Here is a 57671-nt window from a genome sequence, read left to right as displayed (position 1 = left end):
CGGTTATCATTTAAGACTAGATAAGTATCGGATGGGACACGACCAGCCTTGGTCCCTTTTAACTCTGATAAAAAGAAATCATCCGTATAATACCCATTACTCGTTGGAGCAGCTAAGTGTTTGTTGAGCATTTTGTTCAGGTAAGGTTCTGGTGTTGCCTGTCCATTCAAATAGAGGACGTCATCTACGTAGCTGACTTCGTCGTTTTCTTTGGCAATGACACGTCCAAGGTATTCTTTTCCACCGACCTTGTATAAGACCAAATCACTGCGATCTACCTGAGCATTTCTAGTCGCTACCACAAGATCTCCAGTTTTCACAGAAGCATTGGCCATTTTATCATTGATACTAAATGGATGAAATACAAAGATTCGAAGCAAAATCAGTGCCAAAACCAGTACACCGACAATGATGACATTTCTAATTAAATCTCTCCTTGGCATGAATGTCTCCCTTCCTTTTTATTTATTATACCATGTTTTTGATCTTTAAAAAAGAGAAAGTAAGCATTAGTGAGAATTCTTGTCATACTAAACAGGAAAAAGAAAAACCTCGCGGTCAATCCTTTCGGACCAACCAGCAAGGCTTTAAGATCAAATTGTCTATTAACGTACTGTACGGATACGCATTGTGTTTGTACGAACAGCTTCTCCAACTGGTACACCAGCAACGATAACGATATCATCACCAGATTTAACAAGACCAGCTTCAACTGCTTTACGTTCAGCAATTTCGAACATATCGTCAGTTGATGAAGGAGCATCTGTCAACATTGGGATAACACCCCAGTTCAACATCAATCCACGTTCTGTCAATTCGTCAAATGTCAATGCCAAGATATCAGCATCTGGACGGTATTTAGAGATCAAACGTGCAGTGTGACCTGTCTTAGTCAATGTTACAACCAATTTGATATCCATTGAGTTTGTAGCATCTTTAACAGCTGAAGCCATAACTTCTGTCTTAGAGTTACGTTCGAATGAAGCTGGGTTCAAACGACCATATTCTTTCAAAAGTGTTTGAGCGTTCATGTCGATTTTCGCCATTGTAGCTACAGATTCAAGTGGGTATTTACCGTTTGCAGATTCACCTGAAAGCATTGTAGCATCAGTACCATCGATAACAGCGTTGAAGACGTCAGATACTTCAGAACGAGTAGCACGTGGTTTTTCAGTCATTGTTTCAAGCATGTTTGTTGCAGTGATAACAACTTTACCAGCAGCATTTACTTTAGAAGTAATCATTTTTTGGTAAACTGGAACCATTTCGAATGGTACTTCGATACCCATGTCACCACGAGCGATCATGATACCATCAGTTACTTCGATGATTTCATCCAAGTTTTCGATACCTTGTTGGTTTTCGATTTTCGCAAACAATTGAACGTGGCTGTTACCAGTTTCTTCACAGATAGCACGAACTTCTTGAACGTCTTTTGCAGTACGTACGAATGAGATCGCGATGAAGTTGATACCTTGTTCCAAACCGAAGCGGATATCGTCGTTATCGCGTTCAGCAAGTGCTGGGAAAGGAATCTTAGTGTTAGGGATGTTTACACCTTTTTGTTTAGCGATGATACCATCGTTTTCAACTTCAACAACAAATTCACGTTTTGCAGCGTCTTTTTCTACAACGCGAAGACCCAATTTACCATCATCAACCAATACTTGGTGACCAACTTCAACATCATCAAAGATGTCAAGCGCACCAGCAACGTTCAAAGCAATCACTTCACGAGTTGATTTGATGCCTTGTTTTGTAGCAACGCGGATACGTTCACCAGTCTTGTATGAATATTCTTTAGCTTCGCCTTCGAACAATTCAGTACGGATTTCAGGACCTTTTGTATCAAGAAGGTAACCAACTTTTTTACCAGCGATTTCTTCTGCACGTTTAACAGTCGCCATACGTTCACCTTGTTCTTGGTGGTCACCGTGTGAGAAGTTGAAACGGAAAGTGTTAGCGCCAGCTTCGATCAATTTAGCAATGTTTTGTGCTGAAGCTTCAACGTCAAGTTTTTCAGCCCAGTATCCATCTTCACCGAATTTTTTACCGCCACGGATTTCTACCGCAGGACCTAAAGTTGCAACGATTTTTACACGTTTGTTCATGATATATATGACTCCTTTTTAAATATATCTGTCTTTTTAAGACAAGGTTAACGAATTTATGAAATAAAATTAGATTGAAGACAAGCTACGGTTCAACTCGGCAAGACCAAGATCAGCTTTATGTGGATTGTTTACCACAATCTTACCATCTTCTGTCAAGCTAAAGAGGGCTCCTTCTTCTGCTTTACCAAGGATTGGGTTTTCAACCATTTTTTCATTACGGATACCAACGGCTACACCACCGATTCCTTGTTTCAACAATTTAACAGCGTGTGCTCCCATACGTGAAGCAAGAACACGGTCACGCGCAGTAGGTGAACCACCACGTTGGATGTGGCCAAGCTCAGTCACACGAAGGTCACTTTCATCACCAGCTTCTTTCAAAGCTTTACCAAATTCATCTGCAGACATCACGCCTTCAGCCAAGATGATGATGTTGTGGGTACGACCTTTTGCGTAACCTTCTTTGATGCTCTCAACAACATCTTCGATCTTGAAACCTTCTTCAGGGATGATGATTTCATCTGCACCAGATGCAATCCCTGCCCAAAGAGCGATATCTCCAGCGTTACGTCCCATCACTTCGATAACGAAAGTACGGTGGTGACTAGATGAAGTATCACGGATCTTATCGATCGCGTCCATTGCAGTTGTGACTGCCGTATCAAAACCAATTGTAAAGTCAGTTCCGACGATATCGTTGTCGATCGTACCAGGAAGACCCACAGCTGGGAATCCAAGCTCAGTCAAGCGCATCGCACCATGGTAAGAACCATCTCCACCAATAACGACAACACCTTCGATCCCGTGTTTCTTCAATTGCTCGATCCCTTTTAATTGACCTTCGCGTTGTGCGAATTCAGGGTAACGAGCTGAATGAAGGAAGGTACCACCACGGGAAATAATATCTCCAACAGATGAGGCGTCAAGGGGCTGAATTTTACCAGCAACCATTCCCGCATATCCATCATAGATACCGAAAACTTCCATTCCTTCTGAAATTGCTTGACGAACAACTGCACGGATGGCAGCATTCATACCAGGGGCATCTCCACCACTAGTTAAAACAGCAATACGTTTCATTTCGTTGTTTGCTCCTTTTTTTCTTTTACATTCTACGTAATTATAACACAAAGAAGACTAAAATTCTCGTATTTTTCGCAGTTTTTACCGATAAATCGTTTTCATAACGAGATTCTTTAATTCATCTTCCAATTCTTTGTTTTTCTGGACGGTATAGCCCTTCAATTGAAGAGTTTTTTTCTCGTCTTCATAGCGTAATATCACAGGATATGGGCCCGGATATTTTTTCAAGATAGAAAGAATCGTTTTATCCTGACGATGATCGAGCAACTGGATCCAGAACTTTTCATTGGTTGCCAGTTGTGCCTCTGCTAGAATCATCTGCAAGCGCCCATCACGCTCTTGTATTTTCCCTGTCAAGTAATAAAAGCCACCTTCTTTTATCAAGGAGGAAAATCGATTGTAGGTTTCAGGGAAAAGGGTCACATCCAATTTTTTCTTGGTATCACTGACTTGTAAGAAAGCCATGAGATCACCTGACTTGGTTCGAATGGTTCGAATGTTTTGTACCTCAATGAGAATGCGTACCTGCTCTCCTTGTATGAGTTGAGAAATTGGTTGGATCTCGTAGGGACTCGTTTGCCCAATCGCAACCAATGGGTGGGTACTGAGTCCGATCCCAATAATGGCCTCTTCCTTCTCATATTTTTCAGCCTGGCTAAAGTCCTCTGCTTCTGTCCAGGAATAGTTAGAATCTGCAAATAAACTACCTAGCTCATCAGCAAAGACAAACAAATTCGGCAAATTGTGAAGCACCTTGCGCCTATTTTTTTCAAAAATATCAAACAATCCAAGCTCCACTAAAGGTGTTAACAGAGGTAATTTATGATACTGATTGGGGAGTCGTAAAATGAAATCTTCGACACTTTCAAAGGGACGATTATCAATGATCCAATACGCTAAATCTCTCGGGAGTCCCTTGATATTTTTCATTCCTAAGTAGATTTTTCGATCCTGGAACTTATCTCTGTAAGGGATGGTATTGATGGATAATGGCGCGACTTTAAAATCAAACTGGAGAGCATCTGTCAGATAATCGCTACTCGAATAATTGAGCATGACATCAAAGAAAACATCTGGATAATGGACCTTGAAATAGGCCATCTGAAAGGCCAAGGCAGAATAGGCATAGGCATGAGAACGGTTAAACCCATAGCCTGCGAATTTTTCCATGATCGCAAAGACCTCTTTGGCTTTTTCTTCCGTATGCCCAAGTTTAAGAGCACCTGCGACAAAATCGTCTTCCATCTTGTGCATTTCAGCCACATTTTTTTTGCCCATAGCCCGACGTAAGATATCGGCTTTCCCTAGGCTAAAACCTGCAAAACGCTGGGCAACCTGCATGACCTGCTCTTGGTATAGCATGATCCCATATGTGGGCCGTAAGATTGCTTCAATAGCTGGATCTAAAATCTCAACTTTTTCCTGGCCATGCTTTCTTTTGACGAAATTGTCAATGTAATCACTAGCGCCTGGACGATTGAGAGAGGTGGTCGCTACCACTTCTTCGAAATGATTGGGTCTCACTCGTCTCAAGAGGCGAATGGCTCCAGCCTGTTCAAATTGGAAAATCCCCTTGGTATCCCCAGCAGTAAACAAGGCCAAGGTTTCTGGATCTTCTAAATCAATGGCTTCAATCACGATCTCTTCTTGGTACTTTTCATAGACGGCTTCCTTCATTTTCTGAACAAAGGTTAAGTTTCGCAGACCCAAAAAGTCCATCTTCAATAGACCATTGGCTTCAACCGCATGAGCATCGTACTGGGTGACAAACATGTCTTCTCCATACTTGAGAGGAATGTGATCCGTCAAATCCTGGTCACTCATCACAACACCCGCCGCATGGATCGAGGTCTGTCTAGGTTGGCCCTCAATTCTTTTGGCAATTTCAAAGCCACGTTCAAATTCTGCTCGACTATGAATCACTTGTCGAAAAGCTAGATTCTGTTCATACGCTGTCGTCAGTGTATCCCTAAAGCCAATCCGCTTGGTAATGGAGGTTAATTCGTACTCTGGTACCCCAAAACGTTTAAAGACATCTCGAATGGCTTGTTTGGCCCCAAAGGTTGAAAAGGTCACGATCTGAGCTGCATGGTAACTCCCATAACGGTCTCTCACATAACGGATAAATTCTGGACGATAGATATCAGGAATATCAATATCAATATCCGGCATGGTATAGCGCTCCACATTTAAAAAGCGCTCAAACAGGAGGTTCTTCTCCACTGGATCAATCCCTGTAATCTCCAGGGCATAAGCTACCAGTGAGCCTACAGCAGACCCACGCCCCATTCCCATATAATATCCTTGACTTCGTCCGAAACGAAGAAGATCCCAGACAATCAAGAAATAATCATCAAAGCCCATTTGGTGAATAATGTCTAATTCATGATCCAAACGTTCTTGATAGACCGGACTGGTCAAGTTCTTTCGAAGAAGACCCACTTGAGCTAATTCTCTCAATTCCTCAACAGCTGGTTTCTGAGGATTAAAGCGAGGCAATTTCAACTGAGTATCAATGTCGTATTGAATCCCTTGGACAAGTTTTTCAAGATTTGTGATGGCTTGCGGAAATCGCTCAGCAAAATCATTCTGTAAATCCTGAGGAGTTTTTAGGACAGTTCTAGGATCAATTTGTCCTGTTTCTGTCAAGCTTTGATTGTCCTTGATGGCCGCGAGCATCTGCATGGCTTCCATATCTTCCGCCTCAAAAAAACGCACAGTATGAAGAGGAAGCACAGGGTGGCTAAACTCTTGGACCGGCGTAGCCGCAAAAACTCCGATGAAGTAATCTAGATCAAGCGGTATGTCTTCATGAGCAAAAGGCGCTGGGACAATGACCGCTACTCCTTCTGTGAGGTGCTTCACATCTTCCCAATTGTTTTTCCCCATCATTTTGACGGTCGACATCTTCATCAGATTCTGGTAGCCTTTCGTTGACAGGGCCATCATCCGAAACGGAATGGTTTCATTGTCTACTTTTAGTCCAATTTCTAAACCGACCAAGGGGCTGAGGTTGTGGGCCTGACAGGCTTCGATAAATTCATAAGCACCATACAAATTATCTACATCCATGATTCCCAATGCGCCATACCCCATGCTTTTAGCCACTTGGACATAGTCTTTTATGGTCACTAGGCTTTCCATAAAGGTATAGACTGATTTGGTATCTAGCTGTGTAATCACTTTTTCTCCTTTCTGCATTGTCTATTTTGGTGCCTCCTTTGGTAACTCCTTTTTGTACAAAAAAACACCACTGCTACACAATGATGTCTCAACAACGGAAGACATGGGATTCGAACCCACGCACGCTATTACACGCCTACCGCGTTTCCAACACGGCCTCTTAAGCCTCTTGAGTAATCTTCCATGAATAAAAATATGGAGCCGGTGGGAGTCGAACCCACGTCCAAACACCTGCCAGCATATTTGTCTACAACCATAGGTTATGTCTTAGTTTAACAGCTACATGACACATAACTCAAGTCCTGTACCTGCGAGTCTATCAATCTCTTATCTAACTTCTAGACAAAGTTAGATCGTATCTCGCTAAAATTAAGACCTGTCATCAAACACGAGCGATTCGAATCGGGTCACGCCTGCTGGTGTTTAGGCAGCTAAAGCGTAAGAATTATTATTTTTTGCAGTTATATTTAACTGGCGTTTTACATCCGCTAGATGAGTTGCAAAATATACCTCATAATGCCTGTCGAATCCGTAACGACCCCAAAACGAATACAATTAGTATATCAAAATGTAGCTAAAAATGCAAAAGAAAAAAATTGAACAAGAAGGCTTCCACTGGGAAGCTCCTTGCTCAATTTGCTGTTATTATTGAAGATTCAACTTGTACTTGCTGATGTAGTGAATGGTGAAGTACATAGAAACAATCTTAATAACTTCATAAATGAGACCTGGGATGAAGTTTGGTCCAAAATCATCAATATTTCCATAAACCAATGCATATCCGACAGCATATGAATCTTTTAATGGATTGACTGCTGTACCTATGATACTTAACACAATACACAAGAGAAAGAAAAACAGAATAGCCTTCAATCCACGACGATTTTGGAACAGTTGGCCAAGTGCGATTGATACATAAAATAGTAAGATTCCTGAAGCTGTGGTAAAAATCCACCAGATGATAATCCAATAAGCAATAGAATGACTAAAAGCCTCAGCGATAATACTAAATACAGGAGAGAGGTCTTGTCCAATGACAGCGCCCATCACAAGTATTGTGATAAAACCACTAAAAAATAGAAGGAATAGGCAGTAAAGACTCGCTACTAAAGCTCCCACAAATTTAGACAAAATGATCGCATGAGGGCTAGCTGGAAGGGTCCAGGTCAAGTAACCTTCACGTCCGTATAAGTTGGAATAGAAACGACGAATAATAATATAGTAGTTACTAAGATAAAGACCAATGACTCCTCCAAAAATGAGAATCCCAAGAGTCCCCGTTATGATTTGCATACTATTGGTTTCCATATCCACAAAACCGTTTGTAGCACTTCCACCAATAACACCTGTAATCACTGACAAACCTAGTGCGATCAGGGTGATCAATAAATACCACTTAGCTGTCGATTTAAATTCATATTTTAATAATTTACCAAACATGGGGTCCTCCTAATAAACACGGAATTGATCACGGAAGATCTCATCGATTGATTTTCCGTGTTGATTGCGCAAAACAGTCGTATTTTCATGCAAGAGGATTCTTCCTTGGTTGATGAAAATCGCTTCATCCAAAACTTGCTCAATATCCGCAATCAAGTGAGTAGAAATCAAGACAGAAGAGTTTGGACGTCTGTTTTGAATAATGGTCCGCAAAATATAATCACGCGCCGCTGGGTCAACCCCACCGATTGGTTCATCAAGGACATACAAGTCCGCTTCACGACTCATCACCAAAATCAATTGTACTTTTTCCTTGTTCCCTTTTGAAAGGCTGTTCAATTTTTGATTTGGATGCAAATGCAAATCGTTGAGCAATTGGTAAGCTCGTTGGACATTAAAATCTGAATAAAAATCTTGGAAATAGCTAATAGCATCACTAATTTTTATATTTTCATTCAGATAAGTCGTATCCGGCAAATAGGAAACAACTTTTTTAGAAGCTGGGGATGGTAATTGCCCATGAATATAGATATTTCCAAGGCTTGGTTGCAACAAACCATTAATCAATTTAATGATGGTTGTTTTCCCGCTACCATTAGGCCCCAAAAGGCCAATAATACGGCCAGGTTGGATGTTCAAACTAACATCCATGAGAGCAACTTCATGCCCATAATTCTTTGTCACATGGTCCAAGTAGACCAAAGGATACTGATTCATGTAAATCTCCTTTATTTTCTATTTATGCTATTATACCTTGTCCTCTTGATGATTGCAACTTTATCTGAAAATTTGCTAAGAATTTGAAAATGGTTGTTCAAAAATACAGGTGTAAACAAATCAGAGGTTAGGGAAGCCCCAACCTCTGATTTGTTTTGATGAATAGAATTTTTAACTAATTCCAAGTGCAATCCGTGCATAGCGGCTCATTTTTTCTACCGTCCAAGCAGGATACCAGACCAACTTCACATCCACAGATGTCACTTCTTCTACTTCTGCTAAAACATCATGAATCTGATCTGTCAGAAGATCCGCTAATGGACATCCCATGGTCGTTAGCGTCATATCAATAATGGTCGCTCCAGTTTCACCATCAAAATGGATCTCGTAAACAAGACCTAAATTAACAATGTCAATCCCAAGCTCAGGATCGATTACCTCTTCCAAAGCATTTAAGATTTTATTTTTAATTTCTTCAATTTGCTCAGTTGTATATGCCATATGACACTTCCTTTTTTTGTTATGTTACTCTCGATAGAATTGCTTAGCTCGGATTAAAAAGGTCCGCAGGACTTGGGCCACTCTCTTATTTTTGGGTGGCCGTTAAAAATGTCCCCCAGACCTTCCTCGCTTCCGAATTTCTCAGCTCGGGTTAAAAAGATCCACAGGATCTTTTTAATCCTCAATAAAATCACGCAATGGTTTGCTTCTGCTTGGGTGGCGGAGTTTGCGGAGGGCTTTGGCTTCGATCTGACGGATCCGTTCACGGGTCACGTTGAAGACTTTACCCACATCTTCCAAGGTCCGCATTTTTCCATCATCCAAACCGAAACGTAAACGAAGGACGTTTTCTTCACGGTCTGTCAGGGTATCGAGGACTTCATCTAATTGTTCACGTAGAACAACACGAGTGGTGTAGTCTACTGGATTTTCAATCACTTCATCTTCGATGAAATCTCCCAAATGGCTATCGTCTTCTTCCCCGATTGGCGTTTCCAAAGAAACAGGCTCTTGGGCAATCTTCAAGATTTCACGCACCTTATCAGGCGTCATATCCATGCGTTCAGCGATTTGTTCAGGGGTTGGGTCTTGTCCCAATTCTTGCAAGAGATTGCGTTGTTCACGAACCAACTTGTTAATGGTTTCCACCATGTGAACAGGGATCCGAATGGTCCGTGCTTGGTCTGCAATGGCACGAGTGATAGCCTGACGAATCCACCAAGTAGCATAGGTAGAGAACTTGAACCCTTTGGTATAGTCAAACTTATCAACGGCCTTCATCAAGCCCATATTTCCTTCTTGGATCAAATCCAAAAATTGCATTCCACGACCAACGTAACGTTTCGCAATGGATACAACCAAACGAAGGTTGGCTTCTGCAAGACGTTGCTTAGCTTCCAAATCACCTTGTTCCACTAGTATAGCCAATTCTTGTTCTTCTTCATTGGTCAAAAGAGGAACAACCCCAATTTCTTTCAAGTACATCCGTACTGGGTCGTTGACCTTGGCAGAGTTGCTTCCAAGCAATTCCTCATCTGACAATTCTGGCTCTTCTTCATTGTTCAACACACGCGCACTTGGGTTACCATCTTTATCCGTGATCGAAATTCCTGCATCTTGAATGCGTTGCAAAAGATCTTCAATCCCATCTGCATCTAGTGTGAATGGAATAACCAACTTGTCATTAATTTCATCATCTGTTGCAGTTCCACTTTTCTTGTGGCTGCGAATAAACTCTGCAATTTGAACGTCCAATGTTGTAATATCTTTTTGTTCTTTAGCCATTCCTACTCCATTCTTCTTTTTTGAGCGATCAAACGCTCGAGTTCCAATAAAGCTTTTTCCGCATCCCCTGTCGAGGAAGCTTCCTTCACTTTATTTCCAATTTGTTGACTTTCTTTGCGAAGAAGCTCACGATTTCGCGTTTCTTCCACTTCTTCTAATTCACCATCCGCTATCTCTTCTGGCAAATCTTCTTCTAACATCCGGTACCAGGCGTGCTGGACCCCTTCAGGTTGCTCGGACAAATCCTGAGATGTGACTTCTCCATTTTGACAGAGTAATTGGTACAAGATCTGTAACTCCGGTGTGTCAAAGACAAAATCAGGTCGCAAACGGTAATCATTGAGCACCATTGGAAAATCTTTCATCCTACTTAATAAATGATTTTCCGCCTTGATCAAGCGCGTCATCCCACGGTTAGGTAGGAGATCGACTGAAAAATTCGACGTTCTTGATCGTCCACCACTTTGATCCTCCTGCCGTTGATGCAAGCGACTATTATTGACAATCTGCTCAATCTGCAAATAATCAAAGTCTGGCAATAAATCTGCCAACTTATAAATATAGGTGTTTTGCGCTGTGATGGAGCGCGTCTGGGCGATCATCGGTGCCAGCTTCTCGACAAACTCAATCTGTGCCTGCAAGTTCTCAATATACTGGGGTTTCCAGTAGTGCATCAAGAATTCAACCTTACTGATCCGCGAATTCTTCAAGAGGGAAGCTAGATCTTCTGGGGAGGTCTTTTTGAGGTACTCATCGGGATCCATCTGATCAGGGATACGGACGATCTCCAACTCCAGATCCTGCAAGACATCCAAGGCCTTAGCGGTTGCTTCAAGTCCCGCCTTATCCCCATCATAGGTCAGAATGACCTTTTTGGTAAAATGAGACAGGTGCTGGACGTGCTCTGGTGTCAAGGCTGTCCCCATAGAGGCGACTGCATTTTCAACCCCAGCTCGATAAGCCGCAATGACATCCATAAAGCCTTCCATGATATACATTTCATGTTGCTTTTTGGCGCTCGTCTTAGCTTGGTCTAAATGGTAGAGCTCATAACTTTTGTTAAAGAGACGGGTGCTACGACTATTCTTGTACTTGGCTTGATGACTCCCATCGTCCATCTTTTTCCATAACCTACCAGAAAAAGCAATGACACGTCCACTATCATCCGTCAAAGGAAACATAATCCGATCCTGAAAGGCATCAAAAACTGTTCCAGCATCTGAGATTGTGAATAATCCCGAATCGGTAATCACTTTCTCAGAGAACTTCTCAGAGAGATTTCGATAGAGATAATTCCCTTCTGCTGGGGCTAAGCCCAATTGAAAATGTCGGATGACCTCATCCGTCAATCCACGTTCATGCAGATAATTTCGCGCTTCTTCTCCCATCTTTGTCGTCATCAGAATCGCCTGGTAGAACTTACTGGCTTCCTGATGAATCTCATAAAGTTCTTGGTTGGGATTGATAGACGTTGGTTGAGCCGGCCTTGCTTGGTACTGAAGCGCAATACCCGCTTTTTCTGCTACGATCTGGACCGCATCCATAAAAGCCACTCCACGGTATTCCTCAATAAACTTAAAGACATCTCCCGAGCGACCACATCCGAAACAATGGTAAAACTGCTTGTCTTCAACGACATTAAAAGAAGGAGTCTTTTCACCATGAAAAGGACAGAGCCCTAAAAAATTACGGCCAGCCTTGGTCAAAGAAACAACTTCTCCAATAACTTCAACAATGTTTACACTGTTTTTAATTTCTGCAATTAGCTCTTTATCAACCATAAACAGTGCCTCCATTTTACCATAGATTATCACTTTATATTTTATACTAAAAGTTAGTAAAAGTAAATTTTTTCCTACCGATTTCACACATAAAAGAAAAGATTTTCAACCTTTATCACTAATTTTAAAAAATGAGGCATATTCCTTGTCAGTCGAATATTTTTCCGTTATACTAACATAGTAAAAAATTATTATGAAAGGACATATTTAGGATATGTTAAAAGATTTGAAAGCTTTTCTCCTTCGTGGGAATATTGTTGACCTTGCTGTAGCAGTCGTTATCGGAGCTGCATTTGGAGCTATCGTAACATCACTTGTTAACGATATCATCACTCCACTTATTTTGAAACCAGCTATGAAAGCTGCTGGTGTTGATAAGATTGCTAATTTGTCATGGAACGGTGTTGCATACGGTAGCTTCTTGAGCGCTGTGATCAACTTCCTTGTTGTTGGTACTGTTCTTTTCTTCGTAGTGAAAGCTGCTGAAAAAGCTCAAAACCTTGGTAAAAAAGAAGAAGCTGTCGAAGAAGAAGCTCCTACTCAAGAAGAGTTGCTTACTGAAATCCGCGACTTGCTTGCAAACAAATAATCAGATAAAAAGATCCGATCTTCTAGCTAGAAGATCGGTTTTTTTGTCTTTAACGGATGAAAAAAACAAAAAACAGACCGAGGTCTGTTCTTGTATTCAATTAGAATTTTTTACGTTTACGAGCTGCTTCTGATTTACGTTTACGTTTTACAGAAGGTTTTTCATAGAATTCACGTTTGCGTGTTTCTTGAAGAGTACCAGCTTTAGTAACCGCACGTTTGAAACGACGAAGAGCATCGTCAAGAGATTCATTCTTACGTACTACTGTTTTTGACATATTTTTCACTCCCTTCAAGCCTAAAATCTTAATAATTTTATCACACTTTAAGGACGCTGTCAAGATCTTTTGAAACTTTTCTAGCCCTCCTAGCCTTCATGTCATTTCTTTTTCCAACTTTTTCATTCTTCCCATTTTATGATACAATGGAAACAAAGAAAACCCTGAAGGAGATACTATGTCAGAAATTTATGATATTACAATTGTTGGGGGCGGACCAGTTGGTCTGTTTGCTGCTTTTTATGGCAATATGCGCCAAGTAAAAGTCAAACTGATTGATTCCTTACCTCAACTGGGAGGGCAACCAGCTATTCTCTATCCAGAAAAGAGTATCCTCGATGTACCTGGCTTTACCAATTTGACTGGTGAAGAATTGAGCAACCGCTTGATCGAGCAAGTCAAACGGTTTGATACACCGATCTTTCTCAATGAAACTGTAGAGGATATTCGAAAAGAAGGCGACCTCTTCACCATCACTACTTCTCGCCAAGTGCATCAGTCTAAAGCAGTCATTATAGCCATGGGCGGTGGTGCCTTTAAGCCACGCGCCCTTGACATTGAGGGAGCTGAAGACTTTGATAACGTCCACTATCATGTTTCGAACATCCAACAATATGAAGGACAGCAGGTGACCGTCCTTGGTGGTGGAGACTCTGCTGTAGACTGGGCTCTTGCTTTTGACAAGATTGCTCCAACTACGATCATTCATCGTCGGGATAACTTCCGTGCTTTAGAACATAGTGTAGAAGAACTCAAACAATCTTCTGTTAGCATCAAAACACCATTTGTTCCTAGCCGCTTGATTGGCGAAAATGGTCATGCCACTCATCTTGAAATCACAAAAGTTAAAACCGATGAAACCGAACTCATTCCGATTGATCACTTATTTGTCAACTATGGCTTTAAATCTTCAATCGGAAACTTGAAAGAATGGGGTGTAGAATTGCAACGCCATAAAATCAAGGTGAACCAAAAACAAGAAACCAGCCTTCCTGGAATTTATGCCTGTGGAGACTGCTGCTTCTACGAAGGAAAGATTGATCTCATCGCTACAGGTCTGGGGGAAGCTCCAACAGCTGTAAACAATGCCATCAACTACATCTATCCAGATAAGAAAGTCCAACCAACGCACTCAACTAGTTTATAATAAAAAAGGCCTTTGGCCTTTTTTATTTGTCTAAATCGTCTGCGATCTTATTGATCTTACGTAAGCGGTGGTTAACACCGCTTTTTGAAATAGGTTGTTGCAAACTATCAGCGATCTGCTGGATAGAATAATCTGGATGATTCATCCGGATATAGGCAACTTCTTGCAGGTCACTTGGTAAACTTCCTAGACCAACCGTATCCACAATTTTACTGATATTATTGATGGTTTTCATACTGGCTGTGACTGTGCGCTGGATATTGGCCATCTCGGCATTATTAGCCCGATTGAGGTCATTGCGCGTCTCTCTCATGACCTTGATGGACTCAAATTCTTGCATGGCTTGCATGGCCTCTACTACAATTAGAAAATCAATAATATCTTCCGCTCGTTGCAAATAGGTTACGACACCCTTTTTACGCTCGATGGTTTTCGCATCTAGTAAAAATCCTTGCATGAGAAGAGCAATTCCTTCCGCGTGGTCTGTATAAACAGAATGAATTTCCAGCTGGTACTTCCCTTTTTCAGGATCTTTTATCGAACCACTCGACAGAAAAGCTCCTCGAAGATAAGCACGGCTAGCTGCTTCATCTTCTAAAACACTAGCATCAATGCCTGTCTCAATCCCAAAGAAGGCATCTGCCAAATGCAAGTCAGCTAAAATTTCTTCTACCTTTTCATCCAAGAATACTGTGTAGACACGATTCTTTTTCAAATTGGTTTTTTGATGGTGGCGAATATCTGATTTGGCCTCATAAAAATGATGCAATAATTCATAGATATGGCGAGCGATCTTGGCATTTTCTGTCGTTACCGAGAGCGTCAAGCCGCCCATTGATATGCCGAGGCTCCCAGACATCTTGATAATAGCAGCTAATTCACTCTTTTCAAATCGCTTGAGAGACAATAATTCTTCTTTGACACGAACCGTAAAACTCATTTTCTCACCTGCACGATCTGCATCAGCTCTTCGACCACTTTTTCACCATCATGAAAAGCTCCCCCGTTGACCAGCTTTAAGAAATCGGAAGAAATCACTTGGGGAACTTGCGAGTGCAAGCCCTTAAAATCATGCTCTACCTGGACCAAGTATTCATCAAATTTATTGCTGTTCATATAAGCTGCGGGAACCTGATTGATATTGACAAGGACGGTGTCGATGAACTTTTCTCCCAAGTGCTTGTGAAGCACGGCCACGTGGTCACTATCTGTGAAATGCTCGGTTTCTCCTCTTTGGGTCATGATGTTACAAACATAGGCTACCTGAGCCTTGGTTTCAAGGATGGCTTTCCCAATCTCATCGATCATCAAATTAGGAAGGATCGAGGTAAAGAGCGAACCAGGACCCAAGACAACCATATCACTTTCAAGAATAGCTTCCACCACTTTCTTACTAGCTTTTGGCCGCTCTTGATCGAAGGTATTGGTCACATAGACATGATCAATCATGCCAGTGTAGTTAGCAATGTGGCTTTCTCCTACCACTTCTTTTCCATCTTGAAAGACGGCATGAAGGGTCAAGGGACTATCACTGGAAGGATAGATCTTGCCGGTCGTATGAAAGAACTTGGTTAACAATTGCATGGCATTATAGGTCGAGCCTTGCATCTCTGAAATCCCTGCAATGATCAAGTTTCCCAAAGGGTGACCGGCCAAAGGGCCATCATCGTCAGCAAAGCGGTATTGAAAGACCTTCTCATAAAAACGAGGCATATCTGACATGGCAACCAGCACATTTCGAAGATCTCCAGGTGGTGTCAATTTTTGGATGTTCTTCCGCAATTCACCTGAACTCCCGCCATCATCTGCAACGGTTACGATGGCAGTGATGTCGACCGGTTTCTTTCTCAGACTATCGAGGATAACAGAAATTCCTGTTCCTCCTCCAATAACGGTTACTTTAGGTTTTCTCATGAGCGATTCACCGTTTCTTTCCGTCTGTCCTTGTCTCTATGACTGCAATTGACTTGCCAATTTTTTTCTAAATCATGCGCTAAGCGCTCTGCAAAGGCTACTGAACGGTGTTGCCCACCGGTACAGCCCATAGCGATGGTGAGAACGGATTTACCCTCCCGTTTATAAGACGGTAAAATAGGAACGATCAAGTCATGGAGGTGACGATAAAAGTCCTCTGATTCAGGGTGATCCATGACGTAATCATAGACAGCTAGATCTTGACCGGTTAAATTCCGAAGTTCCAATTTGTAGTAGGGGTTTGGAAGGAAACGCACGTCAAAGACAAGGTCAGCATCGATCGGAAGGCCATATTTAAACCCAAATGACATGACCTCAACCCGAAAATCTGGCTGATTATCTTGACTGGCAAATTGTTCTGCGATCGTTTTTCTCAAATTACGAGGCGTCAACTCAGTCGTATCCACCACATTTTGACTGATATTTTTTAATGGTGACAAGAGTTCGCGCTCTAAGGCAATCCCATCCAAGACACGGCCATCTGCCGCTAGTGGGTGACTACGACGAGTTTCCTTGTATCGTGCTACCAACTCACTGTCAGTGGCATCCAAGAACAAGACCTTGAAATCGAGGTCTTCTTGGTTATCCAATTCATCCAAAATGGTGCGAATTTCATTGAAAAAAGAACGGCTCCGCATGTCCACAACAACGGCTAATTTATTGTTATCGGGACTGTGGCGCATGAGCTCAATAAATTTCAGCAAGAGCGCCGGTGGCATATTATCGATGGTAAAGTAACCCAAATCCTCAAACGATTGGATGGCGACGGTCTTTCCAGCACCGCTCATCCCTGTTACCATGACCAGTTGAATCTTACTTTCTGTCATTTTCTCCTCCCATAAATAAAACAGAGTGGCCTACAGTTTCCTGCTCTCCACTCTGTCTTTTTTGTCTTTGAATGGTTATTAGGCTTTGATTTCCGCAATAACTTCAATTTCAACCTTCACATCACGTGGCAGGCGTGCTACTTCAACAGCAGACCGAGCTGGAAACTCTGTAGTAAAGACTGTTTTATAGACCTCATTAAAAGGTACAAAGTCATTCATATCACTTAAGAAACAAGTGGTTTTCACCACGTGGTCGAAGTCTGTCCCAGCCTCTTCCAAAATAGCCCCAATGTTCTTTAAGACTTGCTCTGTTTGTTCTTGGATGGTTTCGCCAATGATTTCGCCTGTTTCAGGTGACAAGGGAACTTGTCCGCTTGCAAAGAGAAGATTCCCTACAATTTTCCCTTGAACATAAGGTCCAATTGCTGCGGGTGCTTTATCTGTATGAATTGTTTTTGCCATAGTATTCTCCAAGTCTATTTACTTCTGCTGGTTTTCTTTTGCTAATTTTTCCCTTTGTAAGCGTAATTTGCGCTTAGGATTTAGCGTATTAAAGAGTTCTTCTAGTTTTTCAGCATTCCAAACATCGGCTGCTGAAACAAAATTTCCATTTTCATCTCGAAAAGATATTGGTTTATCTCCCACTGAAAAAGCCTCACTTCTTATTTGGAATCCTTGATCCGCTGGGGATCTATCCTAATCTACAAACTCAAATTCAAATTTACCGATCCGGACGATATCGCCATCTTTTGCTCCACGCGCACGGAGAGCTTCATCAACCCCCATGCCACGCAATTGACGAGCAAATTTCATGACCGCTTCATCACGATCGAAATTCGTCATATTAAAGAGTTTTTCAAGTTTTTCACCAGACAAGACCCAAGCGGCATCGTCATCCCGACTGATGTCAAAGGCTGGCTGGTCTTCATCAAAGCCATAGTAGACTTCTTCTTGGGCCATTTCGTCTTCTGAATACAAGAGGAATTCTGGTGTTTTGTCTAACAATTCTGCCGTTGCTTCTAACAAGTTGTCCAAACCTTGATGCGCCAAACTAGAGATCGGGAAGATCTGTGGCAGTTCATCAAACTCATCGTAATTGGCCGCCAATTTCTTCTTGAACTCTTTCAAGTTTTCTTGACTCTCTGGCATATCCATCTTATTTGCCACGATAATCTGAGGTCGCTCCATCAAACGAAGATTATAGGTTTCAAGCTCTTTATTGATTTGAACATAATCTTCGTAAGGATCGCGTCCTTCACTGGCTGACATATCGATAACATGCAAGATAACCCGGGTGCGCTCGATGTGACGAAGGAACTGGGTTCCGAGTCCGACACCTTGGCTAGCTCCTTCAATCAATCCAGGAAGGTCTGCGACTGCAAAGGATTCACCTGACGGCGTCCGAACCATGCCCAAGTTTGGAACGATGGTTGTGAAATGATAAGCTCCAATCTTTGGTTTGGCAGAAGTAATGACACTGAGAAGAGTTGATTTCCCTACTGATGGGAAGCCAACCAAACCAACGTCTGCCAAGACCTTGAGTTCTAATTCGAGTTCACGTTCCTGACCAGGTTCCCCATTCTCAGAAATCTCTGGGGCTGGATTTTTAGGAGTGGCAAAACGAATGTTTCCACGTCCGCCACGGCCACCGTGGGCGACAATGTACTCTTGTCCATTTTCAACTAGGTCCGTAATGACCTTGCCAGTCTCGGCATCTCGGACGGTCGTTCCTTGAGGAACCCGAACATAGAGATCTTCTGCTCCCCGTCCGTGCATCCCTTTGGTCATTCCTTTTTCCCCATTTTGGGCTTTGAAATGCCGGTTATAACGGAAGTCCATCAAGGTGCGCAAGCCTTCGTCTACTACGAAGATGACATTGCCACCACGACCTCCATCACCACCCCAAGGTCCGCCATTAGGGACATATTTTTCACGGCGAAAAGCCACCATGCCATCGCCGCCATTTCCAGCCTTGACCTTAATCTTGGCTGTATCTAAAAACATACTCATAAATAGATGATTTCCTTTATTTCTGCGTGCGTCTTAGTAAGAAAGAGCACCAATTGCGGTTGCAAAGATTGCACCAACCGTTACAATCAACATAATCACAATGACCACCATCGTGATCATTTCAAATGGTGTTTTTTTACGTTTTCCGTTATCTCCAAAAGCCACTTCTAATACCTCGATTACTATAAATTCATTAGCCCTATTTTACCACGAAATAGGGGATTTTTCAAATCGAGCCTACACAAAAAGACCAGACAGATGTCTGATCTTTTATGAATAGATTTAGGAATCTTTTCTTACACGTAAAACGCCAACTGATAGAATTGCTAGGAAGACACCCATGACAAGAACCACCGGTGTCATCTTTTCACCTGTACTTGGAAGAACTTTTTTCTTACCAGGTTTTGGAGCTTCTTCTTTAACAGAAGATGAAGATGATTTCAATGAAGAACTTGATGTGGATGTTGAGTTCGATGTAGAGCTAGAACTCGTTGAAGATGATGAGCTTGATGAAGAACTAGAGCTTGATGAAGAACTAGAACTTGATGAGGAGGTTGAGCTAGATGTCGGTGGCGTTTGTTCTTTCTCACCCAATCCTTCGCCAGATCCTGTTTCCAATCGCACTTCACGGGTTAAACTACGCGGTGCTGGGAAATTGGTTGCCGTCCATGTTAACGTATTATGGACAATATCGCCTACTTTCGTTCCAGGTGCCACTTTTGTAGAATATTCAATATACATTGGCCAATTGTAGTTATCACCAAATTCAATTGTAAAACCAGTGGTCTTTCCATCTGCATTCTTATCGAAAACAGCTTTTTTAGTAAAGTTATCCAGAACTGGGAGACTTAAGATCTGAGCTTCGTTCTTAATCCCACCTTGGACAGGAGCATAACGAACAGCGCGTAAGCTCCCTTCAACCAATGTTAAGCCATCTCCGAATTGGTCTTTAATGACCATTCCTCGAAGCATATCTTGGCGAGCATTTAAGAGAATCCGCCATTTGATAATGGTTGGATCAGACTTATCTTGGTAGCCGTATTTCATCTCATAGTCTCCAGCTTCTCCAGCTGTTTTTTCATAATTCAATGAAAAATCTGTATTTCCTAGTTTAAACTGGATTGGAGATGTTTTTGTAACTACTTCTGAGTCTACTTTTACATCAAAATGAAGAGCAACTCGTTTGTTGAGTGGATGAGATGCGAAATAATCATTAAAGGTAACGGTCACTGTTTTCTTAGCTGTATCAACGACAGCTTTCCCCACCGTCTGACCATTTGATTGGCCTTCCTCAAGAACATTGAATTCCAATGCTGTGTAGAGGGCTAATTCTTTTGGCAAACTAAGAGTTAAGGTATCACCAGCTTGAATAGTTTGCGAATCTGGAAAGGCTAAATAAATACTTGCTGACAATTTTTCATTTGTCAACACCTTGCTCCCATTTGTTAGCGTGTTACCGTCTTTCGTTAGACGTGCTGTCTGTGTATATGATGAGACTTCTGCAGCATGAATTGTTTTAGTCAAACCAGCTGTGAATAGAATCGTTAGCACTAAGGCAAGTGCCCATACAATTTGACGAACCTGTTTCATATATACCTCCTCTGCTCGCCTATTTGCGAGCCATGTTTTTTACAAGGTTAAAGTCCGATTTCTGCTTGAACAACTGCAGCAATGGTATCTACATAGTAGTCCACTTCTTCATGTGTAGGTGCTTCTGCCATCACACGAAGGAGGGGTTCAGTTCCACTTGGACGCACGAGGATGCGTCCATTTCCTGCCATTTCCGCTTCCATTTTTTCAATGATTTCACGAATAGCAGGCACTTCCATCGCCTTGTCTTTCATGCTATTTTCAACCCGGATATTGACGAGTTTTTGTGGATAAATGGTTACTTCAGCAGCCAATTCAGATAATTTCTTGCCGGTTTCTTGCATGATTTTAGTCAATTGAACGCCTGTTAATTGACCATCACCAGTTGTATTGTAATCCATGATGACTACGTGACCAGATTGTTCACCACCAAGATTGTATCCTGATTTGCGCATCTCTTCGACCACATAACGATCTCCAACAGCTGTGATTTCTTTTTGAATCCCCTTCGCATCCAATGCCTTGTGGAAGCCGAGATTAGACATGACGGTTGTGACGATCGTATTTTTTTCGAGCAAGCCTTTGCTTGAAAGATAAGAACCGATGATGTACATGATCTTATCTCCGTCTACAATCTCTCCATTTTCATCAACAGCAATCAAGCGATCGCTGTCTCCGTCAAAGGCAAGACCAATCGCTGCGCCTACTTCTTTTACTTTCTCTTGCAAATGCTCTGGGTGAGTAGAACCAACCCCATCATTGATGTTCAAACCATCTGGGTTTTCACCGATGACGGTCAATTGAGCTCCCAAATCTGCAAAGATTTGACGCGCACTAGTAGAGGCTGCACCATTTGCTGTATCTAAGACTACGTGCATGCCTTCGAGTTGAACGCCTGTCGAGACAAGGAATTCTTGATACTTACGCAAGCCTTCTGGATATTCCATGACCGTTCCTAAACCTTGTGCACTTGGACGTGGAAGCGTATCTTCAGCCGCATCAAGCAAGGCTTCAATTTCAAGTTCGCGATCATCATCCAATTTGAAGCCATCACCACCAAAGAATTTGATGCCATTGTCCAAGGCTGGATTGTGGCTAGCAGAAATCATCACTCCGGCGCTGGCTTTTTCCGTACGAACTAGATAAGCAACACCTGGTGTTGCAATCACACCCAACTTGTAGACGCGAATCCCAACAGATAAGAGCCCAGCAATTAAGGCATGCTCTAACATTTCACCAGAAATACGCGTATCACGTCCAACAAATACCAAGGGTGTTTCTTCTTCATGTTGGCTCAACACATAGCCACCGAAACGGCCTAGTTTAAAAGCCAATTCTGGCGTTAATTCTACATTTGCTTCTCCACGGACACCGTCCGTTCCAAAATATTTACCCATTCTTCATTACCTTTTTTACTTTCTAATTACTTGAACTGGAGGAGGTCGACGACGAACTGCTAGAGCTTGACGTAGACGAGCTACTCTTTGTGGTCACTTGAATCCGTGTTTCACTCGGATTTACTAGACCTGGTAGAACATTTCCTTGGGCATCTACTGCATTTAAGGAAATGGTTCCGCTATAATTTCCACTAATGATCTCACTGGATGGGAAGACGGCTTGGACATGATCAATGCGACTCAAGGTTTCTTGATCGCTGGTCACTTCTACCTTGGTGGTTTCAAGAGAAATATCCGATACCGTTATTCCATCCACAATTTGATTGTCCGGGATCGTGGCCCTGACCGCAAACGATTTTTTCGCTTTCTTCCCGATTTTTACAGAAACTTTCTGAGGCTCTACGGTTGCGGTCAAACCTGCTGGAAGATCTTCTACAATCAACGGCACTTCGACGGTACCTTCCTTGGCCTTACGAAGATCCGCTACCACGCGAAACTTCCGAGTTCCCGGTTGCATTTCGCTTGCTAGAGCGACCCGGTTTGAACCCTTTAGAAAGACCGTTACCTCTGATGTTAACCCACTGACAAAGTATGTCTTGTCATTGTACTTGGCATCAATTGGAATATTGGTCAAGGTATTGGTGTAGGTCTCTGAACTCACTTGTCTAGCGCTGCTATTATTTTGAAAATTAAAGGATGACGCATTGATAAACAAGATAAAGGACAATAAGACGGAGGCGAAAACATAAAGAAATTCTTTTTTCGATCTCATTTTGTTACCCTCCCAAATAGACGCTCTTTCCAACTAATCGTCTTATTCTCTTCAGGGACCAAGAAGGCTCTCAATTCTGCCTCAAACTCTTCTAAGGTTAAATCATGTCGGAAGGTTCCATTATAGGTTACAGAGATCCCGCCCGTTTCTTCTGATACCACAAAGGTAAAGGCATCCGAAACTTCAGACAAACCAATGGCTGCGCGGTGACGCGTTCCGAACTCTTTTGAAATTCCAGTGTTTTCTGTCAAGGGCAGGTAGGCACAAGAAACAGCGATTTTATCATTGCGAACAATGACCGCCCCATCGTGCAGAGGAGTATTTGGAATGAAGATATTAATCAGCAATTCTCCTGAAATATCTGCATCCAGAGGAATACCTGTGGAGATATATTCCTGAAGGGTTCTGGCTCCTTGAATAGCTACCAAGGCACCAATCTTACGTGGGCTCATATAAGCCACTGCCTTAACATAGGCCTGTACCATCTTCTCTTCCTGACTGACTTCACTCGTCGTAAAGAACTCTGTCGCCCGACCTAAACGCTCTAAGCCAATCCGAATTTCAGGGGAGAAAATCACAACCAGCGCGATAACCCCATAGGTAATCACTTGATTGATCAGCCAAGAAATAGTCGTTAAACCCAAAAAATTGGCTAAAAATTGAGCCAAGAAAAAGATAATGACCCCACGCACCAAAATCATGATCTTGGTCCCGACGATGGCCTTGATCAAAAAATACAACAACCAAGCCACCAGGGCAATATCGATGATATTGATAATAACACTCCACCAATTCGGGAACAAACTGGTCCAAAATTGTGGATTTGAAAACTGTTGAATATTCATATTCTCATACCTACCACTTCTCTAAAAGACATCATCTTATTATAACACGTTTCAACAGATTTTTCTGTAACCTTCTGATGCTTTTTATGATAAAATATGATTTATGAAGATAAATACAACCTTGGGCCTTCTGGCAGGAAAGCTTTCCGGCTCTATTCTAGAAAAGATGGGGCGGGGATCAACCCTACCAGGTAAAGTAGCCCTCAAATTTGATAAAGATATTCTCAGTCAACTGGCAAAAAACTATGAGATTGTTGTGATTACAGGGACAAATGGAAAAACCCTGACCACTGCGCTAACAGTAGGTATTCTCCAAGAAGCTTTTGGACCTATTTTGACCAATCCAAGTGGGGCCAATATGATCTCTGGGATTACAACGACCTTCTTACGGGCTAAGCATTCGAAATCAAATCGACCGATTGCGGTACTTGAAATTGACGAGGCCAGCCTCTCTCGGATTTGTGATTATATTAAGCCCAGCCTTTTTGTGATCACTAATATTTTCCGGGACCAGATGGACCGCTATGGAGAGATCTATACGACCTACCAAATGATTTTGGATGCCATTCACAAGGTCCCAACTGCAACAGTCTTGTTAAATGGTGATAGTCCGCTCTTTAATAGTCAGACCTTATCCAATCCGATCCAATATTATGGATTTGATACTGACAAATCAGAGCCACAACTAGCTCATTACAATACGGAAGGAATCCTCTGTCCGCATTGCCACAACATCCTCAAGTACAAGCTCAATACCTATGCAAATCTTGGGGATTATATCTGTGAGCACTGTGGTTTCCACAGGCCTCCTCTGACTTATGCCGTATCAGACCTCCTCTCATTAACCCAGCGCTCTTCCCAATTCCGGATTCAAGGCCAAGACTACCACATCAATATCGGCGGTCTTTACAACATCTACAATGCCTTAGCTGCTGTTTCCGTTGCTGGATTCTTTGGAGTTCAACCTGAAGTGATTAAGCAAGGATTTGATCGCAGTCGCGCTGTCTTTGGTCGTCAGGAAACCTTTAAGATTGGGGATAAGGAATGTACCTTGGTTTTGATTAAGAATCCAGTTGGTGCGACCCAAGCTATTGAAATGATCAAACTAGCTCCTTATTCCTTTAGCTTATCAGCCCTCCTCAATGCGAATTATGCGGATGGGATCGACACCAGCTGGATTTGGGATGCGGACTTTGAGCAAATCACCCAGATGGATATTCCAGAAATCAATGCTGGTGGGGTGCGCCACTCTGAGATTGCTCGGCGACTTCGGGTCACTGGCTATCCGGCTGAAAAGATCACAGAAATGGCTGAATTAAAAGAGGTCTTCCAACGCATCCAGCAACAGGAAACCCCTCACGCTTACATTTTAGCTACCTATACGGCCATGCTTGAATTCCGTGAACTCTTGGCCCAAGAACACCTGATTGAAAAGGAGATGCACTAATGACTTATACTTCTCTAGAATCTTCTGATCAGGCACAGTATCCATACAGCCTGCGCATTGCCCATCTCTACGGCAACTTAATGAATACCTACGGAGACAATGGAAATATCCTCATGCTCAAGTACGTTGCTGAAAAACTTGGAGCCCATGTCACAGTGGATATCGTCTCTCTCAAAGACCGGTTCGACCCTGATGCCTATGATATCGCCTTTTTCGGTGGCGGCCAAGACTACGAACAGACCATTGTATCAGAAGATCTACCAGATAAAAAAGAAGATCTTGAACGCTTCATTCATGACGATGGTGTGGTCCTTGCTATCTGTGGTGGCTTTCAGCTTCTGGGTCAGTACTACATTGAAGCTTCTGGCAAACGCATTGAAGGGCTCGGTATTATGGGCCACTATACGCTCAACCAAGTCAACAACCGCTATATCGGTGATATCAAGATCCATAACGAAGAATTTAACGAAACCTATTATGGTTTTGAAAACCACCAAGGTCGGACCTTCTTGGCAGAGGATGAAAAACCGCTGGGCAAGGTTGTCTATGGAAATGGGAACAACAAAGAAGATGGGTGCGAAGGGGTTCATTACAAGAACGTCTTTGGAAGCTACTTCCACGGTCCTATCTTGTCCCGAAATGCCAATTTGGCCTATCGTCTAGTGAGCACTGCTTTAAAAAATAAATATGGCAAGGACCTTTCCCTACCGGCTTATGAGGATATTCTAAGCCTAGAGCAACCGGAAGAGTACGCTGATGTGAAAAGCAAGGCCCCTGCTGAACAATAAGGAGATAATGATGAACAAAAATAATCTACACTACATTGCTTTATTACTTTTAATTTTATTGATTGCTGGTATTTCCCTTGCAAACATGCAATCAGTCACTGTGAATTTCCTCTTGGTCCAATTTAAATTGCCCTTGATCATTCTGATCTTGCTCTGTGTCCTCTTGGGTGCATTTGTCATGACCTTGGTTAATTTTTCAAAGGGCTTCTCCCTAAAAAAAGAACTCAAGAGCACTCAAAAGCAACTGGAGGAAGAAAAGAAAGAAGTTAAAATAGAAGAAAAAAATAACAACTAAAAAAGCACCATTCGGTGCTTTTTTCATGTTGTTCTAATGATTTTTTGCTTGTAGGTGCTTGGCGACTACTTGAGCTATGAGTGAAAAGAGAATGACACCAGCTCCGATCAGGAGAAAGGATTCTACTCGGACGCTTGGTAACCAGGTCATCAAGCCTTTAGCCACAGGCATAAAGAGAATGGCCAAGGTAAAAATGGTGCTTAAGACCCTGCCCAGGTAGTCTCCTTCTACCTTGGTTTGCACTTGGGTAAAAAAGTGAATATTAAAAATCGTCATAAAGAGTTCACAGACTAAATTTCCAGAAAAGGAAAGAAGGTGAGGAAGAGGCAAGCCCATCATGAACACTCCCACTCCTGTTAAAATCAATAAGAAGAGAAGCATCTCCATGCTTGATTTAAATTTATTAGCAATCAAGGCTCCGATGATGGAGCCAATAGCCCCCAAGGTTAAGATGGTTGCATAAGCGCCCTTGACCCCGTAAAGGCGATTGGAAAAGGGAAGTAAAAACTCAAAAGCTGCAAAAAAGAAATTGACGCTGGAAGCCACCAATAGAAGGAAGAAAATCTCTTTCTGATGCCAGATATAGTGCAGTCCATCCTTGATATCCGAAAAAATATCTTTTCCCGTAAACCGTTTCTTTTCTTGAACTTTGGCTTCTTCTTTGGGAAGGAATGCCACTAGGACAAAGGCGATGAAAAAGGTCAGTGCATCCAGTAAGAGGGTCGCATGGAGACTGGCAAATTGTAAAACAAGGAAAGAGAACACAGGTGAGCTAACACCAACAACCTGTAAGACCAGCTCCAAGCTGGCATTATAGGTCACAATCTCGTCCTTCTCTACGACCTCAGTGATAATGGCTTTGTTGGCCGTACGAGAAAATGCAAAGGCAATGGCCTGAACAATATTGGCAACAATCAGGGCTGCAATCATCCAACGATCGTTCCTGATAAAAGAAATGCCCAAACAAAGGAGACCACAAACCAAGTCGGTTGTCATCAAAATCTTGCGTCGGGAAAAACGGTCTGAGATCACGCCACCAAATGGATTGACTAGAATGGAGGTGACAAGTTCAGAAATCTGATAAATCCCTAATACCGTCTTTCCCACCGTCCCCATCGAGGCCAGCCAAACACTATTCCCATAATCATAGAGCATATTTCCCATTCGATTGATTGCCCCACGAGCAATCAGCTGGATAGCATGTCGATTCATAAAAAACCTCCTTCATTTTCTGAAACTATTGTATCAGTTCATGAAAGAGGTTTTCATTTTGTCCCCTATTTGGGAAAATTAATGCTTTACAAATTTATCGAAGGATGCCTACTGTTCTTTTGATTGAAGCTGCTTAGCTACTAGCTGAGCCAAGAGTGAAAAGAGAATAACCCCAGCTCCAATCAAGAGAAATGATTCCATACGGACGCTTGGCAACCAAGTCATCAACCCTTTGGCGATGGGCATAAAGAGAACAGCCAAGGTATAAATTGTGCTCAATACTCTACCTAGATAATCATCTTCCACCTTGGTTTGTACTTGGGAAAAAACGTGGATGTCGAAAATGGTCACAAAAAATTCACAGACCAGATTTCCTGAAAAGGAAAGATAAGGTGGAAGGGGCAAGCCCATTATGAACACTCCTATCCCTGCCAAAAGCAGTAAAAACAGGAGAATTCTCATACTTGATTTCATTTTATTGGCAACAAGTGCTCCTAGAATAGATCCAATAGCTCCCAGCGTTAAAATGGTCGCATAAGCTCCTTTAACCCCGTATAGACGATTCGAGAAGGGAAGTAAAAACTCAAAAGCCGCAAAAAAGAAATTGACGCTAGAAGCCACTAATAAGAGAAAGAAAATCTCTTTCTGATGCCAGATATAGTCTAACCCATCCTTGATATCAGAAAAAATATCTTTCCCGGTAAACTGTTTCCTCTCTTGCACCTTAGCTTCTTCTTTCGGAAGGAAAGCCACTAGAACAAAGGCAATGAAAAAGGTCAGCGCATCCAGTAAGAGGGTCGCATGAAGACTGGCAAATTGTAGAACTAGGAAAGAAAAAACAGGTGAACTGACACTAACAACCTGTAAGACCAACTCCAAGTGAGCATTATAGGTCACAATCTCATCTTTCTCAACAACCTCTGTGATAATAGCTTTATTGGCAGGTCGAGAAAAACCAAAGGCAATGGCCTGAACAATATTGGCAAAAATAAGAGCCGCAATCATCAAGCTATCATTTGTGATAAAAGAAATCGCCAAACAAAGGAGTCCACAAACCAGGTCGGTCGTCATCAAAATCTTGCGACGAGAAAAACGGTCTGAAATCACTCCTCCAAAAGGATTCACGAGAATCCCTGTCACTAACTCAGAAATTTGATAGATCCCTAATACCGTCTTTCCTATAGTCCCCATCGAGGCTAGCCAGACACTATTTCCATAGTCATAGAGCATATTTCCAATTTTGTTAATAGCTCCACGACTAATTAATTAGACCGCATGTCGGTTCATAAAATCTCCTTTATCACTGTCCTATTTAGAACATTCATTTTTTACAAATTTATCAAAGTGTTCTTGATAATAGGCCACCTGCTCTGGCAGTCCCAGCACATCAAAAATGTGCATGGCTTCCTGCATTTGCTGCCGGCCTTCTTCTGTTTGCCCCTTTTGGTACCGAGCAAATCCCTTAAGATAATGAAAAACATTGCGTTCGTAGAGTTTGATGCTCTTCCCGATAATCTTTTCTACATAGGCTTCAAAATAGCTGGCATTTTCAAAAGAATAGTGTTCTAAACAATGCTGGTAGCAATTCAGGGCCAGAATTAAGACCAGTTTTCGATGGCGACCAATTTCTTTGTAGAAATCTTCACGCTCCATCACTTCTCTCCCAAGGCGAGCAACATAGTCCACATCATAAAAGCTGTAGAGATTGCCAAAGAGGATCAACTCATACATGGTCCACTCTTCCGTTTGAAAGAGGTAATCCGCCACCTTATCCAGATCACGCTGTTTCATCGAGAAGTTTGCATCTCTCTGGCAAATCAGGCCTTGTAGCAGGATCCAGTTCAGCTCAAAATAGAGAGGATTGGTCGAACCTTTAGCCTTTTCAAGTTGTTCTTCTTGAAGCTTTTGAAAACCTGCAATATCATTTGAGTAGTAAAGCGGAATAATCTGAGCCATCAAAGCGACATGCTCATGGTGTTGAAAATTTCTGGCCTTATCCATAAAATTCTCAATCGTCACATGGATATTGTCCAAAATGTCAAAGAAGCGCGAAGCAGCCAGATCCGACTCCCCCAATTCAAAACGGGATAATTGGGAAGTCGAGCAAGCTTCTCCCGCAGCTTCTTTTAACGAATAATTTTTGCTGATTCGAAATTCACGAAAAACTTTGCCAAGATCGTCCATCTATTCCACCTGCTCTGACAGTTCTGCCCACTCTTCCATGACTGCTTCCTGCTGGACAGTTAGTTGATCCAGCTCGCTTTGGAGTTGGACCAAGTCGGCTGCATCGTTGGTGCTATGCATGGTTTCGGTGATGTCTTGGATTTTCTGATCCAGCTCTTCCATTTCTGCTTCCAATTGCTCAATGCGACGAGTGATTTTCCGGAGTTCCTTCTGGTTTTGTTTCTGCAAGTGATAATCATTGCTGGTGCCTTCTTCGGTCGAAGAAACAGGCACAGCTTCTGCTTGTGCTGCAGCAAGGGCCTCTAACTCTGCTTTCTTCTCCAGATAATAGTCATAGTCTCCTAGATAAAGAGTTGAGCCCTCTTCTGAGAGTTCCAAGACTTGTGTGGCTACCCGATTGATAAAGTAACGGTCGTGGCTGACAAAGAGCAAGGTGCCGTCAAAATCAATCAAGGCATTTTCCAGCACTTCCTTGCTATCGATATCCAAGTGGTTGGTCGGCTCGTCGAGAATCAAAAAGTTGTTATTTTCCATAGACAACTTGGCTAGAAGCAAGCGCGCCCGCTCTCCACCCGACAGCATGCCGACGGTTTTCTTGACATCATCCCCAGAGAAAAGAAAGGCTCCCAGGCGATTGCGAATTTCTACTTCTGGCGTCAGTTTAAAGTCATTCCAAAGCTCATCCAAGACACTGTTGTGTGGCGTTAGTTTACTTTGGGTCTGGTCATAGTAGCCCACCTCGACATTGGCCCCAAAACGGGCTTCCCCCTTGATAAAAGGAATTTGTCCGACAATAGACTTGATTAAGGTCGATTTCCCGATCCCATTTGGTCCCACAATAGCGACTGCATTCATCTTGCGGATATCCAAATTAATAGGCTCTGAGAGGATTTGATCGTCATAGCCGACGGCTGCCTCTTCTACTGTCAGGACGACATTTCCCGAAGTCTTATCAGCATGGAAGGTCATATGGGCAGACTTGGTCCCAGCTTCAGGCTTGTCTAGGCGCTCCATTTTTTCCAACTGCTTGCGCCGAGACTGAGCCCGCTTGGTAGTCGAAGCCCGCACCAAATTGCGATTAACAAAGTCTTCCAGCGCAGCAATTTCTTTTTGTTGCTTCTCGTAGTTCTTGGCTTCGGTCAGCAGTTTTTGCTCCTTTTGCTCCACAAAGCTAGAGTAATTACCGACATAGCGGTCCAAGGAATGCTTGGTCAAGTCCAGTGTAATGGTGGCGACCTTATCTAGGAAATACCGGTCGTGGCTGACAATGAGAAGGGCCCCGCTATAATTGACCAAATAGTTTTCCAACCAGGCGATGGTCTCAATATCCAAGTGGTTGGTCGGCTCGTCCAGTACCAAGAGATTTGGTTTTTCTAGAAGCATCTTGGCCAGAGCTAGACGGGTATTTTGCCCTCCAGACAGCTCTTCAATCTTCATCTGCCACATGGACTCATCGAACTTAAAGCCGTTGAGAATAGCGCGGATATCAGCTTCATAGGTAAAGCCACCAGCCTGACGGAATTCTTCCGATAGACGGTCATAGTCCTGCATGAGTTTTTCTAAGTCAACCCCAGTTTTTTCCCCCATCGCAAGCTCCATTTGCCGCAAGGTTTTCTCGGTCTTTCTGAGATCGTCAAAGACATGGAGCATCTCATCGTAGATAGTATTGGACGACTCAAATCGACTATCCTGGGCTAAATAAGAGAGAGAAAGGTCCCGCTTTTTATTGATTTCTCCTGAAGTTGGTTCTTCTTCTCCCACCAAGATTTTTAAGAGGGTAGACTTGCCGGCTCCGTTCTTTCCGACCAGGGCAATCCGGTCCCGTTCATCCACCTGCAGGCTGATATTATCAAAAAGAACCTCCCCTGCAAAAGAGCGCTCAATTTTGTTGGCTTGTAAAATAATCATGTCCCTATTTTACTATCTTTTTACGGATTAAACAAGAAAAGACGAGCCATCAAAAAAATCCTGAGCCCCTTGAGGCTCAGAACTTTTGAAAGTATTTTAAAACTTATTCTTCCTTATACAATTGTCGGACTGCTTCCACATCTATATCCTGGATACTGTAGAAGGAGCCAGCTGGTTGCATGACCGATTCTCCATCAGTGTGGTCCAGCCCAATGGCATGGCCTAGCTCATGCTCAGCTGTATTGACAATCCGATCATAACTATAGTTATAGACATAATTTAAAAGATAATGGCGATTGAGACGCACTGTGATGTGGGTGAACCGGTTGGTTAAAAGGTTAGTCTGAGAGGCAGTCTCTCCTGCAGCAGAAACCGATGCGTTATCCATTTCCGTCAAGACCACATTAGCCTCTTTTTCATTTGTAACCAACTTGAAGGTAAAGGCGCCTGTTTGGTTCCAAGCCTCAACAGCATCCCGATAAGCTTTTACAAAAGTTTGACTGATATTGGGATCCAGGTAGACCGTGGCCTCCGCTTTCTCCCAGCGAGCACCGCTATGCTCATGATTGTCTGTCTGCGTAGTCTGTGAGCTAGGTGTCATCCCAAAGCGCGATGCAAAACCCTGATCTCCAAATAAATTGCCGACTTGATAGACAACCTTTTGGGCAGCTCGTCCAAACCCATCCATACCAGAACTAGGAGAATCTGTGAAATAGATGATCCCCACTAGGACGAGAAAACTGATGGCAATGGTCCAGAAAAATCCCCAAAAAAGACTCCAAGCCATGCGAAGGATTCCTCTGAAAAATCGAAAAATGGTTCTCATACATTCTCCTTTCTCTTAAAGAAGGTATGCAATTGTAACACCCCATTCTTAAAAATAACTTAAATAACTACGTTTTCCAGCTTATTGATGAACGGTTACTTTGCCTGTCTGGTAATCCAGGCTAATCCCACTTTGAACATTGGGAACAAAAACATTGAACTCAAGGGTCCCATCACTCGATTTGGCTTCGATATGAGAACCTAATGGAATCAAATCTTTCGGCTGGTTGTAGATCAAGGTCACCCGATAGCGGATCCGCTTGTTCTTATCCAGTGCTTTTCGAACCAGGGTCTCGTAGTAGTTTTGACCGGTGGAATGAGGATCATTGGCTTGATTAGACCAAGCCGTTTGTACAGCGATATTTTTTGGATTGCTAGTCGAAGCATCGAAACCTTTGAGATTGCCGATCAAGGCGTAGCCCAATAGGTGGCCCCGATCCACAGCATGGTCATACTCGCCGGACAGATTGTGGACCTGATGCCAACCTGCTGGTTTCCAATCGGTTAGGCCACTACCTGTTGCATCTCGATCTCTGTACTGGCGAGTCGCCTTGGTCATAATAGCGTTCGCAACCGTCGGTACGGTCTTTCCATTCACTTCTTTTGTCTTGTTATCCGCATAGGGTTGACTAGCCACACTGGCATCCAGATCTGTGCGATTTCCCTTAACTACAAAGGCTCCAGCACCATTCCATTCCAAGTCATTTCCTAATTGTGAACGAGCAGATTTCGTTAATACAGAGCTAGCTAACTCTTTACTAGGTGTTTCTTGTTGGCTACTAGTCACCACCGAAACAACCTGATCTGTCGCTTCTTTTACCGTCGGTTGATTAAAATAATAGCCCCCGATAGCTAGGGCCGTTGCCACCACAAAACCTGCTAGGGTTTGTTTGGTTCGTTTGCTTACTGTTTGTTTTGCCATGTCTCTCTCCAAAAAAGAGCAGCGCTAGATGGGTCATTGACTCGATTCGCTGCTCTCCTTTTTACTCAATTTTAGTTAAAAGCTTATTTGCCCGTTAGCTTTCCAATGATCTCTGACCAAGTATCCGGAGAGAGAATGGACCATGGATTTTTTCCATCTCCAATCACTCCATAGCCAATGACCAAACCAACTGCAAAAATGATGATTCCAATCACAGCCAACAGGAGGACAATTCCTAGCTGTTTTCCAACATAGCGAAGATTAGTTTTCATCGTCTTCTTCCTCTACACGTTTCACGTCTGCACCTAGTGCCACCAATTTCTCATGGAATTGATAATAACCACGATCTAAGTGACTTAATTTGCTGACTTTCGTTTCTCCTTCTGCTACCAAGCCCATCAAGACCAAGGTTGCACTTGCTCGTAAATCGGTCGACATAACCTCTGCACCTTGGAAGCTTTCCCCTCCAACGATACGAGCTGTATCCCGCATAATATCCGAGTGAACGCCCATCCGACGCATTTCTTCCAAATGCTGGAAGCGATTCTCAAAAACCGTTTCAATCATGGTAGACTCACCTTTAGCCATGGCCATCAAGGCTGTGAATTGAGCCTGCATATCGGTTGGGAATCCTGGATACGGAAGGGTTTTAACGGTCACTGGACGGAGCTTACTGATATCCGACTGAATCCGAATTCCATTTTCTTCTTCGGTTACCGTCACACCCATCTCCTGCATCTTAGATAGAAGCGGACGGTTGTGTTCCCAAATGGCATCTTCGATTAAGACGTCTCCACCAGTCATGGCTGCCCCAATCATAAAGGTTCCAGCCTCGATGCGGTCTTGCACAACATTGTGGTTTGCACCGTGCAAGCTCTCCACACCAACAATGGTCAAGGTCTCAGTTCCTGCACCCTTGACGTTAGCCCCCATTTTATTCAGCAAGAGAGCTAGGTCAACAATTTCAGGTTCTCGAGCTGCATTTTCAATCACCGTGACTCCATCTGCCAAGGTTGCCGCCATCATAATATTTTGTGTCGCCCCTACTGATGGGAAGTCCATATAGATGTGTGCTCCCTTGAGACGATCTGCTTTTGCTTCAATATAGCCGGCTGTTTGGGTAATTTCAGCTCCCATAGCTTCCAGACCTTTCAAGTGGAGGTCAATCGGACGACTACCGATCGTACAGCCTCCAGGCATGGAAACTTTGGCATGGCCATTGCGTGCCAAGACAGGACCTAGGACAACGATAGAAGCCCGCATCTTGCTCACATACTTATAAGGTGCTTCCTCTGATAATTTTGCTTGCGCATCTACGACAACCGTATTGTCTTCTTCATTGAAGGTTACTTGTGCATTCAACCCACGAACAACATTGTTCATTGTAAAGACATCTGATAAAACAGGTACATTTTTCAAGGTTGTCACGCCCTCGCTTGCTAGAACTGTTGCAGCAAGAAGAGGAAGGACAGCATTTTTTGCTCCTTCGATTTTGACGGTTCCAACCAGTCGATTATGACCACCATTAACGATTATTTTTTCCATACGGGATTGTTCTCCAATTTCTTAAAGTCACGCTTTCTATCATACCATATTTTTTATAAAATGTGGCTAGAATTGGCCAATAAAAATCTGCCGACTCATCTCATAGATACTTATAAAAAATGAGCTCGCTAGATAGCCTATTCCGACACTGATCATCAAGATCAAAAAACGGATTTTAACTGCATTTTCAGCACTTACTTTTAAAAACTTTTCCCATTGAACCAGGTTCATCAATAGGTAATAGGCAAAAAAGATAAACAATAGATGGCTTGAAAGATTAAAAATCATTTGAATCATACAGCTATTATACCATATTTGGTCCTTACTTTCTTCTTTTGATTCTCTCCCAACAAAAATAAGGTGAGGACATACCTCCACCTTATTTTGAATATGTTATAAACGATTTCCGACATTAATCCGGTTAATGGCGCGTTGAAGAGCAATTTTAGCACGACGTTCCATATCAACCGAATGCTGATCTTTGGCTTCTTCAATCGCTTTTTCAGCTCGCAGTTTGGCACGTTCTGCACGACTAATGTCGATATCTCGAGCACGTTCGGCAGAATCGGCAACAATGGTAATGACATTATCAGCTACTTCGATAATCCCCCCATTGACTGCAATCCAATCAATATGTTTGTCATCGTCGACACGACGAACCTTTACTTGGTCTACAGCCAAAACCGCAATGGTATTGATATGATGAGGTAAAATCCCTAATTCACCATCAATTGTCTTGACAGATACAAATGCGGCATGATGATCATAAACCAGTCCATCCGGTGTAACGATTTGGACGTTCATTTGACTCATCTTTCACCTCTTCTTAGAATCCCATTTTTTCAGCTTTGGCAATCACATCTTCGATCGATCCAACACCACGGAAGGCATCTTCAGGAAGATGGTCATATTTCCCGTCCAAAATTTCTTTAAAGCCACGAACAGTTTCTCCAACTGGTACATAAGATCCAGGTTGACCTGTAAATTGTTCTGCAACGTTGAAGTTTTGTGACAAGAAGAATTGGATCCGGCGAGCACGAGCAACCAAGGTCTTTTCTTCGTCAGACAATTCATCCATCCCCAAGATAGCAATGATATCTTGCAATTCATGGTAACGTTGAAGGACGCGTTTGACTTCAGAAGCGACTGCATAGTGTTCTTCTCCTACGATTTCTGGAGAAAGGGCACGTGAGCTTGATGCCAATGGGTCCACCGCAGGGTAGATCCCCAATTGTACCAACTTACGTTCCAAGTTGGTGGTTGAATCCAAGTGGGCAAAGGCGGTTGCTGGCGCTGGGTCTGTATAGTCATCGGCTGGCACATAGATGGCTTGGATGGATGTAACAGAACCTTTCTTCGTTGACGTAATCCGTTCTTGCAATTGCCCCATTTCAGTTGCCAAAGTAGGTTGGTAACCAACGGCTGATGGCATCCGTCCCAAAAGGGCTGATACTTCAGATCCGGCTTGGGTGAAACGGAAGATATTGTCGATAAACAAGAGAACGTCCTGACCTTCGACATCACGGAAGTATTCCGCAATGGTCAAACCAGTCAAAGCAACACGCATCCGTGCTCCAGGTGGCTCATTCATTTGTCCAAAGACCATGGCTGTTTTTTCAATAACGCCAGATTCTTTCATTTCCCAGTAAAGGTCATTCCCTTCACGTGTCCGTTCCCCAACACCGGTAAATACAGAAATCCCACCGTGTTCTTGGGCAATATTATGGATTAATTCTTGAATCAAGACGGTCTTCCCAACTCCGGCACCGCCGAAGAGTCCGACCTTCCCACCTTTCAAATAAGGGGCTAAGAGGTCAATAACCTTGATCCCTGTTTCAAGAATTTCTTCTGAAGTAGAGAGCTCGTCAAAGGATGGAGCTTTTTTGTGGATGGAGTCACGAGGAGCATCCTCAGGAAAAGGTTGATCCAAGTCAATGGTATCTCCAAGAACATTGAAGACACGTCCCAAGGTTTCTTTTCCGACTGGAACAGAGATTGGACGACCTGTGTCCAAGACTTCCATTCCACGTGTTAAACCATCAGTTGATTCCATGGCGATGGTCCGTACGACCCCATCACCAAGTTCCAAAGCTACTTCAAGAACGACTTTTGATTTTTGTTGGTCATTTTTATAGACTACAAGCGCATTATTGATCTCAGGAAGTTTATCTCCAACGGAAAAGGCAACGTCTACGACGGGACCTACGACCTGAGAAATTTTGCCTAAACTCATGTCATTCTCCTATTCTAAGTAATTTCTACTGCTCAAAAGTTCTCTTTCGAGCATCCGTTTTTGTATAAAAAATTGTATCCGACAACTATTCAAGGGCGCTAGCACCTGCAACGATTTCGGTAATTTCTTGTGTAATCGCTGCTTGACGAGCACGGTTGTATTGAATCGTTAATTCATCAATGACTTTCTTGGCATTGTCTGTTGCAGTTTGCATGGCCATCATCCCCGCAGCATTTTCAGCTGTTTTAGCATCAATAATGGCACCATAGATCATGCTTTCAGCAAATTGAGGGAGCAATTGATCCAAAATGGCATCTCGACTAGATTCCAATTCTAGATTCAATACATAATCCTCATCTGCTTCATTGGGGTCCAAATCAATAATCGGAAGCATCTGTTCTACCCGCATTTGACTAGTCAAACTGTTGACGTGATGGTTGTAACAGACGTACAACTCATCAAACAAGCCTTCCTGATACATTTGGACTGTTTTCGAAATGATCGTACGAACTTCCTTAAAGCTAGGTTGATCAGGCAAACCACGCAATTCATAAACCGGCTGAATCCCACGGGCACGGAAGAAATCCGCACCGACACTTCCAATACAGATCACTTCAAAGTCATCTACAGTTTGATGGTATTCTGCCTTCATTTCCATCATGGTTTTAAGGATGGAGGCATTGTAGCCTCCGACCAAACCACGATCAGATGTAATCACGATATAAGCTGTCTTATTTACCGGCCGACTCACCAACATAGGATGGGATTTGGCATTTTCTGTTTCATGTCCATGGAGCAAGTCTGTTAGTAACTTACGTACCTTAGCGGCATAAACCTGAAAATCCTTGGCTGCTTGCTCAGATTTCCCGAGTTTAGCAGCAGACACCATCTGCATAGCATTGGTAATTTGACTGGTATTTTTAGTGGATGCAATTTTATTTTTTATATCATTTAATGAAACTGCCATCTTCCACTCCTATTTCTATTTGAAATTTGACTGGTTGACAAATTCTGTAAGGGCTGCATCCAGTTCTTCTTCTGCTGGAAGATCATGTGTCGAACGAATCGTCTCAAAGATTTGGTTATAATGTGCTTCAAAGTAATCAAACAACTCTTCTTGGAAACGAAGAATATCGTCTACTGGAACACTATCTAAGAAACCATGAGTCAAGGCATACAAGATCACGACTTGTTTTTCAACTGTCAATGGTTCATGAACAGGTTGTTTCAAGACTTCAACTGTTCGGCGACCACGGTTCAATTTCGCTTGAGTCGCAGCATCCAAGTCACTACCAAATTTCGTGAAGGCTTCCAATTCACGGTATGAAGCGAGGTCGATACGAAGAGTACCCGCAACTTTCTTCATAGCCTTGATTTGGGCAGCTCCCCCTACACGGGATACAGAAGAACCTGCATCAATGGCCGGACGAATACCAGCATTGAACAAACTATCTTGCAAGAAGATTTGTCCATCTGTGATCGAAATCACGTTGGTTGCGATATAAGCAGAAATATCTCCTGCTTGGGTTTCAATGATTGGAAGAGCTGTAATAGAGCCACCACCCAATTCATCTGAAACTTTAGCTGAACGTTCCAACAAACGGCTGTGGAGATAGAAGACATCCCCTGGGAAGGCTTCACGTCCTGGTGGACGACGAAGAAGAAGGGACAATTCACGGTAGGCTACGGCTTGTTTTGACAAATCATCATAGACGATCAAAACGTGTTTACCGTTATACATGAACTCTTCTGCCATGGCAACCCCGGCATAAGGTGCCAAGTAGAGCAATGGAGACGGTTGGGAAGCCGAAGCGGTTACCACAATCGTATAATCCATGGCTCCGTATTTACGAAGAGTTTCTACTTGCGTACGAACTGTTGATTCTTTTTGACCAATCGCCACATAGATACAGATCATGTCTTGACCCTTTTGGTTCAAGATGGTATCGATGGCAATCGAAGTTTTCCCTGTTTGACGGTCCCCGATAATCAATTCCCGTTGGCCACGTCCGATTGGAACGAGGGCATCAATGGCTTTCAAACCAGTTTGTAGGGGTTCTGAGACAGATTTCCGTTGCATAACACCAGGAGCTGGTGTTTCAACTGGACGGAATTTATCTGTTACAATCTCACCCAAACCATCTACTGGTTGGCCAAGTGGGTTGACAACCCGACCAATCAAGGCATCCCCTGCAGGGACTTCCATGATTTTACCTGTACGACGGACAGAGTCTCCTTCACGAATATCCGTGAAATCACCCAAGATGATGATACCGACATCCGTTGTCTCTAAGTTTTGGGCCATCCCGTATGAGCCATTTTCAAAGATCAACAACTCACCACTCATGGCATTTTCAAGACCATGAGCACGGGCAATCCCGTCACCAATGTAGGTTACAACACCTGTCTCAGTGACGTCAAAGTTTGGCTTGAAATTTTCAATTTGTTGCTTAATTAAAGCGCTGATTTCTTGTGCGTTAATCGCCAAAATTCACACCACTTTCTATTTCAATTTAGATTTTATAACTTGCAATTGGTGTTTGAGACTGGTATCCAACGTTTTATGATTGGCTGTCACGACAAAGCCACCAATTAAATCTGGATCGATCTTTTGTTGGATCGAGCGAACTTGAATCCCAAATTTTCTTTCGATAATGGGGATTAGCTTTTGCTCTTGAACAGGATCCAAACCAGCAACCGTCGTAACAGTGACGACAAAAGCGTTGCTCAACAGTTGAATCTGATCCAAACAAATCGTTACAATGTCATAAAATAAGGCTTCACGATGATTGAGAATAACCACTTCAATCAAATGGTCGAGTAATTGTGAATCCGAGGGTTGAAAAAGTCTGAGACTTTTTGCTTTCTCTTCATCCTCTACACCGATATGAGCTAAGAAGTTAGCAAGTCCAGTCTCTTCAAAAATACCCTTGATTTGAGTCAATTTTTCAAAGACTAGGTCTTGTTCTCCTTTTTCAAAGACCAATTGAACAAAAGGCTGGGTATATTTCTCAATCACCATCAGTTGCTTTTTGTCCATTAGGCTTCTCCTAATTCATCAAGATAGCGATCGATCAGTTGGCGTTGACCTTCAGCATCCAGCTGTTGGCTCAACAATTTGCTGGCAAGATTGACAGTGAGATCTGCCACATCACCTTTGATACTGTTCAATGCTTCTTCTTTGTTATGCGCAATTTCTTGTTGCGCTTTTTCTTTCAAACGTACTGCTTCTTGAGTGGCTTCTGAAAGGATCTGAGATTTATTCTTTTCTGCAGTTTCCTTTGCATTTTCGACGATAGACGCAGCTTCTTTGCGGCTACCTGCCAACTCTTCTTCACGTTTACTTGCTAGTTCCTCAGCTTTTTGACGAGCTGATTCTGCTCCATCAATATCATCTGTAATCTTTTTGGCACGCGCTTCTAAAATTCCATTGATATTGTTCCATGCAAATTTCTTTATTAAAAAGATTAATAATAGGAAGGAACCAGCAATGAGAATAAAGTTACCAATAATTTCACTCATTGATACATGCATTCTTCTACTCCTCCTCTACTTACTCTTCACCATTAATTTTCTTACCAATATAAATTGATGACAACATGGTAAACACATAGGCTTGGATACATGAAATGAAAATCGAAAACGCTGTCCACGCCATGCTTCCAATAAAGGCAAATGGATACCAATAAACAGCTTGATGCGACAAAGTCACAAGCAAGCTTGCTAGTACCTCACCCGCAAAGATATTTCCGAAGATCCGAAGTGCCAAGGAGGCAAAGTTCGTTAATTCTTCCAAAATATTCATGGGGGTCATAAATCCGGGTGTCACAAAAGCCTTTAAATATTCCTTCACACCACGTCTGCGAATTCCTTCTACATGGGCGATTAAGGTGATCAAAAATGAAAAGGCAAAGTCATAACCCAGGTTAGCGGTTGGTGATGTCCACAAATTGTAACCATTGGTCGTTTCGATTTTAGCCATCAATCCAATGTTATTGGCTACTAAAAGAAAGAGGAAAAGAACAAACAAGAACAAGGAATAGTCCTTTATGTAATGTTCCCCAATATTTCCTTTTGTAAAGCCTACGACAAAGTCATATGCGTATTCCAGCACATTTTGTTTGCCTTTTGGTCGGATCGACATTTTTCGACTGGCCCAATAAATGAAGCCAAAAACGGCGAAAACAGAAATCAGGGTCATAGCAAGTAGGGTCAAATTAAAAGATACAGGTCCAAGAGTAATCGTTGGATTGATACTTTCTTCCAAGGTTTGACACCTCCTTTTCTAAAATAGAAGCGTCTATTTGATAATGAAGGCCATAACCAAGGTTACGAAGAAAGTACCTTCGACAAAGGCAACACCAAGAATCAGGAGGCTACGCAATTGACCAATAATTTCTGGTTGACGAGACGCAGATTTCAATAAGCTGCTCATCATCAAACCTTCTGCCAGTGATACACCAAAACAGGCTAAACAAAGACCTAAAAATGTTAAATTCATGATGAATTCTCCTTTTATTAATTTTACCTCCTTAGTTTACTCCTAAAAGATATAATAGTCAAATATTTCCTAGAAAAGAAAGCGTTTTTGTTAAATTACGTTATTTTTTAATATGATAAATTTTCAGATCTACGATTGATTTCTTTTAATTTTTAGATACTTTGTCCACCTCTATTCATTTTTTCTTCTAAAAAACTCTCACCTGCTCAGCAGATGAGAGAATTCAATTATTTAAAGATAGACGTTTTAAAACTATCTGTTTGTTGGAGCAATTTCTTAAAGATTTTTTCTTTCAGTGCAACCGTATTGTCAAATTTGACAGAACCGTTACTTAGAGTAGCCTTATCTTTATCCACTGCTTCAGCAAATGCACGTTTCAAGTCTTCATAGCTATTGTAGGTCTTCCCATCGATATCAATAGCCTGAATTCCACTTTTGGCACTTGTCACAACTTCATTGAAGTAAGCTTTCTTCCAGTCTTCAAGGGTACTGAATCTTCCATCAGAAATCTTCTGAATGACGAAGTCATCTCCTAGAGTGGCAAGTCCAGCTTGTTTGGACTCTTGTTTATACTTGTTCGAAGCATAACCTAGGAAGCCTTTTTCATAGCCATAATAGCCCCAAATCCTGAAAGTATTGTGTTTGAAGGACATTGCTCCAGGAGCCCCTTCACTGGTATTCCCACCATAGATCCCTGTCATCATCGGCACCGTCACATAGGCGGAGCCAAAGTCAGATGGATTATAGACGCCATTTCCAGGACCACGGTTGGTCATAAAATTATTGGTGATGAGGTCATCTACTGTATGTAAAGCAATCGCTTTTTCCTCATCACTCAAAGGACGCACCTTATCGAATTGATTCTTGGTGTTCGCTCCTCGGTATTGTTTATCAACCTTCTTGAACCAAGCATTGTTTAAGTCCTTACTATGTTTGTCCAATACAGCTTCTCCTTCAAGATAATCCAGAAGCATGAGCGTATCGTTATAACCTTTCATGTAGCGATCAATCTCATCACGTGATTGAAGATCGTTTGGATTGGTATTGTACCATTGATTGCCATCGTTAGGACGTTCATAGGCCATGTTGAGCCCTAAGGCTTTGTATTCCCCATTTGGATTGGATACAGATGGTGTTTGGAGCATTCCTTGGGCAAAGGCTTCAATATCTGTTCCTTCGCGGTGTCTCCAACCACCTAAGTAAACCATACGGTCATTGACGTGCGTCGTTTCGTGCGTGAAGGCAGAAACGCCAAAGTCACTGATCATATCGGTCACCATGAAGAAGACAGAGTCATCTTTATATGGATTTCCATAAATTCGCGCCACAGCCCCCATGCGCCAATCTGTCGCATGGTAACGATCGGTTGGACCATACAATTCACGGATTGGAGCCACATCTTTGCCACTGTTGGTATGTCCATAACGGTCTGTACTAATACCCTTGTAGTTTTGATTATCAAGGACAGGGGTCGGCACCATATTATTGCTCTTCAAGAGTTGATTGCGAACCTTATCCGTTGCTAGACGTGACCAGAAATCTAGGTAATTCTGTTGTCCTTTTGCCACCTTATCAATTTCGGCTTTGAAGGCATTGCGTTCTGCTTCCGTGTTCTTGCCATATTTCTCGAAGGAACTATAGGCCATGGTATTGTAGGTTGAAATCAAGAACATATGAGCATCTTTTAAGTTCAAGAGTGGCAAGATCATTTTACCGTGAACATCATTGTTTAAGCCCTCATAGGCTCTGTGTTTAGCAGACGCGAATGCTGGATTGGTCGTCTCAGGTTCCACAATATAGACATTGTCTTTGGTTGCTTTGATGAACCAATCATTTAAGTCTCTATCACTTGTAAAGAGCTCCATATTGTATTTCAGGAAGTCATTTAAGTTACCAGAAAGAGTCGATTTAGCCACAACTTCACGGAAGGCATCGTGGGTACGAGTCCCTTTGATGTAGTCTTCTTTTGAACCAATTTCAATCAAACGGTCTAAGACATCAACATTCTTCCCATAGAAGTCTGGCTTGAACAACATGAGCTGCTTAAGATTGACATCATCAAACTTCACTCCATAATAGCGGTTGAGGTAAGAGAGACCCAAAAGAACAGCGGCCTTGTTGTCATCAACTTTCTTGATAAGGGCCCGTTTGGCAGACTCATCTGTATTTAATTGATGGTCTTGGTTTTCAACCAGTTGTTTGACAAAGTGAGTCAGATTGTCCTTGACTGCTTGGAAACTTTCTTCAAGGTAAAGGTTCTTAATGGCATTGACTTTGTTAGGTCCTGTTCGACCTAAGTGAGTGTAGATTGGATCTGATTGTAATTCGACAGGGCTTAATTTTTCAACGATCGCACCAATGAGATCGCTCCGGTCTTTGTCCACCATATTTGGCGTGTAGACCACTTCACCGAGCTCCGCTACACTGTACTCTTTGACTTGTTTAACTTTAGAGTCTTTCGGTGTCATGCTAAAGATATCTTTTGTCTTATCGGCATAATGGATCAGGATGTGATCAGCATCAGCTAGTTCCGTGACAAAATCATTGCCCTTCATAGCGGTCACAGACAAGACTTCCTTGGTCAAGAGAGGACTCGTTGCAGCCAGTTTATTCCCCTGGTCGACAATCCATTCTTTGTTGTAGAATGGTTGCAATTTAGCAATATTGCGGTAAGCTAGCTCACGAGTCGCATCGTAAGCAGTGATGGCCTTGTATTGATCGTCTTTGCTAACAAGGTGATTGAGCGTATCTTCAATCGGTTTGCTGCTGGTGAATTTATCAGCAGTTATTCCCATTGCTTCGATTTTCTGCTCAGCTTCTGCCAGCGAGATGCTTGGGATTTTACGGGAGTTGTTAAAGGTTTTCTTCCCTTCACTCACGCCTTCCACACTGTAATTGCGCTTGGTTCTTGAATAGGTGAAGTAATCATCAGCGTCGATATCCGAATGTCCAAAGACCATCTCACCAGTTTTGACTTTCATCATGGTGATGTTGTCTTCAATAGTCCCCAAGGCCCAGTTGGTCCCTAGTAATCCACCAGATTGAACCGCTTCTTTGAGTTCAATTGAACCTTTAGCAACTGAATTTCTAAGGACTCCTTCTTTACCTACTGTGTGGTTATTTGCTCCATTTTGAGAGGAATAAACTAAACCTGCAGCTTTGGCTTTGTTCCCAGTGATTTCAGCATCAACGTAAGCTTTTTCAACAACACCTTTCCAGTTCTCGCCAACAACACCCGCTAGATAGCCACCTTTGTTACCCGCAGCGTGCAGTTTCCCGATAAAGGCGACATTACTTACTTTCCCACTGCCATCAATTTTATTGACAATTCCTGCTACGTCATTGTTCCCGACAACACTTCCTGTTACTTTAACGTTCTCAACAGTTGCATTGTTTTTGATGACACCTGCGATTGGTGCTACTCGATCTGTCCCAGGTAGATCAATATTGACATTTTCAAGCAAGAGATTCTTAACCGAGCCACCTTCGATGTTCCCAAATAATGGTCTTGTAATGTTATGGATGGCAAATTTATTTCCATCCATACTTTCCAAAATTCCCTTGAAGGCATTGGTCACATAGGATTTCCCTGCTGGCTGGACATTAGCCGCATTCATATTGCTACCCAGTTTAAATGTACCAGTCGGATTGGCTTGCATAGCTTTTACAAGTTCGTTGAAATTGTAGTAGATATCACCTTCATGTGCTTTGGGTTTCGCAATATAGTGGACATAGACCTCACTGAACTGGTTGTCCGCAGTCCGTTGAATGAGATCAGGAGCTTTGGCTGTTACTTTGTAGAGGGTCACGCCATCTACCGTTACTTCTTCAATTTTATCAACGGCTAGTTTTGTAACCTTATTATCATAGGTAGTGACCTTTAAGTAGTAAGGCTTCACATCTGATGGTGTTTCAGACAAGAGGCTGCTATCGGTCTCAAGACCTTGGTCATCCACGCTAATCAGACTGGTTTCCTTGATATTTTTGATTTCAACTTTTTTAAGATCAATTCTCAGTGGTTCTTCCTTGAGAACTTCTTCTTCATCCCCATTTCCACGGTCATAGACCATGGTCGTTGCGAGCGTATAATCCTTGTAGTAGTCCAAGTCCGCTAAAGCAGCTGCCAAGTCCGTCTCTGAAAGGGTCAGGGTTTTCACCACTTGATCACCCTTCTTCAATACAGCCTGGATGGACTTGATGGTCACACCGTCTGGTTTATCCAAATGATAAGTAGCTTTAGCACTGCGCTTCAATTCTTCCTTATCGACCTGGGTCAAAGTCAAGGTTGGCTTGTCAAGTTCTTTGGTCCCTCTTTGAATGATCTGATCTTGGGCTTGTTCAACTACTTCCTCAGAAACAGTAGGAGCATCCGCCGTTTTAACCCCCTTGATGGTCTTGTAAACCTTGGTGATTTTCTTCTTCCCATTTTTACCGGCTTGAGAAACCCTTTCTGATCCTTTTAGCAAGGTGGCATCTTGTTCGGTTACCGTCTTAAATGGAATTTCCTCATACGAAACATCCTCTGTTTGGCCTTCAATCGCCTTAGTCCCACGACTAATTTTTTCTGTCACAGGAGCTTTTACCGTTTCAGTTGTCGTGCTCACGGGCTCGCCAATCTTCTCACCATTGACCGTCTTATAAACACGACGAATCTCCTGACTACCAGCCTCGCCTTTCTGAAGAAGGCTTTCTTCATCTGTGTAATGATTGGCATCCGCTACATACTCGGTTTCATATGGAAGGATTACCGTTTCTGTCTCTGTTACCGTCCCTTCCGTTACTTGATAGGTTGGGTTCTCCGGTTGAACAGGAGCTTCTCCCACATGGCCTTCTTCTTGTGTCCCTTTGGCTTCCACCACACCTGTATAGGCTGGGTTCTCCGGTTGAACAGGGGCTTCGCCGACATGGCCTTCTTCCTGTGTCCCCTTGGCTTCTACTACACCTGTATAGGTTGGGTTCTCCGGTTGAACAGGAGCTTCACCGACATGACCTTCTTCCTGTGTCCCCTTGGCTTCCACCACACCTGTATAGGTTGGGTTCTCCGGTTGAATAGGGGCTTCGCCGACATGACCTTCTTCTTGTGTCCCCTTAGCTTCCACCACACCTGTATAGGCTGGGTTCTCTGGTTGAACAGGAGCTTCGCCGATATGGCCTTCTTCTTGTGTCCCCTTAGCCGTTACAACTGGAGAAGGGCTGGGTTGAGGGGTTGGTTGGGCATCTTCTTTTGTCCCGACAGCAAGAATTTGTGAAACTGGTTCTTTAGTGACCTTGCTTTCAACGACTCTGCGAACTTCTTGTCCATCTACCACACTCACTTCCGTCAATAGGGTCCGCTCCCCATTTTGGCCAGCAGTCAGCACCTTGGTTTGCCCTTTAGGTAATGTAGGATCAGCTTGCTTGACGGTTTCAAATGGTACAGGCTCAGTAGAGACTTCCAGGCTTGGTTTTTCAACTTGAGGAAAGGCTGGAGCGACTTCTGGGGTTACACGCGCTTGTGCTTCCACTTGTGGAATCCCTGTACTTGTTTTGATCGTTCCTTCTACAGAAGGTTTCGTTTCCTGCATAGCCTTTGGCTCTTGTAAGCTCGTCTTTTGGACTGACGGGTAGCGCAGATAGCCAACATAGTCATAGCCGTCAATTTGAATCACACCATTTGCAAGATCTTTGCTCGATGCGATCGCAAGATCCTGGTTATAAGCGCGCAAAACTTGATTTTGTAGGGCTGCGACTTCAACTGGAAGTAGAAGACTTTGTCCCATGGCTCCAATCAAAAGGACGCCCATGACCTTCTTCCGGTGCTTTTTAGAGAGTAAGAGGACCGCAAAGGAAGCAGTGGCTAGACTTAGCCCAAAAAGGGCGACTTCCTGATTTCCTGTTTGAGGAAGAACCGACTGAATTGCTTCCTTCTTCTTATAGACGAGATAGAAAGTATCTTCATTTTGATACTCTTCAGGGATTGCATGAATCACCTGTGCTTTTTCTTCAGCGGTCAGCTCTTCTTCTGTCACATATCCTAAGTGCACATGATCAGGTAGGGTCACCTGATCTGCTTGGACAGGACGAGCTCCTAACAAGCTTCCTCCTAATAAAAAGGCTCCAATGGCTACCGGACCAACACCGACAGATAATTTTCGAATCGAATATTTGGTCATTTTTTCAAACGTTTGTTTCGCTTTTTTCATCCTAAAATTCCTATATAGTAATATTTAACCCTCGAGCAGGGACCTGATTATTTTTAGAGAGGATGGGATCCTTTCCAGAAATAAGAACCTTCCCGGGATTTTTTACCTTTACCTATCTTATCTTTTTTCTTCTATTTTAGCAAGCTCTAAAACTCAAAAAAATAAACCGTTTTCTTTATAGGAAGAAAGCAACACAAAAAACGCCTCGAAAGGCGTTTGTATTATAGATCTATTTATAAGGATTGGTACAAATCATTGTATCGTTGACTAGCCGTATCCCATGAGAAGTCACGCGTCATAGCTTGCTCTTGGAGACCATACCAAGCCTGTTTGTCATTGTAGTAGACAGCCAAGGCTTCATCAACCGCCCAGTTAAACCAATAACCAGACAAATTATTGAAGCTAAAGCCTGTTCCACTTCCATCAACAGCATTAAACGGTTGAACGGTATCACGAAGTCCGCCGACTTCATGCACCAAAGGAAGGGTTCCATAACGCATGGCCATCATTTGAGAAAGGCCACACGGTTCAAAGCGACTTGGCATCAAGAAGACATCCGACGCTGCATAGATTTCTTGAGCCAATTGGACATCAAATGTGATATTCGCTGAAAGTTTATCTGGGTAGGCTTGACCAAACCAAGCAAAGGCATTTTCAAATCCAGGATCTCCTGTACCGAGCAAGACAATCTGAATATCCTTTTGCAAAAGTTGATGCAACTCTTCTACCACCACATCAAAACCTTTTTGACGTGTCAAACGAGAGACGATCCCAAACAAAGGAACATCATCGCGAACAGATAGACCAACACGTTCTTGAAGAGCTCGTTTGCTGGCTGCTTTACCTGAAAGATCTGAGAGACTGAAGTGATGAGTCAAGAGTGGATCCGTTTCAGGATTATACAGATCCGCATCAATCCCGTTAACAATTCCGGTCACCTTGCCAGACTCCATTCGAAGGATCTGATCCAAGCCACAACCATATTCAGCAGTCATAATCTCATGCGCATAGCTAGGAGAAACGGTTGTTACACGGTCAGCATATAGAATACCGGCTTTCATCCAGTTCAGGCAATCATTCCATCGAAGTGTTCCATCTGCATAGCGTTCAAATCCAACTCCGAAAAGATCCCACAACATTCCTGGGTCGAACTGACCTTGGAATTCCAAATTATGGATGGTCAACACTGTCTTAATTCCATGATAAGCTTGAATCCAACGGTATTTTTCCTTCAGCAAGAAAGGAATCATCGCTGTATGGTAATCATGGGCATGAAGAACATCTGGAATGAAATCAACCCGTTCCATCGTTTCTAAGGCCGCGAGCTGGAAGAAGGCAAAGCGTTCGCCATCATCGAAGTCACCATACACATGGCCCCTAAAGAAATAATGTTGGTTATCAATAAAGTAAAAGGTGACTCCATCGCGCACAATGCGTTTCACACCAACATATTGACTTCTCCAGCCAACCTTGGTCTCAAAATGCAAGACATCTTCGATTTGATCTCCAAACTTAGCCTCTACCATATCATAGTAAGGGAGGATCACGCGCACATCATGACCACTTTTCGCTAAGGATTTAGGAAGAGCGCCAATAACGTCTCCCAAACCACCTGTTTTAGAAAACGGTGCTCCTTCAGCTGCAACAAATAATAGTTTCATTAGACAATATCCTCTGTAACAATCGTTCCTTTTTTAACCACGACAGGTGTTTCCTCTGTACCACGAATCGTCACGCCAGCAGCCACTTCGACCCCCTTATCCAGGATAGCATGTTCAACGATTGCATTTTCACGAACCACTACACCAGGGAAGAGAAGACTACTGCGGACCTCTGAACCTTCATGAAGGCGTACCCGACGTGAAACAATGGAACGTTCAACGGTTCCTTCTACAATACTACCTGAAGCAAATTGAGACGTTTTAATATGTGATGTCTTGGAATAATACGTTGGTTCTTCATTCTTCACTTTCGTATACACTTTTTGATTTGGTGAAAAGAGCTTCATGAATTTTTGGTTTTCCAACATATCCAAGTTTGCATGGTAGTAAGATTCAACTGAATGAATATTGGCTAAGTAACCTGTATATTCAAAGGCAAAAGCATTGTATTCCACCGCCAAATCACGCAAGATATAGCGCAATTTTTGTGGGTATTCTTTCTTAGCTTCTTCTTCAATTTTTTCAATCAACCAAGGAGTGTCCACAATAAAGACATCTGTTGACATGTTGTAGACTTCATCCGGATTCTTACCATCAAAAAGTTTTTGATCTGTAACATGGTCTGATTCATCAATTTCCAAGACAGCATTGACTTCAGAGATATTTTGAAGATGCAACTTCTTATAAACCACTGTAATCGGACGATCGATGGTATTATGAAGGTGGAAAATCTGATTGAGGTCAATATTCATCAAAACATCACAGTTTAAAGCAACTGTTTGGTTGGAACCAGACCGTTTCAAATAGGTCAATAATTGTTGGTAGTATTCTGGCCCTACCGTTGTATTTTCAACTGGAGTATTATAGATTCCGAGGTAATAGTGGCTCAATAAAGTAGACAAGCCCCATTCACGACCTGAACGAATATGGTCAAAGACCGAACTAATATTTTCTTGTTGGAAAATCCCAAAAACACTACGAATACCAGCATTCGCAAGACTAGACAACGGGAAGTCAATCAAGCGGTATTTCCCATCAAATGGTAGGGATGCTACCGGACGATGGCTGGTCAAAGTGGACATATCATGATACCCAACTGTATTTCCTAAAATGGCTGAATATTTATCAATCTTCATCTGTTGCTACCCCCACTTTTTCATTGTAACCGACAACTTGTACTTCCTCTGTTCCATCAATCACGACACCTTCTGCAATGACTGCGCCTTCTCCGATAATCGCGCGTTTCACAACAGCTCCTTTACCGATAATGGCATTGCTCATCACGACAGCATCTTCGACAACTGCTCCTTCACGAACTTGAGCTTCTGTTGATAAGATGGAGTGTTTGACTGTACCGTCTACCGAACAACCATCGACGACAAGAGAATCTTCGATGTGGCCATGTTCCCCAAAGAAGTTCGGTGGAGAAATGAGGTTGCGTGAATAGATTTTCCAGTGACGATCGCGACTATCCAAGGCATTATTTGGATCGATATATTCCATATTGGCTTCCCAAAGAGACTCAATTGTACCAACGTCTTTCCAATAGCCGTTGAATTCATAAGCATAAACACTTTCGCCTGATTCTAGATAAGTTGGAATGACATTTTTACCGAAGTCTGACATATCGATATCACTCTTTTCAGCAGCAACCAACATATTGCGCAGACGAGCCCAGTCAAAGATGTAAATCCCCATTGAAGCCTTAGTTGATTTTGGTTCAGCTGGTTTTTCTTCAAATTCGACAATCCGATTATTGGCATCTGTATTCATGATTCCAAAACGGCTTGCTTCCTTCAAAGGTACATCTAGGACTGCAACAGTCAAGCTTGCGTTATTATCCTTGTGTGCTTGAAGCATGTCATCGTAATCCATCTTGTAGATATGATCCCCAGATAGAATCAAGACATATTCCGGATTGATGCTGTCGATATAGTCGATGTTTTGGAGAATCGCATGACTAGTTCCTTCGAACCACCGATTTCCTTCACTAGCTGAATAAGGTTGGAGAATAGACACACCCGTATTGATTCCATCCAAGCCCCAGCTGGAACCATTCCCAATATGGCTGTTAAGGGCAAGTGGTTGATACTGTGTAATCACACCAACATTGTGAATTCCTGAGTTGGCACAGTTTGAGAGAGCAAAATCGATAATCCGATAGCGCCCACCAAATTGAACCGCAGGTTTCGCGATGTTTTTGGTTAATTTTCCAAGACGTGTTCCTTGCCCTCCGGCAAGAATTAAAGCGAGCATTTCATTCTTCATTGACTACTTCCTCTTTTTAAAGCTTGGACTCCCTTAGAGTCAACCGATCATCATTTTTTATCTGATGTTTTAGATTTCGTTTTGCGAACCTTCCGTTTCACCTTCCAAATGCTAGCTCCTAAAGCCGGCAAAGTAAAGGTCAAAGTTTGTTCATAATCCTTCCACAGTCCATCTTGAGACTGAACTGTCGGATTGTGCTCTTTCCAGACACCTCCCCATTCTTCTAATTCTGTATTCCAAATTTCTTCATAGACCGCTGATATAGGCACACCAATCGTAAAGTCCTTGCGTTCTACTGGTGCCATATTAAAGACGCACACCAAAAGATCGCCTTTACGATTTTTCCGGATCATAGACAAGACGCCCTGATCCCGGTTATCTGCATCAATAATCTCTAAGCCATCAAAGCTATCATCAATCTCCCACAATTCCTTGTGTTCTTTGTAGAAATGATTGAGCTGAGAAGTGAAACGACGCATCTTCGCATTCATTTCATCCTCTAGATTGCCCCATTCCAGTTGCTCTTCTGACTTCCATTCCAAAAATTGACCAAATTCTGAACCCATAAAGAGTAATTTCTTACCTGGATGGCAAATCTGATAGGTCAAGAGGTTACGGAGTCCAGCAAATTGATTGTAACGATCTCCCCACATCTTATGCATCAAACTCTTCTTACCATGCACCACTTCATCATGTGAAAATGGTAGTAAGAAGTTTTCAGAAAATGCATACATGAAACTAAAGGTTACCAGGTTAAAGTCAAATTTCCGGTAGATGGGATCTTCTTCGTAGAATCGAAGGATATCATTCATCCACCCCATATTCCATTTATAGTCAAAGCCTAGACCACCTTCTTCTTCAGGACCCGTGATCTTTTGACCAGCAGAACTTTCTTCTGCAATCATCATGACATCTGGGTGTTCGTTCTTGATAATCGCATTCAAACGTCTAAGGAAATGAACGCCTTCGTAGTTGAGGTTTCCACCATCAATATTTGGTGTCCATGGACCACTATCGTAGTCAAGATAGAGCATATTGCTCACAGCATCGACCCGAATCCCATCTAAATGATAGGTATCAATCCAAAACTTCAAACTAGAAATCAAGAATGACTGGACTTGATTCTTCCCTAAATCGAAGTTCAAGGCTCCCCATCCGTAGTTATGCGCACGATGTTCATCCTGGTATTCAAAGGTTGGTGTTCCATCATAATAAGCCAAGGCATCATCATTGATAATGAAATGTCCGGGTACCCAATCTACGATCACTCCGATATTGTTGAGGTGGCATTCTTCCACGAAGTCTTGAAACTCTTCTGGGCTACCATAAGTCTGCTCGAGTGCAAAATATCCCATGAGCTGATAGCCCCAACTCAAGCCCAATGGATGAGCCATCACTGGCATAAATTCCACGTGGGTGTAGTTCATCTCCACCAAATATGGAATCAATTCTTCCTTTAGTTGTTTGAAGGTATAGGAACTGTGATCCTCATTACGTTTCCACGATCCTGCGTGAACCTCATAAATATTAACAGGTCGTTCCTTAAAACCAAGTTTTTTGCGGCGTGCTCTCCAGAGACCATCTTTCCAGTTTTTCTCTGGAATGGTCTTAATAATAGATCCTGTATTGGGTCTCTTTTCCATCCATAACGCTAGAGGATCGATTTTTTGCACCTGATGACCATTTTGTCGAGTCACCAAATACTTGTATATATCTCCCTCTTTTGCATCGGAACAGAAGACTTCCCAGACGCCTCCTTCATTACGAACCATTGGAATTTTACGAGCTTCCCAATCAGTGAAATCACCAATCAGATCCACCGCCTGAGCATTGGGAGCCCAAACACGGAAGGTAAAGCCTTCTTGTTCCCCCCTTGTTTCCTTGTGAGCTCCTAAGTACTCTTGAAGATGGAAATTATCCCCTCTTCCAAATGTCCATAAGTCTGTGCTTCTATCCATATACTCACCTCTTTGCTTTTGAAAGCGTTTTCTATTTGTTTTTATTTTACTATAAAATCACTTAATTTTCAAGTTGATTCCTGTAAAATCATGTAAAATTATCAGGAAAAGTTTTTCCATTTTCTTTCCCGAACCTTTTCTATCCTTCCTTGGTCATCCTCCTTATCTTACTTACGATTATACTATATATACGAGGAAAATCAAACAAAAACCGAACATTTAAATCACTATTTTTATTACTAACTAGTTTATTACGAATAAAATGAACATTTTTATGAACAATGTAAAAAAAGACTAAGACAGATTTGTCTTAGTCTTGTTGAATTCTTAGTCTACGTTCACGTATTCTTTTGAAAGTTCAAGAACTTCTTCCATTGTTGAACATTCAGTAAGAGCACGGTTAGCGTATTCTTGCATTTTAGCTGTGTCGAGTTTCTTCATCAAGCTACGTGTACGAAGGACAGATGTCGCTGACATAGAGAACTCATCCAAGCCCATTCCGACAAGAAGTGGAACGGCAGTTTGGTCACCGGCCATTTCACCACACATACCTGCCCATTTGCCTTCAGCGTGCGCCGCTTTGATCACGTTGTTGATCAAACGAAGGATAGATGGGTTATATGGTTGGTAAAGGTATGAAACTTGTTCGTTCATACGGTCAGCAGCCATTGTGTATTGGATCAAGTCGTTTGTACCAATTGAGAAGAAATCAACTTCTTTAGCAAATTGATCCGCAAGCATTGCTGCAGCTGGGATTTCAATCATGATCCCAACTTGGATATCGTCTGCAACAGCAACACCTTCCGCAAGCAATTTAGCTTTTTCTTCTTCAAGAATACCTTTAGCTGTACGGAACTCAGTCAACAAAGCAACCATTGGGAACATGATCCGCAATTTACCGTGAACAGATGCACGAAGCAAGGCACGCAATTGTGTACGGAACATTTGGTTACCTGTCTCAGAGATAGAGATACGCAAAGCACGGAAACCTAAGAATGGGTTCATTTCTTTAGGAAGATCAAAGTAAGGGAGTTCTTTATCCCCACCGATATCCATTGTACGAACAACCACAGGTTTACCATTCATACCTTCAAGAACTGCTTTGTAGGCTTCGTATTGGTCATCTTCAGTTGGGAAGTCTTGAGAATCCATGTACAAGAATTCAGTACGATAGAGACCAACAGCTTCTGCACCATTATCGTTTACACCTTCAACGTCTTTAGGTGTACCGATGTTGGCAGCCAATTCGAAGTGTTTTCCATCAGCAGTCACTGTTTTCGCATCTTTAAGGAGAGCCCATTCAGCTTTTTGTTTGGCATAAGCTTCACCAGCTGCTTTGAACTCTGCGATTTGTTCTTCAGTAGGGTTGATCACCACTTCACCAGTGATCCCTGAAACAGCCAAAACATCGCCATCTTTGACAAGTTCTGTGATGTTATTTGTACCAAGAACAGCTGCGATTTCAAGTGTACGAGCCATGATAGCTGAGTGACTTGTACGTCCACCGATATTCGTGACAAAAGCTTTTACATACTTTTTGTTCAACTGTGCTGTATCAGATGGAGTCAAGTCATGCGCAACCACGATTGCTTCTTCATTGATAGAAGCAGGGTTTGGCAATTTCTTACCAAGCAAGTTGGCAAGGACACGTTTGGTAACGTCACGAATATCTGCTGCACGTTCTTGCATGTAAGGATTGTCTTCCATTCCTTCAAAGATCGCAATGAACATGTCAGTGACTTCTTTCAAGCCAGCTTCTGCATTGATTTTTTTCGTACGAATCGTTTCTTTGATCTGACCAATCATTTCAGGGTCAGCAAGAACCATCATATGCGCATCAAAAACTTGCGCTGCTTCTTCACCAAGGCTTGCTACTGCATTCTCCCGAATAAGAGAAAGCTCGTTTTGTGAAGCTTCAAGAGCTGCATCCAAACGAGCTTCTTCTGCACTTGTATCTTCGACTGAAACAGTCTCAAATGATAAGTCTGGTTGAATGAGCAAATATGCCTTAGCAACAGCAACACCGTCAGATGCTGCAATTCCTTTTAGCATTTTTGTCATATTTTTAAGCCAATCCTTCTTTAGTCATTGTTTCTGAGATAGCTGCGATCGCATCATCAGCGTCAGCACCTTCTGCAGAGATTACAACGTCTGCTCCTTGACCAACACCAAGGCTCATAACACCCATGATTGATTTCAAGTTAACTGATTTACCTTTGTATTCAAGAGTAATATCTGAAGCAAATTTGCTAGCAGTTTGAACCAACAAAGTTGCTGGACGTGCGTGGATACCTGTTTCTGCCACGATGTGGAAATCTTTAGAAGCCATAGTTTGACTCTCCTTTTTAAAAATAGTTTTTGAGTTACCTTTTGATAACCCTTACAATTTGGTATTATATCATCTTTTGAAATTTTTTTCAAGATTTTTATCACTGACTTACAGAAAAAGACTGCGAAAAATCCCAATTTAGATACATTTTAAGAAGCACCTGAAGAATAGAGAACAAATCTTTTCAATTTTCTACTATATTATAAGTAACATTTTCCTCCGCTTTCAATGAAAAAAAGCTCTTGAACCACAGGATATTGATTCACCAAAAAATTATAACTAATTAAAGATGCTTTAAAGCCTATTCCTATCCCATTTCTTCGATTTTCACACTTTTCGCTCACCACAATATATTGTGCTTTGAAAACTCAATTTCATCTCTTTGCACAATATTTAGTTTTATTTTGTTGACAAGTTGCTGGATTTTGTTTATACTGTTTACAGATTTATATTTCGATAGGAGAACGGAAAAAAATGGTAACCATTTATTCAAAAAATAATTGTGTTCAATGCAAAATGACCAAGCGATTCCTCGATAGCAATCACGTGGAATACCGCGAAATTAACTTAGATGAACAGCCGGAATTTGTAGAGCATGTTAAGAACCTTGGTTTCAATGCTGCTCCAGTTATTCAAACACCGGATGAAGTATTTTCTGGTTTTCAACCAGCTAAGTTGAAGAAACTTTCTTAATAAACACAGTATTTTGCTTAAATAGGGTCTAGCGTTAGCAACCTAACACTAGACTTTTTACTTGGAAAGAGAGGACTTCTCCTCTTCATTTTTTTGAACTAGAAAAGGATTATTATGGGATTAAAATCTCTTGAAGATGTGACGTATTTTCGTCTTAACAATGAAATCAACCGTCCAGTAAACGGCCAAATCATGCTTCATAAGGATAAAGAAGCTTTGGATGCGTTCTTTAAAGAAAATGTTGTACCAAATACTAAAGCCTTTGACTCGATTACAGACAAGATTCAGTACCTTCTCGAGCACAATTACATTGAGAGAGCTTTTATCGAGAAATACCGTCCTGAATTTTTGGAAGAATTGGCCCAATTTATCAAAGATCAAAACTTCCAATTCAAGTCCTTCATGGCTGCCTATAAATTCTATAACCAGTATGCTCTGAAAACAAATGATGGAGAATACTATCTTGAAAGCATGGAAGACCGTGTCTTCTTCAATGCCCTCTACTTTGCGGATGGAAATGAAGCTATCGCGCGAGACATCGCAAACGAAATTATCCACCAACGCTACCAACCAGCTACTCCTTCTTTCTTGAATGCTGGACGTGCCCGCCGTGGAGAATTAGTTTCATGTTTCTTGATCCAGGTAACCGACGACATGAATGCGATCGGTCGTTCCATCAACTCTGCCCTTCAACTTTCACGTATCGGTGGTGGGGTTGGAATCTCCCTCAGCAACCTTCGCGAAGCTGGCGCACCGATCAAGGGCTATGAAGGAGCTGCTTCTGGGGTCGTTCCAGTTATGAAACTCTTCGAAGATAGCTTCTCTTACTCTAACCAATTGGGACAACGCCAAGGGGCCGGGGTGGTTTACCTCAACGTCTTCCACCCAGACATCATCGCCTTCCTTTCTACTAAGAAAGAAAACGCCGATGAAAAAGTTCGTGTCAAGACTCTTTCACTTGGTGTCGTCGTACCAGACAAGTTCTACGAGTTGGCGCGTAAAAATGAAGAAATGTACCTCTTCAGCCCTTACTCTGTAGAGCGTGAATACGGAGTGCCATTCAACTACATTGACATCACTGAAAAATACGATGAGTTGGTTGCTAATCCAAACATCCGCAAGACAAAAATTAAGGCGCGTGATTTGGAAACTGAAATTTCTAAATTGCAACAAGAATCTGGTTACCCAT

Annotated in this window: 52 protein-coding genes, 1 tRNA gene and 1 other RNA gene (2 of these 54 running past the window's edge); 7 read left to right on the top strand and 47 right to left on the bottom strand. The window is 42.5% G+C overall.

The features are described from left to right. From lepB to dnaG, 11 genes are all read right to left on the bottom strand, one after another. A protein-coding gene (gene lepB, locus HMPREF2704_RS01240; RefSeq protein ID WP_003006560.1) for a signal peptidase I crosses the window boundary here: on the bottom strand, window positions 1–443 show its 5' portion. 118 nt of this gene lie to the left of the window's left edge; the window shows 443 of its 561 coding nt (coding positions 1–443); the start codon lies at window positions 441–443; its stop codon lies beyond the left edge, outside the window. 162 nt (window positions 444–605) lie between these two features. Continuing rightward, window positions 606–2111 (bottom strand): pyruvate kinase, encoded by a 1506-nt coding sequence (pyk, locus tag HMPREF2704_RS01235; protein ID WP_013903352.1) that lies wholly within the window; start codon window positions 2109–2111, stop codon window positions 606–608. Window positions 2112–2180: 69 nt separating this feature from the next. Further along, complete coding sequence (pfkA, locus tag HMPREF2704_RS01230; RefSeq protein ID WP_021152956.1) at window positions 2181–3194, bottom strand: 6-phosphofructokinase; 1014 nt, start codon at window positions 3192–3194, stop codon at window positions 2181–2183. Window positions 3195–3278: 84 nt separating this feature from the next. Next, on the bottom strand, window positions 3279–6380 hold the full coding sequence (locus tag HMPREF2704_RS01225) for a DNA polymerase III subunit alpha (protein WP_070845477.1): 3102 nt from the start codon (window positions 6378–6380) through the stop codon (window positions 3279–3281). A 95-nt stretch (window positions 6381–6475) separates the two neighbouring features. Beyond that, window positions 6476–6563 (bottom strand) — tRNA-Ser (locus tag HMPREF2704_RS01220). A 10-nt stretch (window positions 6564–6573) separates the two neighbouring features. Continuing rightward, window positions 6574–6922, bottom strand: a transfer-messenger RNA (tmRNA) gene (gene ssrA / locus HMPREF2704_RS01215). Between the two features lie 103 nt (window positions 6923–7025). Then, entirely contained in the window at window positions 7026–7820 is a 795-nt protein-coding gene (locus HMPREF2704_RS01210; protein WP_070666232.1) for a hypothetical protein, read from the bottom strand. A gap of 9 nt (window positions 7821–7829) precedes the next feature. Further along, complete coding sequence (locus HMPREF2704_RS01205; RefSeq protein WP_061455441.1) at window positions 7830–8537, bottom strand: ABC transporter ATP-binding protein; 708 nt, start codon at window positions 8535–8537, stop codon at window positions 7830–7832. Between the two features lie 171 nt (window positions 8538–8708). Beyond that, window positions 8709–9038 carry a metal-sulfur cluster assembly factor gene (locus HMPREF2704_RS01200; protein WP_004220168.1) on the bottom strand — a complete coding sequence of 110 codons (330 nt, stop codon included), beginning with the start codon at window positions 9036–9038 and terminating at the stop codon, window positions 8709–8711. A gap of 174 nt (window positions 9039–9212) precedes the next feature. Then, a complete protein-coding gene (rpoD, locus tag HMPREF2704_RS01195; protein WP_021152924.1) occupies window positions 9213–10322 on the bottom strand; it encodes an RNA polymerase sigma factor RpoD in 1110 nt (369 codons plus the stop codon). A 2-nt stretch (window positions 10323–10324) separates the two neighbouring features. Next, window positions 10325–12103 (bottom strand): DNA primase, encoded by a 1779-nt coding sequence (dnaG, locus tag HMPREF2704_RS01190; RefSeq protein WP_061455440.1) that lies wholly within the window; start codon window positions 12101–12103, stop codon window positions 10325–10327. Between the two features lie 214 nt (window positions 12104–12317). Between dnaG and mscL the strand changes: the two genes are divergently transcribed. Next, window positions 12318–12692 (top strand): large conductance mechanosensitive channel protein MscL, encoded by a 375-nt coding sequence (gene mscL / locus HMPREF2704_RS01185; RefSeq protein ID WP_070845443.1) that lies wholly within the window; start codon window positions 12318–12320, stop codon window positions 12690–12692. Window positions 12693–12792: 100 nt separating this feature from the next. Here mscL and rpsU read toward each other — a convergent pair whose 3' ends face one another. After that, window positions 12793–12969, bottom strand: a complete 177-nt coding sequence (gene rpsU, locus HMPREF2704_RS01180; RefSeq protein WP_000048054.1) for a 30S ribosomal protein S21 — start codon at window positions 12967–12969, stop codon at window positions 12793–12795. A gap of 178 nt (window positions 12970–13147) precedes the next feature. Here rpsU and HMPREF2704_RS01175 point away from each other — a divergent pair, with 178 nt between their 5' ends. Beyond that, on the top strand, window positions 13148–14116 hold the full coding sequence (locus HMPREF2704_RS01175; protein WP_049490569.1) for an NAD(P)/FAD-dependent oxidoreductase: 969 nt from the start codon (window positions 13148–13150) through the stop codon (window positions 14114–14116). A 22-nt stretch (window positions 14117–14138) separates the two neighbouring features. Here the strand turns inward: HMPREF2704_RS01175 and whiA are convergent, their stop codons facing one another. From whiA to cdaA, 11 genes are all read right to left on the bottom strand, one after another. Next, the gene (gene whiA / locus HMPREF2704_RS01170; protein WP_049474808.1) at window positions 14139–15056 is read right to left on the bottom strand and encodes a DNA-binding protein WhiA; all 918 of its coding nucleotides are present in this window, start codon (window positions 15054–15056) and stop codon (window positions 14139–14141) included. After that, entirely contained in the window at window positions 15053–16030 is a 978-nt protein-coding gene (locus HMPREF2704_RS01165) for a YvcK family protein (RefSeq protein ID WP_003017791.1), read from the bottom strand. Before HMPREF2704_RS01165 ends, whiA begins: the two co-directional genes overlap by 4 nt. Continuing rightward, window positions 16027–16917, bottom strand: coding sequence for an RNase adapter RapZ (gene rapZ / locus HMPREF2704_RS01160; RefSeq protein WP_070845442.1), 891 nt, complete (start codon window positions 16915–16917; stop codon window positions 16027–16029). The genes HMPREF2704_RS01165 and rapZ overlap by 4 nt, the downstream gene beginning before the upstream one ends. A 78-nt stretch (window positions 16918–16995) precedes the next feature. Next, window positions 16996–17379 carry a RidA family protein gene (locus HMPREF2704_RS01155; RefSeq protein WP_003006514.1) on the bottom strand — a complete coding sequence of 128 codons (384 nt, stop codon included), beginning with the start codon at window positions 17377–17379 and terminating at the stop codon, window positions 16996–16998. Window positions 17380–17397: 18 nt separating this feature from the next. Beyond that, the gene (locus HMPREF2704_RS11035; protein WP_003006512.1) at window positions 17398–17562 is read right to left on the bottom strand and encodes a hypothetical protein; all 165 of its coding nucleotides are present in this window, start codon (window positions 17560–17562) and stop codon (window positions 17398–17400) included. 51 nt (window positions 17563–17613) lie between these two features. Further along, window positions 17614–18927, bottom strand: a complete 1314-nt coding sequence (gene obgE, locus HMPREF2704_RS01150; protein WP_023917726.1) for a GTPase ObgE — start codon at window positions 18925–18927, stop codon at window positions 17614–17616. A gap of 33 nt (window positions 18928–18960) precedes the next feature. After that, window positions 18961–19092, bottom strand: a complete 132-nt coding sequence (locus HMPREF2704_RS01145; RefSeq protein WP_003011566.1) for a DUF4044 domain-containing protein — start codon at window positions 19090–19092, stop codon at window positions 18961–18963. A 117-nt stretch (window positions 19093–19209) separates the two neighbouring features. Continuing rightward, window positions 19210–20517 carry an LPXTG cell wall anchor domain-containing protein gene (locus tag HMPREF2704_RS01140; protein ID WP_070845441.1) on the bottom strand — a complete coding sequence of 436 codons (1308 nt, stop codon included), beginning with the start codon at window positions 20515–20517 and terminating at the stop codon, window positions 19210–19212. A gap of 47 nt (window positions 20518–20564) precedes the next feature. Next, on the bottom strand, window positions 20565–21914 hold the full coding sequence (glmM, locus tag HMPREF2704_RS01135) for a phosphoglucosamine mutase (protein ID WP_023917722.1): 1350 nt from the start codon (window positions 21912–21914) through the stop codon (window positions 20565–20567). Window positions 21915–21936: 22 nt separating this feature from the next. After that, window positions 21937–22686 (bottom strand): CdaR family protein, encoded by a 750-nt coding sequence (locus tag HMPREF2704_RS01130; protein WP_070845440.1) that lies wholly within the window; start codon window positions 22684–22686, stop codon window positions 21937–21939. Then, complete coding sequence (gene cdaA, locus HMPREF2704_RS01125; RefSeq protein ID WP_070845439.1) at window positions 22683–23531, bottom strand: diadenylate cyclase CdaA; 849 nt, start codon at window positions 23529–23531, stop codon at window positions 22683–22685. The genes HMPREF2704_RS01130 and cdaA overlap by 4 nt, the downstream gene beginning before the upstream one ends. A 103-nt stretch (window positions 23532–23634) precedes the next feature. Here cdaA and murT point away from each other — a divergent pair, with 103 nt between their 5' ends. The 3 genes from murT to HMPREF2704_RS01110 are packed head-to-tail and all read left to right on the top strand — an operon-like array spanning window position 23635 to window position 26061. Then, entirely contained in the window at window positions 23635–24978 is a 1344-nt protein-coding gene (gene murT, locus HMPREF2704_RS01120) for a lipid II isoglutaminyl synthase subunit MurT (protein WP_070845438.1), read from the top strand. Continuing rightward, window positions 24978–25766 (top strand): lipid II isoglutaminyl synthase subunit GatD, encoded by a 789-nt coding sequence (gene gatD, locus HMPREF2704_RS01115; RefSeq protein WP_070673847.1) that lies wholly within the window; start codon window positions 24978–24980, stop codon window positions 25764–25766. Before murT ends, gatD begins: the two co-directional genes overlap by 1 nt. 10 nt (window positions 25767–25776) lie before the next feature. Beyond that, the gene (locus HMPREF2704_RS01110; RefSeq protein ID WP_024056107.1) at window positions 25777–26061 is read left to right on the top strand and encodes a lipopolysaccharide assembly protein LapA domain-containing protein; all 285 of its coding nucleotides are present in this window, start codon (window positions 25777–25779) and stop codon (window positions 26059–26061) included. Between the two features lie 33 nt (window positions 26062–26094). Here the strand turns inward: HMPREF2704_RS01110 and HMPREF2704_RS01105 are convergent, their stop codons facing one another. The 24 genes from HMPREF2704_RS01105 to HMPREF2704_RS00990 all read right to left on the bottom strand — a co-directional run bounded on the left by HMPREF2704_RS01105 (window position 26095) and on the right by HMPREF2704_RS00990 (window position 55789). Continuing rightward, window positions 26095–27273, bottom strand: coding sequence for an MFS transporter (locus tag HMPREF2704_RS01105; RefSeq protein WP_070673846.1), 1179 nt, complete (start codon window positions 27271–27273; stop codon window positions 26095–26097). A 108-nt stretch (window positions 27274–27381) separates the two neighbouring features. After that, window positions 27382–28503: an MFS transporter gene (locus tag HMPREF2704_RS01100; protein ID WP_256318002.1), complete on the bottom strand. Its 1122-nt coding sequence runs from the start codon at window positions 28501–28503 to the stop codon at window positions 27382–27384. Window positions 28504–28581: 78 nt separating this feature from the next. After that, window positions 28582–29457 carry an XRE/MutR family transcriptional regulator gene (locus HMPREF2704_RS01095; protein ID WP_070845437.1) on the bottom strand — a complete coding sequence of 292 codons (876 nt, stop codon included), beginning with the start codon at window positions 29455–29457 and terminating at the stop codon, window positions 28582–28584. Beyond that, complete coding sequence (locus HMPREF2704_RS01090; RefSeq protein ID WP_061591128.1) at window positions 29458–31365, bottom strand: ABC-F family ATP-binding cassette domain-containing protein; 1908 nt, start codon at window positions 31363–31365, stop codon at window positions 29458–29460. A 103-nt stretch (window positions 31366–31468) separates the two neighbouring features. Further along, window positions 31469–32191: a M57 family metalloprotease gene (locus tag HMPREF2704_RS01085; RefSeq protein WP_061591127.1), complete on the bottom strand. Its 723-nt coding sequence runs from the start codon at window positions 32189–32191 to the stop codon at window positions 31469–31471. A gap of 81 nt (window positions 32192–32272) precedes the next feature. Next, window positions 32273–33112: a DNA/RNA non-specific endonuclease gene (locus HMPREF2704_RS01080; RefSeq protein WP_070595168.1), complete on the bottom strand. Its 840-nt coding sequence runs from the start codon at window positions 33110–33112 to the stop codon at window positions 32273–32275. Window positions 33113–33195: 83 nt separating this feature from the next. Then, window positions 33196–33384 carry a DNA-directed RNA polymerase subunit beta gene (locus tag HMPREF2704_RS01075; RefSeq protein ID WP_003006464.1) on the bottom strand — a complete coding sequence of 63 codons (189 nt, stop codon included), beginning with the start codon at window positions 33382–33384 and terminating at the stop codon, window positions 33196–33198. Further along, complete coding sequence (gene murA, locus HMPREF2704_RS01070) at window positions 33374–34657, bottom strand: UDP-N-acetylglucosamine 1-carboxyvinyltransferase (RefSeq protein WP_049474821.1); 1284 nt, start codon at window positions 34655–34657, stop codon at window positions 33374–33376. Before murA ends, HMPREF2704_RS01075 begins: the two co-directional genes overlap by 11 nt. A gap of 66 nt (window positions 34658–34723) precedes the next feature. After that, window positions 34724–34954: a DUF1146 family protein gene (locus HMPREF2704_RS01065; RefSeq protein WP_049474822.1), complete on the bottom strand. Its 231-nt coding sequence runs from the start codon at window positions 34952–34954 to the stop codon at window positions 34724–34726. Window positions 34955–35050: 96 nt separating this feature from the next. Continuing rightward, on the bottom strand, window positions 35051–35470 hold the full coding sequence (locus tag HMPREF2704_RS01060; RefSeq protein ID WP_003002471.1) for a F0F1 ATP synthase subunit epsilon: 420 nt from the start codon (window positions 35468–35470) through the stop codon (window positions 35051–35053). Window positions 35471–35483: 13 nt separating this feature from the next. Then, the gene (atpD, locus tag HMPREF2704_RS01055) at window positions 35484–36890 is read right to left on the bottom strand and encodes a F0F1 ATP synthase subunit beta (protein ID WP_003011794.1); all 1407 of its coding nucleotides are present in this window, start codon (window positions 36888–36890) and stop codon (window positions 35484–35486) included. A gap of 85 nt (window positions 36891–36975) precedes the next feature. Then, a complete protein-coding gene (locus HMPREF2704_RS01050; protein ID WP_070845436.1) occupies window positions 36976–37857 on the bottom strand; it encodes a F0F1 ATP synthase subunit gamma in 882 nt (293 codons plus the stop codon). A 15-nt stretch (window positions 37858–37872) separates the two neighbouring features. Further along, entirely contained in the window at window positions 37873–39378 is a 1506-nt protein-coding gene (atpA, locus tag HMPREF2704_RS01045; protein ID WP_003006447.1) for a F0F1 ATP synthase subunit alpha, read from the bottom strand. Window positions 39379–39393: 15 nt separating this feature from the next. Beyond that, the gene (locus HMPREF2704_RS01040; RefSeq protein ID WP_024055549.1) at window positions 39394–39930 is read right to left on the bottom strand and encodes a F0F1 ATP synthase subunit delta; all 537 of its coding nucleotides are present in this window, start codon (window positions 39928–39930) and stop codon (window positions 39394–39396) included. Beyond that, window positions 39930–40424: a F0F1 ATP synthase subunit B gene (gene atpF, locus HMPREF2704_RS01035; protein WP_004219970.1), complete on the bottom strand. Its 495-nt coding sequence runs from the start codon at window positions 40422–40424 to the stop codon at window positions 39930–39932. The genes HMPREF2704_RS01040 and atpF overlap by 1 nt, the downstream gene beginning before the upstream one ends. 19 nt (window positions 40425–40443) lie before the next feature. Then, on the bottom strand, window positions 40444–41157 hold the full coding sequence (atpB, locus tag HMPREF2704_RS01030) for a F0F1 ATP synthase subunit A (protein ID WP_024055550.1): 714 nt from the start codon (window positions 41155–41157) through the stop codon (window positions 40444–40446). A 33-nt stretch (window positions 41158–41190) separates the two neighbouring features. Next, complete coding sequence (locus HMPREF2704_RS01025; protein WP_003006433.1) at window positions 41191–41391, bottom strand: F0F1 ATP synthase subunit C; 201 nt, start codon at window positions 41389–41391, stop codon at window positions 41191–41193. A 227-nt stretch (window positions 41392–41618) separates the two neighbouring features. Then, entirely contained in the window at window positions 41619–47573 is a 5955-nt protein-coding gene (locus tag HMPREF2704_RS01020; RefSeq protein WP_070845435.1) for a ZmpA/ZmpB/ZmpC family metallo-endopeptidase, read from the bottom strand. Window positions 47574–47806: 233 nt separating this feature from the next. Then, window positions 47807–49234 carry a glycogen synthase GlgA gene (gene glgA, locus HMPREF2704_RS01015; RefSeq protein ID WP_070845434.1) on the bottom strand — a complete coding sequence of 476 codons (1428 nt, stop codon included), beginning with the start codon at window positions 49232–49234 and terminating at the stop codon, window positions 47807–47809. Next, complete coding sequence (gene glgD, locus HMPREF2704_RS01010) at window positions 49234–50370, bottom strand: glucose-1-phosphate adenylyltransferase subunit GlgD (protein ID WP_070465609.1); 1137 nt, start codon at window positions 50368–50370, stop codon at window positions 49234–49236. Before glgD ends, glgA begins: the two co-directional genes overlap by 1 nt. Beyond that, window positions 50360–51502 (bottom strand): glucose-1-phosphate adenylyltransferase, encoded by a 1143-nt coding sequence (locus HMPREF2704_RS01005; protein WP_021152896.1) that lies wholly within the window; start codon window positions 51500–51502, stop codon window positions 50360–50362. Before HMPREF2704_RS01005 ends, glgD begins: the two co-directional genes overlap by 11 nt. Window positions 51503–51552: 50 nt before the next feature. After that, complete coding sequence (gene glgB / locus HMPREF2704_RS01000) at window positions 51553–53460, bottom strand: 1,4-alpha-glucan branching protein GlgB (RefSeq protein WP_070845433.1); 1908 nt, start codon at window positions 53458–53460, stop codon at window positions 51553–51555. A gap of 327 nt (window positions 53461–53787) precedes the next feature. Beyond that, window positions 53788–55521, bottom strand: coding sequence for a phosphoenolpyruvate--protein phosphotransferase (gene ptsP, locus HMPREF2704_RS00995; protein ID WP_003006414.1), 1734 nt, complete (start codon window positions 55519–55521; stop codon window positions 53788–53790). A gap of 4 nt (window positions 55522–55525) precedes the next feature. Further along, a complete protein-coding gene (locus tag HMPREF2704_RS00990) occupies window positions 55526–55789 on the bottom strand; it encodes a phosphocarrier protein HPr (RefSeq protein ID WP_003006411.1) in 264 nt (87 codons plus the stop codon). Between the two features lie 474 nt (window positions 55790–56263). On the opposite strand from HMPREF2704_RS00990, the gene nrdH reads away from it, so the two are divergent. Both nrdH and nrdE read left to right on the top strand, forming a co-directional pair. Beyond that, entirely contained in the window at window positions 56264–56482 is a 219-nt protein-coding gene (gene nrdH, locus HMPREF2704_RS00985; protein WP_003006408.1) for a glutaredoxin-like protein NrdH, read from the top strand. A 114-nt stretch (window positions 56483–56596) separates the two neighbouring features. Continuing rightward, window positions 56597–57671, top strand: the beginning of a protein-coding gene (gene nrdE / locus HMPREF2704_RS00980; RefSeq protein ID WP_070845432.1) for a class 1b ribonucleoside-diphosphate reductase subunit alpha. It continues 1085 nt past the right edge of the window; the window shows 1075 of its 2160 coding nt (coding positions 1–1075); the start codon lies at window positions 56597–56599; its stop codon lies off the right edge, out of view.

Source organism: Streptococcus sp. HMSC076C09 (assembly GCF_001837905.1).
Classification (GTDB): domain Bacteria; phylum Bacillota; class Bacilli; order Lactobacillales; family Streptococcaceae; genus Streptococcus; species Streptococcus parasanguinis_I.
Note: the sequence above shows the minus strand (reverse complement) of the source record. Positions and strands in the feature narration are given on the sequence as shown.

What these genes read in the sequence shown, in the direction of transcription:
- HMPREF2704_RS01175 (WP_049490569.1), top strand. Translation starts at nt 13,148, where the DNA reads ATGTCAGAAATTTATGATATTACAATTGTTGGGGGCGGACCAGTTGGT.
- gatD (WP_070673847.1), top strand. Translation starts at nt 24,978, where the DNA reads ATGACTTATACTTCTCTAGAATCTTCTGATCAGGCACAGTATCCATAC.
- glgA (WP_070845434.1), bottom strand. Translation starts at nt 49,234, where the DNA reads ATGAAACTATTATTTGTTGCAGCTGAAGGAGCACCGTTTTCTAAAACA.
- rpoD (WP_021152924.1), bottom strand. Translation starts at nt 10,322, where the DNA reads ATGGCTAAAGAACAAAAAGATATTACAACATTGGACGTTCAAATTGCA.
- glmM (WP_023917722.1), bottom strand. Translation starts at nt 21,914, where the DNA reads ATGGGTAAATATTTTGGAACGGACGGTGTCCGTGGAGAAGCAAATGTA.
- dnaG (WP_061455440.1), bottom strand. Translation starts at nt 12,103, where the DNA reads ATGGTTGATAAAGAGCTAATTGCAGAAATTAAAAACAGTGTAAACATT.
- HMPREF2704_RS01050 (WP_070845436.1), bottom strand. Translation starts at nt 37,857, where the DNA reads ATGGCAGTTTCATTAAATGATATAAAAAATAAAATTGCATCCACTAAA.
- HMPREF2704_RS01095 (WP_070845437.1), bottom strand. Translation starts at nt 29,457, where the DNA reads ATGGACGATCTTGGCAAAGTTTTTCGTGAATTTCGAATCAGCAAAAAT.
- HMPREF2704_RS01020 (WP_070845435.1), bottom strand. Translation starts at nt 47,573, where the DNA reads ATGAAAAAAGCGAAACAAACGTTTGAAAAAATGACCAAATATTCGATT.
- mscL (WP_070845443.1), top strand. Translation starts at nt 12,318, where the DNA reads ATGTTAAAAGATTTGAAAGCTTTTCTCCTTCGTGGGAATATTGTTGAC.
- atpF (WP_004219970.1), bottom strand. Translation starts at nt 40,424, where the DNA reads ATGCATGTATCAATGAGTGAAATTATTGGTAACTTTATTCTCATTGCT.
- rpsU (WP_000048054.1), bottom strand. Translation starts at nt 12,969, where the DNA reads ATGTCAAAAACAGTAGTACGTAAGAATGAATCTCTTGACGATGCTCTT.
- HMPREF2704_RS01080 (WP_070595168.1), bottom strand. Translation starts at nt 33,112, where the DNA reads ATGGCAAAACAAACAGTAAGCAAACGAACCAAACAAACCCTAGCAGGT.
- HMPREF2704_RS01130 (WP_070845440.1), bottom strand. Translation starts at nt 22,686, where the DNA reads ATGAGATCGAAAAAAGAATTTCTTTATGTTTTCGCCTCCGTCTTATTG.
- nrdH (WP_003006408.1), top strand. Translation starts at nt 56,264, where the DNA reads ATGGTAACCATTTATTCAAAAAATAATTGTGTTCAATGCAAAATGACC.
- HMPREF2704_RS01200 (WP_004220168.1), bottom strand. Translation starts at nt 9,038, where the DNA reads ATGGCATATACAACTGAGCAAATTGAAGAAATTAAAAATAAAATCTTA.
- murT (WP_070845438.1), top strand. Translation starts at nt 23,635, where the DNA reads ATGAAGATAAATACAACCTTGGGCCTTCTGGCAGGAAAGCTTTCCGGC.
- HMPREF2704_RS01075 (WP_003006464.1), bottom strand. Translation starts at nt 33,384, where the DNA reads ATGAAAACTAATCTTCGCTATGTTGGAAAACAGCTAGGAATTGTCCTC.
- obgE (WP_023917726.1), bottom strand. Translation starts at nt 18,927, where the DNA reads ATGAGTATGTTTTTAGATACAGCCAAGATTAAGGTCAAGGCTGGAAAT.
- rapZ (WP_070845442.1), bottom strand. Translation starts at nt 16,917, where the DNA reads ATGACAGAAAGTAAGATTCAACTGGTCATGGTAACAGGGATGAGCGGT.
- cdaA (WP_070845439.1), bottom strand. Translation starts at nt 23,531, where the DNA reads ATGAATATTCAACAGTTTTCAAATCCACAATTTTGGACCAGTTTGTTC.
- HMPREF2704_RS01100 (WP_256318002.1), bottom strand. Translation starts at nt 28,503, where the DNA reads ATGCTCTATGACTATGGAAATAGTGTCTGGCTAGCCTCGATGGGGACT.
- HMPREF2704_RS01065 (WP_049474822.1), bottom strand. Translation starts at nt 34,954, where the DNA reads ATGATTCAAATGATTTTTAATCTTTCAAGCCATCTATTGTTTATCTTT.
- HMPREF2704_RS01165 (WP_003017791.1), bottom strand. Translation starts at nt 16,030, where the DNA reads ATGAGAAAACCTAAAGTAACCGTTATTGGAGGAGGAACAGGAATTTCT.
- HMPREF2704_RS01110 (WP_024056107.1), top strand. Translation starts at nt 25,777, where the DNA reads ATGAACAAAAATAATCTACACTACATTGCTTTATTACTTTTAATTTTA.
- HMPREF2704_RS01090 (WP_061591128.1), bottom strand. Translation starts at nt 31,365, where the DNA reads ATGATTATTTTACAAGCCAACAAAATTGAGCGCTCTTTTGCAGGGGAG.
- HMPREF2704_RS01025 (WP_003006433.1), bottom strand. Translation starts at nt 41,391, where the DNA reads ATGAATTTAACATTTTTAGGTCTTTGTTTAGCCTGTTTTGGTGTATCA.
- HMPREF2704_RS01085 (WP_061591127.1), bottom strand. Translation starts at nt 32,191, where the DNA reads ATGAGAACCATTTTTCGATTTTTCAGAGGAATCCTTCGCATGGCTTGG.
- HMPREF2704_RS01060 (WP_003002471.1), bottom strand. Translation starts at nt 35,470, where the DNA reads ATGAGTCAAATGAACGTCCAAATCGTTACACCGGATGGACTGGTTTAT.
- pfkA (WP_021152956.1), bottom strand. Translation starts at nt 3,194, where the DNA reads ATGAAACGTATTGCTGTTTTAACTAGTGGTGGAGATGCCCCTGGTATG.
- HMPREF2704_RS01005 (WP_021152896.1), bottom strand. Translation starts at nt 51,502, where the DNA reads ATGAAGAATGAAATGCTCGCTTTAATTCTTGCCGGAGGGCAAGGAACA.
- HMPREF2704_RS01210 (WP_070666232.1), bottom strand. Translation starts at nt 7,820, where the DNA reads ATGTTTGGTAAATTATTAAAATATGAATTTAAATCGACAGCTAAGTGG.
- glgD (WP_070465609.1), bottom strand. Translation starts at nt 50,370, where the DNA reads ATGAAGATTGATAAATATTCAGCCATTTTAGGAAATACAGTTGGGTAT.
- atpD (WP_003011794.1), bottom strand. Translation starts at nt 36,890, where the DNA reads ATGAGTTTAGGCAAAATTTCTCAGGTCGTAGGTCCCGTCGTAGACGTT.
- murA (WP_049474821.1), bottom strand. Translation starts at nt 34,657, where the DNA reads ATGGAAAAAATAATCGTTAATGGTGGTCATAATCGACTGGTTGGAACC.
- glgB (WP_070845433.1), bottom strand. Translation starts at nt 53,460, where the DNA reads ATGGATAGAAGCACAGACTTATGGACATTTGGAAGAGGGGATAATTTC.
- ptsP (WP_003006414.1), bottom strand. Translation starts at nt 55,521, where the DNA reads ATGACAAAAATGCTAAAAGGAATTGCAGCATCTGACGGTGTTGCTGTT.
- HMPREF2704_RS01155 (WP_003006514.1), bottom strand. Translation starts at nt 17,379, where the DNA reads ATGGCAAAAACAATTCATACAGATAAAGCACCCGCAGCAATTGGACCT.
- HMPREF2704_RS01205 (WP_061455441.1), bottom strand. Translation starts at nt 8,537, where the DNA reads ATGAATCAGTATCCTTTGGTCTACTTGGACCATGTGACAAAGAATTAT.
- whiA (WP_049474808.1), bottom strand. Translation starts at nt 15,056, where the DNA reads ATGAGTTTTACGGTTCGTGTCAAAGAAGAATTATTGTCTCTCAAGCGA.
- HMPREF2704_RS01105 (WP_070673846.1), bottom strand. Translation starts at nt 27,273, where the DNA reads ATGAATCGACATGCTATCCAGCTGATTGCTCGTGGGGCAATCAATCGA.
- HMPREF2704_RS01140 (WP_070845441.1), bottom strand. Translation starts at nt 20,517, where the DNA reads ATGAAACAGGTTCGTCAAATTGTATGGGCACTTGCCTTAGTGCTAACG.
- pyk (WP_013903352.1), bottom strand. Translation starts at nt 2,111, where the DNA reads ATGAACAAACGTGTAAAAATCGTTGCAACTTTAGGTCCTGCGGTAGAA.
- HMPREF2704_RS01040 (WP_024055549.1), bottom strand. Translation starts at nt 39,930, where the DNA reads ATGGACAAAAAGCAACTGATGGTGATTGAGAAATATACCCAGCCTTTT.
- HMPREF2704_RS00990 (WP_003006411.1), bottom strand. Translation starts at nt 55,789, where the DNA reads ATGGCTTCTAAAGATTTCCACATCGTGGCAGAAACAGGTATCCACGCA.